The 57,671-nt window shown below is 44.8% G+C and carries 35 protein-coding genes, 1 tRNA gene and 1 pseudogene (1 of these 37 running past the window's edge); 31 read left to right on the top strand and 6 right to left on the bottom strand.

All coding sequences use genetic code 11. The features are described from left to right. On the top strand, positions 1-389 hold the 3' portion of the coding sequence (locus A3CY_RS0118085) for a DoxX family protein (RefSeq protein ID WP_018339359.1). Its footprint begins 49 nt before the window's first position; the window shows 389 of its 438 coding nt (coding positions 50-438); the start codon falls outside the window, past its left edge; the stop codon is at positions 387-389. A gap of 21 nt (positions 390-410) precedes the next feature. Here A3CY_RS0118085 and A3CY_RS23150 read toward each other — a convergent pair whose 3' ends face one another. The 3 genes from A3CY_RS23150 to folB form a co-directional block, all read right to left on the bottom strand. After that, positions 411-560, bottom strand: a complete 150-nt coding sequence (locus tag A3CY_RS23150; RefSeq protein ID WP_018339358.1) for a hypothetical protein — start codon at positions 558-560, stop codon at positions 411-413. 153 nt (positions 561-713) lie between these two features. Further along, a tRNA-Cys gene (locus A3CY_RS0118075) sits at positions 714-784 on the bottom strand. A 64-nt stretch (positions 785-848) separates the two neighbouring features. Then, positions 849-1,202, bottom strand: a complete 354-nt coding sequence (gene folB / locus A3CY_RS0118070) for a dihydroneopterin aldolase (protein WP_018339357.1) — start codon at positions 1,200-1,202, stop codon at positions 849-851. A 424-nt stretch (positions 1,203-1,626) separates the two neighbouring features. Between folB and A3CY_RS23465 the strand changes: the two genes are divergently transcribed. The 17 genes from A3CY_RS23465 to A3CY_RS0117980 all read left to right on the top strand — a co-directional run bounded on the left by A3CY_RS23465 (position 1,627) and on the right by A3CY_RS0117980 (position 34,056). Further along, on the top strand, positions 1,627-3,816 hold the full coding sequence (locus tag A3CY_RS23465) for a M18 family aminopeptidase (protein WP_018339356.1): 2,190 nt from the start codon (positions 1,627-1,629) through the stop codon (positions 3,814-3,816). A gap of 155 nt (positions 3,817-3,971) precedes the next feature. Then, positions 3,972-4,523, top strand: a complete 552-nt coding sequence (locus tag A3CY_RS0118060) for an RNA polymerase sigma factor (protein ID WP_018339355.1) — start codon at positions 3,972-3,974, stop codon at positions 4,521-4,523. Positions 4,524-4,598: 75 nt separating this feature from the next. Then, the gene (locus tag A3CY_RS21575; RefSeq protein ID WP_018339354.1) at positions 4,599-5,747 is read left to right on the top strand and encodes a FecR family protein; all 1,149 of its coding nucleotides are present in this window, start codon (positions 4,599-4,601) and stop codon (positions 5,745-5,747) included. An 82-nt stretch (positions 5,748-5,829) separates the two neighbouring features. Next, a complete protein-coding gene (locus A3CY_RS0118050; protein WP_018339353.1) occupies positions 5,830-9,417 on the top strand; it encodes a TonB-dependent receptor in 3,588 nt (1,195 codons plus the stop codon). Between the two features lie 11 nt (positions 9,418-9,428). Beyond that, the gene (locus A3CY_RS0118045; protein ID WP_018339352.1) at positions 9,429-10,859 is read left to right on the top strand and encodes a RagB/SusD family nutrient uptake outer membrane protein; all 1,431 of its coding nucleotides are present in this window, start codon (positions 9,429-9,431) and stop codon (positions 10,857-10,859) included. A 22-nt stretch (positions 10,860-10,881) separates the two neighbouring features. Further along, complete coding sequence (locus A3CY_RS0118040) at positions 10,882-11,784, top strand: hypothetical protein (protein ID WP_040372028.1); 903 nt, start codon at positions 10,882-10,884, stop codon at positions 11,782-11,784. A 215-nt stretch (positions 11,785-11,999) separates the two neighbouring features. Next, entirely contained in the window at positions 12,000-15,296 is a 3,297-nt protein-coding gene (locus A3CY_RS0118035; RefSeq protein ID WP_018339350.1) for a golvesin C-terminal-like domain-containing protein, read from the top strand. An 834-nt stretch (positions 15,297-16,130) separates the two neighbouring features. Further along, positions 16,131-16,715, top strand: a complete 585-nt coding sequence (locus A3CY_RS21570) for an RNA polymerase sigma-70 factor (protein WP_018339349.1) — start codon at positions 16,131-16,133, stop codon at positions 16,713-16,715. A 104-nt stretch (positions 16,716-16,819) separates the two neighbouring features. After that, the gene (locus A3CY_RS21565; RefSeq protein WP_018339348.1) at positions 16,820-17,989 is read left to right on the top strand and encodes a FecR family protein; all 1,170 of its coding nucleotides are present in this window, start codon (positions 16,820-16,822) and stop codon (positions 17,987-17,989) included. An 84-nt stretch (positions 17,990-18,073) separates the two neighbouring features. Beyond that, positions 18,074-21,805, top strand: coding sequence for a SusC/RagA family TonB-linked outer membrane protein (locus tag A3CY_RS0118015; protein ID WP_018339347.1), 3,732 nt, complete (start codon positions 18,074-18,076; stop codon positions 21,803-21,805). 11 nt (positions 21,806-21,816) lie between these two features. Then, positions 21,817-23,403: a RagB/SusD family nutrient uptake outer membrane protein gene (locus A3CY_RS0118010; RefSeq protein ID WP_026207847.1), complete on the top strand. Its 1,587-nt coding sequence runs from the start codon at positions 21,817-21,819 to the stop codon at positions 23,401-23,403. Positions 23,404-23,436: 33 nt separating this feature from the next. After that, on the top strand, positions 23,437-24,411 hold the full coding sequence (locus tag A3CY_RS0118005) for a hypothetical protein (RefSeq protein WP_018339345.1): 975 nt from the start codon (positions 23,437-23,439) through the stop codon (positions 24,409-24,411). Positions 24,412-24,523: 112 nt separating this feature from the next. Beyond that, positions 24,524-26,962: a zinc-dependent metalloprotease gene (locus tag A3CY_RS21560; protein WP_018339344.1), complete on the top strand. Its 2,439-nt coding sequence runs from the start codon at positions 24,524-24,526 to the stop codon at positions 26,960-26,962. Positions 26,963-26,991: 29 nt separating this feature from the next. After that, entirely contained in the window at positions 26,992-29,322 is a 2,331-nt protein-coding gene (locus tag A3CY_RS0117995) for a zinc-dependent metalloprotease (RefSeq protein ID WP_026207846.1), read from the top strand. A gap of 5 nt (positions 29,323-29,327) precedes the next feature. Continuing rightward, positions 29,328-31,262 (top strand): protein-disulfide reductase DsbD N-terminal domain-containing protein, encoded by a 1,935-nt coding sequence (locus A3CY_RS0117990; RefSeq protein ID WP_018339342.1) that lies wholly within the window; start codon positions 29,328-29,330, stop codon positions 31,260-31,262. A gap of 2 nt (positions 31,263-31,264) precedes the next feature. After that, positions 31,265-31,801, top strand: a complete 537-nt coding sequence (locus A3CY_RS0117985) for a peroxiredoxin family protein (RefSeq protein WP_026207845.1) — start codon at positions 31,265-31,267, stop codon at positions 31,799-31,801. 11 nt (positions 31,802-31,812) lie between these two features. Further along, positions 31,813-34,056, top strand: coding sequence for a S9 family peptidase (locus A3CY_RS0117980; RefSeq protein WP_040372034.1), 2,244 nt, complete (start codon positions 31,813-31,815; stop codon positions 34,054-34,056). 1 nt (position 34,057) lies between these two features. On the opposite strand, the gene A3CY_RS0117975 is transcribed toward A3CY_RS0117980, so the two are convergent. The 3 genes from A3CY_RS0117975 to A3CY_RS0117955 all read right to left on the bottom strand — a co-directional run bounded on the left by A3CY_RS0117975 (position 34,058) and on the right by A3CY_RS0117955 (position 37,452). Further along, entirely contained in the window at positions 34,058-35,182 is a 1,125-nt protein-coding gene (locus A3CY_RS0117975; protein WP_018339339.1) for a helix-turn-helix transcriptional regulator, read from the bottom strand. After that, a complete protein-coding gene (locus A3CY_RS23075) occupies positions 35,179-36,255 on the bottom strand; it encodes a hypothetical protein (protein WP_155828470.1) in 1,077 nt (358 codons plus the stop codon). The genes A3CY_RS0117975 and A3CY_RS23075 overlap by 4 nt, the downstream gene beginning before the upstream one ends. A gap of 447 nt (positions 36,256-36,702) precedes the next feature. Further along, the gene (locus tag A3CY_RS0117955) at positions 36,703-37,452 is read right to left on the bottom strand and encodes a DUF5131 family protein (protein ID WP_018339335.1); all 750 of its coding nucleotides are present in this window, start codon (positions 37,450-37,452) and stop codon (positions 36,703-36,705) included. Positions 37,453-38,023: 571 nt separating this feature from the next. Between A3CY_RS0117955 and A3CY_RS0117950 the strand changes: the two genes are divergently transcribed. The 13 genes and pseudogenes from A3CY_RS0117950 to A3CY_RS23460 form a co-directional block, all read left to right on the top strand. After that, positions 38,024-38,617 (top strand): DUF3575 domain-containing protein, encoded by a 594-nt coding sequence (locus tag A3CY_RS0117950; RefSeq protein ID WP_018339334.1) that lies wholly within the window; start codon positions 38,024-38,026, stop codon positions 38,615-38,617. 10 nt (positions 38,618-38,627) lie between these two features. Next, complete coding sequence (locus A3CY_RS0117945) at positions 38,628-40,040, top strand: DUF3868 domain-containing protein (protein ID WP_026207841.1); 1,413 nt, start codon at positions 38,628-38,630, stop codon at positions 40,038-40,040. 20 nt (positions 40,041-40,060) lie between these two features. Then, entirely contained in the window at positions 40,061-41,995 is a 1,935-nt protein-coding gene (locus A3CY_RS0117940; RefSeq protein WP_026207840.1) for an Mfa1 family fimbria major subunit, read from the top strand. Positions 41,996-42,003: 8 nt separating this feature from the next. Then, a complete protein-coding gene (locus A3CY_RS0117935) occupies positions 42,004-43,014 on the top strand; it encodes a FimB/Mfa2 family fimbrial subunit (RefSeq protein WP_026207839.1) in 1,011 nt (336 codons plus the stop codon). After that, entirely contained in the window at positions 43,011-44,096 is a 1,086-nt protein-coding gene (locus tag A3CY_RS0117930; RefSeq protein ID WP_026207838.1) for a hypothetical protein, read from the top strand. Before A3CY_RS0117935 ends, A3CY_RS0117930 begins: the two co-directional genes overlap by 4 nt. A gap of 18 nt (positions 44,097-44,114) precedes the next feature. Further along, positions 44,115-47,102: a DUF4906 domain-containing protein gene (locus A3CY_RS0117925; RefSeq protein ID WP_018339329.1), complete on the top strand. Its 2,988-nt coding sequence runs from the start codon at positions 44,115-44,117 to the stop codon at positions 47,100-47,102. Positions 47,103-47,450: 348 nt separating this feature from the next. Continuing rightward, positions 47,451-48,557: an OmpA family protein gene (locus A3CY_RS0117920; RefSeq protein ID WP_026207836.1), complete on the top strand. Its 1,107-nt coding sequence runs from the start codon at positions 47,451-47,453 to the stop codon at positions 48,555-48,557. Between the two features lie 148 nt (positions 48,558-48,705). Next, positions 48,706-49,284 (top strand): RNA polymerase sigma factor, encoded by a 579-nt coding sequence (locus tag A3CY_RS0117915; protein WP_018339326.1) that lies wholly within the window; start codon positions 48,706-48,708, stop codon positions 49,282-49,284. A gap of 69 nt (positions 49,285-49,353) precedes the next feature. Continuing rightward, a complete protein-coding gene (locus A3CY_RS22315; protein WP_018339325.1) occupies positions 49,354-50,553 on the top strand; it encodes a FecR family protein in 1,200 nt (399 codons plus the stop codon). Positions 50,554-50,769: 216 nt separating this feature from the next. Continuing rightward, complete coding sequence (locus A3CY_RS0117905) at positions 50,770-54,189, top strand: SusC/RagA family TonB-linked outer membrane protein (RefSeq protein ID WP_240388184.1); 3,420 nt, start codon at positions 50,770-50,772, stop codon at positions 54,187-54,189. Positions 54,190-54,207: 18 nt separating this feature from the next. Next, positions 54,208-55,689 carry a RagB/SusD family nutrient uptake outer membrane protein gene (locus A3CY_RS0117900; protein WP_026207834.1) on the top strand — a complete coding sequence of 494 codons (1,482 nt, stop codon included), beginning with the start codon at positions 54,208-54,210 and terminating at the stop codon, positions 55,687-55,689. 25 nt (positions 55,690-55,714) lie between these two features. Continuing rightward, positions 55,715-56,605 (top strand): putative zinc-binding metallopeptidase, encoded by an 891-nt coding sequence (locus A3CY_RS0117895; protein ID WP_018339322.1) that lies wholly within the window; start codon positions 55,715-55,717, stop codon positions 56,603-56,605. A gap of 63 nt (positions 56,606-56,668) precedes the next feature. Further along, positions 56,669-57,671: pseudogene (locus A3CY_RS23460) on the top strand (DUF5117 domain-containing protein); the annotation flags it as partial.

Raw genomic sequence — 57,671 nt, 5'->3', positions numbered from 1 at the left:
GTTTGGGCTTGCTTTTTTTGCGTGTGTTAGTGGGTATTACCATGTTGACTCATGGGCTTGCCAAGTTGACTTCGTTTTCGGAATTGTCCTCGACGTTCCCTGATCCGATCGGGTTGGGCGGTACGCTTTCCCTGGTGATGATTATCTGCGCCGAGGTGGGGTGTTCTATATTCCTGATTGTCGGGGCATTTACCCGTCTGGCGACTATCCCGTTAATCTTCTCGATGCTGGTGGTACTACTTGTCGTGCATGGTAGCGATCCGTTCCAGGTGAAGGAGTTACCCTTGTTGTACCTGGGTGTCTATATTTTCTTGTTTTTTACCGGGGCGGGGAAGATTTCTTTGGATTCGATCCTTCTGAAAAAGATAAACACGAGTATTCCGAAATAGATATATGGCAGGCAGGTGTTCCTACGGGATCACCTGCTCTGTTCCGTCCAGTATGGGGACGACATTTTCATCTTCTTCCAGTACGGTTGCCGCGAGCAGCCAATAGATCAGTAATACGATGGCAATGATGATTCCTACAATTGTCCACACGTTGTTTTTTCTTCTTTTCATGATTCCTTTTGTTAGATTGTTCGTGTAGGAATAAACGAAAAACGGATGGGTTTGGTTCGGTTTTTAAACTAAAACATCCCCGAGTAGGTAGGATTGGAAGGATAATTTTAGAGAAAACAAAAATCAGCCACTTTCAAAGTGACTGATTTTCTGAGGTCGGTAGCAGATTTGAACTGCTGTACGCGGTTTTGCAGACCGCTGCCTAACCGCTCGGCCAACCGACCCTGTTGCGATTTTGCAGTGCAAAGATAAGGTGAAGTTTTGAATTTTACAATACCTTGCTGTAATTTATTTTGATAAAGTAACACTCGTTGCCGCAATCTTACCACCTAGGGGAGGATTGAGCTTTGATACTTTTATAGTTACGTGCGTGATTTGAGGGAATGCCTGGTAAAGGGCGTCGATCATTCTTTGTGCCACGTGTTCCAGTAAGTGTGATTTGATCATCATTTCCCGGGCGATGATTTCGTACGCGGTCAGGTAACTGAGGGCGTCGTTGATGTCGTCGCTTTGGGCGGCTTTGTTGCAATCCGTTTGGATGCGGGCGTATACCATGAATTTGTTTCCCACGATTCGTTCGGTTTCATAGCATCCGTGGTACGCGAAAAATTCCATTCCTTCAATTTCGATGATTCCTTCCATGATTGTTAATTTTTGTTTCTCGTAATTTATTCTTACCTTGCGGCTGTAAATACAAAAGAGCCGACGGGGAATGTCGACTCTTAAGATTACATTACTAACTACTAACCTAAACCATACAAACTTATGAAAAATCTTCAATCTCTTAAAGACGGTGCAAAGATAGAGGCTATTCTTGAATCTGACGAATGTTTAGTGTTAATAAAAGCTGTTTTTAGGGTTAATGTAGGTTAATGATTTCCGTTTTGTTTGGAACTAAATGGCGTGTTATAAGATCGTTTTTAGTGTAACGTGTTGTATGATAATGTCATGTATTTTTGTGTCATGTGAATACTATTCATTAATTGTTAATTAGTTGTTATTGGATGGTACATCGAACGAATATTATTCGTATGTTTATCAAATAGATTTAAGTATAAAAATTAATATGATTGATTGGGTAAAAGTATCAGATATTCAGGATATTATTCGTGGAGCGGGATTTTTAGTGATGGAGATATATAAAAAAAGAAATTTTCAGGTCGAGACGAAAAGTGACATGACTCCGGTCACGGAAGCGGATAAGGCATCGAGTGAATACATTGTGCAGGGGCTGAAAAAGCTTTACCCGGATATCCCCGTGATTAGTGAGGAAGCGTCATTGCCTTCTTACGAGGAGCGCAAAGGATGGAAGTACGTGTGGCTTGTCGACCCGCTGGATGGAACGAAGGAGTTTATTTTTCGGAACGGGCGTTTTTGTATCAATATCGCTTTGGTGGAGGATGGGCATCCCGTGTTCGGAATGATCAATAATATTTGTGATGAAGAGATATTGTGGGCTTTCGCGGATGGGGAACGAGGGGTCGTACGAAAAGAGCAGAAGAGCAAGTTGTTGTCATCCATGGAAGTACCGCCTCGATTGAGGGTTGCCGTGAGCCGTTTCCATCTGACAGAAGGTGAGATGCAATATATCGATCACTTGAAAGAGGCGGGGTACGATGTGGAGTTAATGCCGCTGGGGGCTTCTTCAAAGCATTGTTTGGTGGCGGAGGGGAAGGTGGATATTTGCCCGAAGTTCGGGAAATGCTCGGAATGGGATGTGGCTTCAGGTCAGGCATTGGTGGAAGCTACCGGGGGGCTTGTCGTGAACATGGAAACCGGGAGAGAGGTTGTGTACAACAAGGAAAATATATTGAGCCCGCCTTTTATCATGTTCAGTAAGCGGATACACGAGGAAATTAAACGGGGGAATCGTACTTTTTTGGGTTGTGATGCCGAGATTGAGGTAAAAAATGATTATCTTGGGGCACAAAGAAATGAAGTAATAAATCAAGATATAATGGAAAAACAATTAGCAAAAGAACTGATTGAGTTTATACACGAGAGTCCGACGAACTTTCATGCCGTGGCGAATGCCAAGAAAGAGTTGTTGGATCATGGTTTCAAACAACTGTTTTCCGGGGAAGCCTGGCAAATTGAAAAAGGGGGCAAGTATTTCGTGACGAAGAATCACTCTTCGCTTTTCGCTTTCGAGATCGGAAGCGGGGAAATCGCTGAAGACGGGTTCAAGATTATTTGTGCCCATAGTGATTCGCCGACATTCCGGATCAAGCCGAATGCGGAGATGCCTGTCGCCGGACAGTATCTGAAGTTGAACACGGAGGTGTATGGCGGTCCCATCATGTACACGTGGTTCGACCGTCCCTTGTCTATGGCAGGACGCGTGATGCTAAAGAGTTTGAACCCGTTGAAGCCCGCTACGCAATTCGTGAATTTCAAACGCCCGTTGATGGTAATTCCACATATCGCGATTCATTTTAACCGTGCCGTGAACGATCAGGGGAATCCGTTAAGCAAGCAAAAGGATATGTTGCCGGTGATCGCTATGATCAACGAGACTTTCGAGAAGGATGATTTCTTGTTGAATTTGATTGCCGAGGAAATGGGCGTGAACAAGGAGGATATTCTTGATTTCGACCTGACCTTGTACGAGTTCGAGAAAGGTTGCCTGCTCGGGGTGAACGAGGAGTTTATTTCTACCGGGAAATTGGATGATTTGGCTATGGCATTTGCCGGGTTGAAGGCATTCGTGAAATCGGAGAAGTGCCGGAAAACGAAAGTGCTTGCTATTTTCGATAACGAGGAGGTGGGAAGCGGAACAAAACAAGGTGCCGGTTCTCCGATCTTGCGTACAATTGTGGAGCGTATCGTGTTCGGGCTGGGTGGCAAACCGGAGGATTTGTACCGGGCTATTCATAATTCCTTTATGATTTCGGCGGATATGGCTCACGCTTTGCACCCGAATTACGTGGAGAAGCATGACCCGACGAATCATCCGGTGATGAATGGCGGTCCGGTGATTAAGTTCAATGCGAACCAAAAATATGTTACGGACGGCGATTCCGCTGCCGTGTTTGAAACGATCTGTAAAATGGCGGGTGTCCCGTGCCAGAAGTTTGTCAACCATTCGGATATGGCTGGCGGTTCAACCTTGGGAAATATTTTGCTTTCCCAGATGGAGATGCGGGGGGTGGATATCGGCAACCCGATGTGGGCGATGCATTCCGTTCGCGAAACGGGCGGGGTGATGGATAACGCTTACGTGATTAAAGCTTTCACTACGTTTTATAATATTTAAGATTGTTGTTATTGATAGAAAGGGTGCATCTTACGGGATGCACTCTTTTTTTGTTTTGGTTGAAATCAGTTGAGGCTAATTCCGTGTTCTTCTTGTTAGGTAAAACTATTTTGTCTATTTTTGTTTTTTGGCGGTTGTATAGAATCTATTAGTGTATGGCAATCCTGGACGAAAAGGAAATATTAGTGAAAATTAATCAAGGTGATGAAGCCGGGTTAGAGGGATTATTCGTTTTGTATTATAAGCCTTTGTGTGTGTTTGCCTTGAATTTTATAGATTCCTATGAAGAGGCAGAGGATTTGATTCAGGAACTTTTCGTGAAGTTTTGGGAACGACGGGGAAAAACGGAGTTCCAGGGGTCTTTGCGTGCTTATTTGTTTTCTTCCGTGCAGCATAATTGTATCAAATTGATAAAAAGCAGAAGGAGGTATCATTTTGATGGTATCGAGAATTATGAGGATTTGCTTGAAGATAAATATACTTCCGTCGAGATGGAGGAGGAACGGGAAAGGTTGTACGCGGAGATCGAGAAGCTGCCGGAACAGAGTCGGAAAGTGTTTGAAGCGATTGTATTGAAGGATATGAAATATAAAGAGGCGGCAGAGTTGCTTGGCTTATCCGTAAATACGGTGAAAACTCACCTTGCCAGGGCAATGAAGCAGTTGCGTAGTTCGTTGCATATCATTGTTTTGGTAATGCTGCGGTAAAATTATTTATTTTTTTGCTTTTTCGTTCACCCATTTTTGCCTCTTTGGGCTTTAGGTAGTAAAAGATGGCATTTTATGGATGAAAAAAGAATTATCGAGTTTGTTATTTTATATTGTAGAGATGAGTTGACAGCATCGGATGCCACGGAATTGGATCTGTGGCTAAAGGAGAGCGAACGGCATCGAGTGCTTTTTACTACTTATTTAGAGCGGTATAGGTTAGCGAGGCGCGTGGGGTTTTATGATGCAATGGATGAGTGTAGGGCTTGGAGCCGATTGACCCGGAGAATAAGATATGTAGGGATGGGAAGAAAAAGTCGTTTTACGCGTTATTTCCCCTATGTGGCTTCGTTTTTGTTATTGGTGTCCGTATTTTCATACACGGGGTATAAATATTTTGGTGGGGATAATGTGCCAAATATTGTTGAACCCGGTTCGTCAAAGGCTGTGTTGCAATTATCGGATGGAAGGACTATTCCTTTATCGGCGGATTCGGTGATGTCGTTGACCGAGGTGAATGGAGTGGTTATAGAAAAAGGAGAAGAAGGGGGTATTCGTTATTTAGTGGCAGGCGGGGAGGTTGAAACGGTGTTCAATACGATACGAGTGCCTCGAGGGGGAGAATATTATTTGTGTTTGTCGGACGGAACAAGAATTTGGCTTAATTCGGACTCGGAATTGACTTATCCCGTTTCAATGGTCGGGAGTTCCAGGGATGTGCGATTGAAGGGCGAGGCATATTTTGAAGTTGCAAGGGATGAGGTTCATCCTTTCCGGGTGGCGTGTGGGGATTCCCGAATCACGGTGTTCGGGACTAAATTTAATATCATGGCTTATGCCGGGCAGAGGGATGTAGTGACGACTTTGGTTGACGGGAGCGTTCAAGTAACTGCCGGCAGGGATTCTTTAACGTTAGTTCCGGGAGAACAGTCCTTATCCGGGATAAATGGTATACATGTGAAGAAAGTCGATGCCAATATGTGTATAGCATGGATTTCGGGAATATTTGAATTTGAAAATATGACTTTGCGGCAGATCACGGAGCAATTGGGACGTTGGTATGATGTGACGTTTGTCTATACAGACCCGGTGTTGCAGGATATAATGTTCACGGGAGCTGCCGATCGCCACCGTTCGTTGGATATTGTTTTAAAGATGATTGAAAAACTTTCGGGCGTGTATTTTGAAACAAAAGGGGATGTAATTGTGATATCTAAAAAATAGAAAGAGAGGAATGTTTCCGCATCCCTCTCTGAAAACTCCTGTCGGCTAAACAGGAATTGATTTTAATGTAAAAAACAAAATTATGAAAAAAAGAAGTAAGTGGTATGAATTTGCACGGGGAAAATGTGCAAATAAATTCATGAAGATTATGAGGTTAACGTGCTTATTGATGTTTATTTTTGTTTTGCACCTTTCCGCGGAGAGTGTGGCGCAACAAGTGGTGAGTGCCAAATTTTCGGATCAGACTTTGAAGGAAGTGTTTCGGGAAATTAAGGCTCAGACCGGTTTTTATTTCATGTATAATAGCCAGGAGGTCGATGTTCGGCAACGGGTTAGTGTAGAACTGGATCAGGTATCACTGGAAGAGGCGTTGGAAAAAATATTCGAACATCTGCCTTATCGATTTGAGGTGACGGAAGGGTACGTGTTGGTTGCGGCTCGTCCGAAAACGGCAATGGATGACAAGACTCCCAAGAAAAAGGTGCATGGTGTGGTCATCGACGAAGATGGATTAAAATTACCGGGAGTCAGTATCGTGATTAAAGGTACGGGTATGGGTACCGTAACTGATGTGGAGGGAAACTTTAAATTGGATGTACCTGCCGATAGAGATATTATTTTGGTATTTTCTTTTGTAGGGATGGAAAGTAAAGAGGTGCAGGCGGATACTTCGTTTATGAAAGTTGTGTTGAAGGAGTCGGTGGAACAGATGGATGAAGTGGTGGTGACCGGTTACCAGCAGATTGATAAACGGAAATTATCCAGTTCTATTGTATCAATTAAAGGAGAAGATTTGGTCGGGGGAAGTGCTATTTCTATTGATCAGATGTTACAAGGGCGTTTGGCAGGGGTGGCTGTTTTGAATCAAACATCAACCCCGGGGGCTGCTCCGAAAATCAGGATTCGGGGTTCGTCTTCTATCACCGGGAACCGGGAACCCGTGTGGGTGGTGGATGGGATAATTTTGGATGAGCCGGTGCAACTTTCCACGGAGGAGTTGAATAGTATGGATCGAGTGAATTTGATAGGGAATGCCATTTCCAGTTTGAACCCGAATGATATCGAACGGGTTGATATTTTGAAAGATGCTAGTGCCACTGCTATTTACGGGGTGAAGGCGGCAAATGGTGTGATCGTGGTGACCACGAAGAGAGGAAAGTCCGGAAAGCCCAGGATTAATTATGCTGCCGGAATTTCGGTGATGACGCCTCCTTCCTATAAGGTGATGCGTTTGATGGATTCGGAGGAACGGATCGAGTTGTCGGAAGAGATGCATAAAAAAGGATTACAATTTTCCTCGTATCAACCGACAAACATGGGGTACGAGGGTGCTTTGATGGATTTGTGGAATGGTGTACTCTCGTATGATGAGTTCCGTTATAAAGTGAAGGATTTGAAGGAATTGAATACGGATTGGTATGATTTGTTATTTCGCGCTTCTATCAGTCACCAGCATTCGGTAGCCGTGTCCGGAGCATCGGATAACACGGATTATTATTTTTCTGTCGGTTACGCGAATGACCAAGGTGTGAATAAAAAAGAGGATTTAGATCGTTTTAACGCATTGGTAAAGGTGAATACCCGTTTTACGCCTAATTTTAAGGTCGGGATGAATATGAGCGGGGCATTGACGAACACGAAGCGACCGCATAATTCTATCGATGTTTATCAATATGCCGCACAGACATCAAGGGCGATACCCGTGTATGACAAGGATGGCGAGTTGTTTTATTACGATAATGCATTCGGTATTTCAGAGAATATTCCTTTTAATGTTTTGAACGAGTTGAAGGAAAGTGGCTCGACGGTGAAAAATCAAGCTTTGAGGTTTGATGTTTCTATTGATTGGAATATTATTCCCGGTTTGAAGTTTAGTTCTATCATCGGGTTGACGACCAATAATAATTACCAGACGTATTGGGCGAGCGAGAAGTCTTTCTATATTTCTCAACAAAGGGGAACGCCTTATGGTACGCCTCTCCCCACGCAAGTAGGTGATGATTTTGCTGCAAAATGTAAGATCCCGATGGGTGGTGAATTGATAAAGGAAGACACGAGAAATATGCGTTACACGATACGTAATAGTTTTGCTTATCACGAGGCTTGGGGGAATCATCAGGTTTCTGCCATGGTCGGGAGTGAGATTTCATCTTCAAAGTATGATGCATTAAAGTCGACACAATGGGGATATTTGCCGGAACGGGGAAAGAAGTTTGTAAATATAGATTTGGCGATATGGAAGGGATATGCAGAGATGGTGACGAATACGCCGAATGTAATCACGGATAATCTGACGAATATTGTATCTTGGTATGGAACATTTACTTATTCTTACTCTGATCGTTATATCGCGAATTTTAATATTCGGGTGGATGGTTCCAATAAGTTCGGGCAGGATAAAAGTGTACGATTCCTTCCGGTGTGGTCGGCTTCGGGCAAGTGGAATTTACACAATGAAAAATTCCTGAAGTCAGCGGAGTGGATGGATGAATTGGCTGTACGTGCATCTTACGGGATACAGGGGAATGTGCATCCGGATCAGACGCCGAATCTGATTGTTAAATTGGGGACTTATGATGGCATTGCTAAAGAGTATCAATCTACTTTGTACAAGTTGCCGAATAATAATTTGAAGTGGGAAAAAACGGAATCGTATAATTTGGGTATCGATTTTTCTTTTTTCCGTTCTTGGTTATCCGGTACGATCGAAGTGTATAAGAAGATCGGTAAAGATCAAGTTGTACAAAAAACGTTGGCTCCATCGACAGGAGCGAATTACGTGGCAATAAATGATGGTGATGTGGATAATAAAGGATGGGAGTTAAGTGTGAATCTGAATCCTGTCCGGGGAAAGGATTGGAACTGGGGCATTTCGTTCAATACCGCAAAGAATTATAACAAGGTGAAGAATGCTGGAGAGGAGTTGTCCGTGACGTGGAGTGATTACGTGAATGGAACTTTGGTGAGTAACGGAAGGTCAATTAATAGTTTTTATGCTTATCGTTTCAAAGGATTGAATGATGAGGGGTTGCCAACATTCTATGGCGAATCGGAGAAGAATGAGGACGGGGAAGTGATTATTACCACCCAGGAGGAAGCTTTTGATGCTGCATTCGTGTATGCGGGACGGCGTGAACCGACGTTGTCTGGAGGTTTCTCGACTAACGTGAGATTTAAGCGGTTGACGATGAACGCTAATTTTTCTTTTGCCTTGGGAAATAAAGTTCGTTTGAACAATCTTTACTATGAGTCGGGACAGGCATTGCCGTTCCCGCAACAGAATATGTCCAGTGAGTTTGTACATCGTTGGCGTGAACCGGGTGATAAGACGGTTATTCCTGCCTTGTCGGATAATGCTATGACATTTACCACGTACGAGAGAAAATTCCCGATAGCTAACAATCGTTGGGATATGTATAACAAGAGTGATTTGAGAGTTGTGTCGGGAGATTTCCTTCGTTGTCGGTCTTTGAGTCTTCGTTATGATATATCCTCGGAATGGTTACGCAAGTTTTATCTTTCGGCTGCCAGCCTGAGTTTTGACGTGAGCAATCCTTTCGTGGTTAAAAGTAAAGACCTGAAGGGGCGCGATCCGGAACAGGTGACGATGGGCTCCGGTACAGTTCCACCACAAAGGGGATATTCATTGAGGTTAAATGTTTCATTCTAAATTTATTCGTGATGAGAATACAGTATATATATATTATCGTGATGGGGATGTTGCTGGGAGCGTGTAGCGATTTCCTAGAAGAAAATTCTCAAGATTTGATGATTCCTAAGACTGTACAGAGCTACAAAGAGTTCTTGTATGGAGAAGGTTTAAATAATAAAATCGTTCTTTGTGAGTATTTGGATGTTATGACGGATGATGCCGAGGAGATAATAAACACGAAAAGACCTTACGAGACGAGTGTCGATTCTCGTAAATATTGGTCTTATTATACTTGGCAGGAGTACCCGGAGATTCAAATGGATAATTCTTTATCGGAGGATAGGGCTTGGGGCGAATTTTATCATAGAATACTGATCGCTAATATTATCCTAAATCATATGAGTGATATGGAGGGTACGTATGCGGAGAAAATGGATTTGGCGGGTGAGGCTTATTTCTTGCGGGCTTGGTCTTATTTTATGCTGGCTAATTTATACGGGAAGCCGTATATTAATGAAGAGCAGGCTGCAAAAGATTTTTGTGTTCCGATAAATCACGCCATTGATATAGAAGATAAATTATTGCCTCGTTCTTCTATAAAGGAGGTATATGATTTGATGGAAGCGGATATAAAGTCTTCAATAGCATCTTTCAAATCATCAAGGGTTGAAAAAACGATTTTTCGTCCTAATTTGGCGACTTCTTATTTGTTGGCTTCCCGGATAGCGCTTTTTCGGAAGGATTATGATAGGGCGATTGTTTATGCGGATTCCGTGTTGTTGTCTTCGGAAGCAAGTTTGTTTGATATGACGGAGCCATATAGTATTCCTCGTTTTTTGAATATTGGAAATAATGAAATTTTATTTTCTTACGGAGAGGTGCCGTCGAATATTTCAGCTGTTTTCCAATATTCTTCTTCGCAACGGGCATCTTTTATTCCTTCAACGGATTTGATGAAGTTGTATGCCGCGAATGATATACGGAAGACTTCTACGTTGTTTTTTGCTAATGCAGGAAAGAAGCCAATGAAATACTATGGTACCACGTCAGAAGGTTTATATCCCCATGCTTTTCGTTTGGCAGAAGTGTATTTGAACCGGGCAGAGGCTTACGCGGCAAAAGGTATGACGACAGATGCGCTTCGGGAAGTGAATGCACTTCGGGAGAAACGAATCCCCGAGAATCATGAAGTTACGGCGACAACGGCGGAAGATGCACTTGCTTTAGTGAAGGATGAACGACGGATGGAGTTCTGTTTCGAGGGGTTCCGATGGTTTGATTTGCGGCGGTGGGATCGCCCTCAGTTAAAACATCGTTTCTCTTCTGCCGAGAACCCGAGTAATTATATCGAGTATGTGTTGCAACAGGATGATCCGGCGTATACTTTACCAATACCACAAAAAGAACGGGAGATGAATTTGCCAATAGAGAATATTAACCGTCCGCGGCGAGATAAGTAAATGAATTAAAAAACTGGAAGTTATGAAACAAGTAAGATTAATGATTATATGCGTGTTGCTCTTCGGTTTTAACGCGTGTTCAACGGAAGATGATATTCATGCTAAGGTGGAGGATGGGTGGTATAATTTGGAAGATGATCCTTCCGACCCGGTGCAGCATTATATCTATCAGTTTTATCGGGATTATCAAACGATTATTATAAAAGACCCGGAAGTAGAGGATTACCGGTATAATTTTAGGAAGAGGAATAATATTCGGATTGTAGCTCCCACGCAAGAGGCAGTTTTGCTAGAGAAGGGGTTGGATATGGTGAAAGATGTTTTTATCGATATTTATCCGGATGGTTTTAAAAAAGATTATTTCCCTTATTCTATTATTATGGCAGATTCGATTCTCTTTTTGGGTATGGAGGAGCAGATTCCTTCTTACCATGGATTTGCAAGTACAAACTTTGTTGCTATTGCCGGAATACGTTCGGAGATGAGTGGTTACACGGATAGTGATGTTCGGAAAATACGGGGAGAGGTGAATGCTAAGTTTTGGAATGATTATTTGTCTGCTATCAAAAATGTTTTTGTTGTTCCGGATGATTTTTACGAGGTGAGTAAAAAATTCTACGGGCAGAGCGATTGGGACTGGGATGTGGTTTATACCCCGGATGATGTGGATTGGCATGAAATGGGATTTATCTCTTATGATCCGGGTAACACGAGTTTTGATGATGACCCGGTGTGGGGAGGATGGTGGATTCAAGCACCCAATAAAAGCATTGATATTTCGCAATGGTTGGAATTCGTGTTTGGTACGACAATGGAAGAGCGGGAAGCATTATTAGAGGAATACCCATTGATGAAAAAGAAATATGAAATTTTGCAAGGAGCAATGAAGAAGTGTGGTGGTTTTGATATTTCTAAGTTGAATTGAAATTGGGTTTGTTGTATTTTATCCGGAGGAGGAGGCATATTGCTTCCTCCTTTGTTGTTTGTAAAATGAAATGTCGGAACAAGGACTGTTTTTTCGGGAATAATTTAGGGAAAGGGATAGTACTAAATGAAGATTCAAGTATTCTATTCATTGTTGGGAATTTCTAACCCCGAAAGGGGCACATTACACGTGTGTGTCATTTAAAATGAAATAATATGGGTTTTCGAGAGATCAGGAATATTGCCCGCTACGAGTCCCGAATGATTAGTCGGGGTATATTGTGGCGGATTTTCGTGTTTATTGCTGTTGGAATTACGATTTATTTGTTGTTTCCTAAACTGATTTATCACTTGTGGGCAGATGTTGCGCTTGATTCTTCAATACCTTATATGGTATCCTATTATTTTAATCTGTTACAGGCATTGATTGTAGTCTTTGTCGTGTATAGTTTTGTCCGTGCATGGGAAAAGCGTGATGCGATGGAAGTTATTGATGTTTATCCGGCAGGAAACGGGGAACGGACAATGGGATATGTTGGGGCAATCGTTAGATTGATATTGGTACTGAACGTGGTCGTGTTGTTGATTGCCGCTCTTTTTCAAGCGTTGTTTTATCAAGGGGCGTTGAGTTTGTGGATTAATGTTTTCTATCTTTTGACATTGACATTACCCACGTTAGTATTTGTTTTGGGATTGTCCTTGTTCGCGATGCGAGTGGTGAAGATTCATTTTTTGGCGTTGCTTCTGCTGCTGGGGTATCTGTTGTTGACCTATTTCTTCTTGTCGGAGATCGGACACGGGGTGTTTGATCCTTGGGGACGTGTAATTCCAAACGTGTTTTCTGGATATGTGGGACACGTGGGCTTGGCGGAATATCTGCCGCACAGGATGGGATATTTGTTGATAGGTATTGGGTTGATTTGTTTATCGGTGTGGAGTATGCCTCGTTTGCCCAACGCGAGGCGACCCGGTCGTGCTTGTGTATGGGGAGGAATATGCTCTTGTTTGATAGGATTGTTGTTGATGGCTGGATTCTCACGGATATTTACGGAGTCGGAAAGCACAAGAGAGAAGTATCGGGCATTATACGCTCGCCATGCAAAAGAACTTCATGCGACGGTTTCGGAGCATCATATCGATTATTTTGTTTTACCTGACGGATACCGTGCAACGAGTCGTTTGATGTTGAAAAACGGCACGGGGCAAGATTTGGAAACTTTGTTGTTTTTCTTGAATCCGGGTTTACGTGTGAAACGATTGGATGTGGAAGGGGAAGCCGTCGCTTCGGAACGGGATGGTCAGGTGCTAAAGGTGAAGTATCCCTTGGTAGCGGGAGATAGCGTACGATTATTTGTGGAGTACGAAGGCGAGATTGATGATCGGGTTTGTTATCTTGATATTCCATCCAGTGATTTTTATCAGACGAAAAGTTCGATGGGAAAAATACTTCGGACAGGGCGGCAATTGGCGTATTGTTCGCCGGAGTTCACGTTCCTTCATCCTGAATGTTTATGGTATCCTGTGACGGTGCCTCCTTTGAACCTGGAAATCGCTTTCGTTCGGGAAGTACATTTTATAGATTGCAGGTTGAACGTGCACAATGCCGGGGGGCAAACCGTGATTTCGCAGGGAAAGGCTGTTCGGGAGGGAGATCGGATTTCACACACTCCGGCGCAACGTCACACGGGACTCTCGCTCGCGATTGGAAATTACTTGCGATGTTCAATGACGATTGATAGCGTGGAGTTCGAGATTTATTATTTCCCGGAGAGCGAGTATTTGATAAAGGAATACGATGATTGGGAGAAGGTAGAGGGCGACGAGGCAAAGGAGGTGCAACTGATTCGGACAAAGAGGTGGGTGGAAGAAGCACATATCCGTCGGAAATATCCTTTTGAGCGTTTAGCTTTCGTGGAAATACCCGTGTCTTTTACCACGCATTCCCGCTGGTGGGTAGCGGGTTCCAGTTATTCGCAGCCGGAAATGATTTTTATCCCGGAACGAGGGACTGAATCTCAGTTTCTTTCTATAACTCATCAGAAATTATATTATTCTTCTAACATCGTTCATATGGACAATCAAGTGATTGAGATGCGTCGGGAGCCTCATATCACGAGTTCTTTTTTCGGGGGATTGAGCGGGGGCTTGTTTGACGTATCCAAACAAGCCGGGGAGTTTTCGAATTATGTATCCTCTACGGTCTATCTTGCTATTAATGTTGTAATGGAATCTCTTATGCGGTTAAATAGTCGTTTTGATTATGAATTTAGCGATGATAGCCATTTGGAGATGGTGGAATATTTTGATAAGCATAGTCCGAAAAAATCATTGGAAGATTCGAGCCTGGCAAGGGTTTCAATGCGATACCTTACCGCGAAATTGATACAATTGCAGGGTAAAATTGCTTTGTATGTGGACTGGACTGTGCTATATAGATTCATGGAAGATTTTTACAGGCAAGCGAGAGGGCGTACTTGTGATTTCGAGGTGTTTCGATCAGGATTTGAGGAATTGTCCGGTGTCGATCTTGGACCGATATTTGACGAGTGGTACGATAGCCGGGGAATGTCCTCGTTGATACTAAAGGATATTCGGTACGAGAGAGCGGAGGATGATGTCTATGCTCCGCACTTGAAGGTGAGTTTTAAAGTATATAATCCTTCTTCCGTGGATGGTGTTATATCTTTGATCGGGCAAGATGGATTTTATTCGGATAAAGGGCTAAGCGTGAAAAGTTTTTTGATTCGTCCGGGTGAATGCAAGGAAGTCAAAGAGATAGAGCCATTTGCAACCCAGCATTTGATCACAACGGGATTGTCATACAATGCACCTGCCGATTTTCATTTCAACCCGACTGATTATAGATTTAGGGAAAGTCCAGTTGCACGGGATCTTTCTATCGGCGTTACAGATATTGATCCGGGAGAGTTTTTCCCGAAAGAAGGAGAGTATATTGTGGATAACACGGATGAGGGTTTCCATTTGATTGATTCTGTCGGGGGGCGTCGAAAATTGGCTGATTTTTTCAAGAAAGATGAAATTGTGTTTAAAGGCATCTCGTTGCTAGAGGAGAATCGGTGGAGAGAGGTAATCATGGCAGAGCTTTATGGTGGAATTTTACGCAATGCTTTTGCCAAATTAGCAGGTAATGGGCGGCTTAAGGCGGAATGGAATCAAATATTACCAGAAGAAGGAGAGTACGAGGTATTCTTTTATCATATTCCGATAGATAATACCGGAATCACGGAGAACTACGGGAAAGGTGCAGAGTTGTACTACACGGTAAGTTACGGGGAAGAAAGTAAGGAAGTCGTGGTTGATCTGAGCGAGAGAATGGAAGGTTGGATTTCTCTCGGGAAATATTATTTCCCGGCGGGAATGAAAGCAACGGTTGTTTTGGATGACCGGGGTTGTACGTTTGAGACGGATCCCAAGTATGTAGAGAAGGGCTGGGAAATTCCTCCGAGAAAACAGATCATTGTTGCCGATGCCGTGAAGTGGGTGAAAAAATAACTTTTGATATGCCATCGTTCTCTATGATAAATGAGACTTTTTGTGCAACTTCTTTCGTGGAAGAAGATTATTTATTGGCGGGAGGGGTGTGACAAATGTTGTATTATTTGATCTGGGGAAAACGAGAAGTTTTATATCCGAGAATTTCTCGTTTGTTTTAGGGACTTTTTCACTCGTGTGCACTTCGATGAAAATACTCCGAGAAGTTCTGTCGTTGACGGAGGAGTAGGCGAAGAGAGGGGCAATGTCGCCTATTTGTCTGCTAATTGTCGCCTTTTAATTGCTTAACAGTGTAGGATCCCGGTTTATCGGGGAAATCAGGGGAACAAATGTCAGAAAATGTTCGATATTTAAAGTATTTAGAGGCATGTTGTACTTTTTTGGAAATTATTTATACCTTTGTCACACGAGCGATGGAGATTTCGCTCGGTAGAGTTTAGAACCTTTAAATGTACTAAAACCAAAGATCATCTCCACCGCTGGAAACGAAAGGGTGATCTTTTGGGGACGGAGTGCGTATATATAAAAATTTACGCACCCGTCTTAGTTCTACATCCTCTTTCGTTTCCAGCGGTGGGAGGTGTCGGCTAAGATTGGGTGCGTTTTTTTATGCTCAAAAATATTTAGTAATGATAGTTTTTTGATCTGATTGTCTGTGATGTACGAGTGGTGTTGTACAAGCAAGACAGCGACCGCCAAATGCAACCAAACCAATTCAAGACGGCGGCGGGGGGAAGATATGGACACTTCCCCCTCTTTTTTTGTACCGATCTGATTTTTGCTTTGATTTTACGCGTGAATCATTATCTTTGCAGATGGATAATCTCCTGATGTATGGATGATGTGGAGTATGACAATCTTGTCGAGGGTATAAGACATCGGAAAGAAGCGGCGCTTGCCACGCTTTTTGATTTGTATTACGAGAAGTTATATCTTTTCGCAGAGAAGTATATCTATGACTCTGATCGGGCACATGATATCGTGCAGGATGTTTTTCTGCGTATATGGGAGAATGCCGAGCAGTTGGTGTTGAGGGGGTCTATTCGGCATTATCTTTTCACTTCCGTGCGCAACGGGTGTCTGAATTATTTGAAGAGCCTGCAAATTGAAGACCGGAATAACCGGAAATATGCCGAGGCTTATATTGAGTCGCAGAACGTGGATATGGTGGAGGACGAGGAGTTGCTGGCGAAGATCAGGCAGGTGATGGAGGAATTGCCGGAACGTTGCCGGGAGGTGTGTATGCTGCGTTTCGGGGAGGGGTACAAGTATAGCGAGATTGCCGAACGGCTCGGTATGAACGAGAATACCGTGAAGGCACAATTGCACCGCGGGATGGAACGGCTGCGGGAGGCTTTTGCCAATTATGACTACGTGGTGGTGCTGTGCGCTTTGGGGCGGTTGTTCATGGAGCACTGAGGTCGTATTTATTCGAGAATACGATTTTTTTCAAAAAAAATGAATTTCATGTAAACATTTTGGAGGGGGAGTTTGTCTTTATAGTGTAATCAATCAGAAATGTGATGAAAGATACAGGCAAACATATAGATTGGGAAATCATCTCGAAGAGTTTTTGGGGAGAGTTGACCGGGACGGAGCGGGAGAAGCTGGAAACGTGGTTGGAGGGATCCGTGCGGCATCGGGATTTTTACGAACGTGCTGCACGAGGGGGAGTGACAGATCCGGCGATAGGGTTGGAACGGCGTGTGTTGTCGGCACGGAAGACCGAGATGATGCGGAAAGCCCGGGAGATGAAGGATAAACGGATGCGGCGGAAACAGATACGATTCGTTTGGTACGCGGCGGCGGTGATGTTGCCGTTGGCGATTGCCGTTGGTATGTGGATGAATATGAACCGGGGGGCGGAGAAAGTGGTTGTTGCCGAGAGGGTGCAGCCCGGTAGCGGGCGTGTCGTGCTGGAATTGAACGACGGGCGGACGTATTTCCTGGACACGGCTCGTATCGTGGAAACCGGTATCGAGGGGACTTTGGCGAAGGCGGAACAGAAGTCGCTGGTGTACGAGAAGCGGGAGTCGGAGGAGTTGGTGTACAATAAAATGACGGTTCCCCGTGCCGGGGAGTATGCGTTGACCTTGTCGGACGGTACACGGGTGTGGTTGAATTCCGACACGGAGATTCGCTACCCGGTGGCTTTCGGGAAAGACCGGCGGATGGTGTTCTTGTCGGGGGAGGCTTATTTCGAGGTGGAGAAAGATGCCGAGCGTCCTTTTTTTGTGGTCGTGGACGATATGGAGATCAAGGTGTACGGGACGTCGTTTAACGTGAACACGCACCACGCCGGACGGGTGCAAACCACGCTGGTGGAGGGACGAGTGGGGATTCGCGTGAAATCGACGGGGGCGGAAACGATGTTGAAGCCGGAGCAGATGGCGGAGTTCGATGCGGAGCGGCAGGACGTGGCGGTACGGGACGTGGACACGTATTATTACACGGCATGGAAGAATGGGGAATTCGTGTTCGAGAACGAGGCGATAGAGGAGATCATGAATCGTTTGTGCCGCTGGTATGACTTGCAGGTCTTTTACGTGAATGACAGCGTGAAGGGAAAACGATTTACGGGCGTGACCGCTCGATTTACTGACGTGGCGGATGTTCTTCATTTGATAGGGGAAACCGCCACCGTGTGTTTTAATCTAAAGGGTAACGTGGTCACGGTAAGTGATTCAAAATAAAACCGTAAGCTGTTGACGCGGCTTACGGTTTGATAACGGATGTTGTGTGTACATCCATAATGTTTAATATTAATCAACAAATCTATGAAAAAAATCAGAAAGTCGTTTGCTTTTTCGGGTTTTTTATGCTTTGAAAAGGGAAAACTACTGTTAGGCAGGTGGGGATTCATGGCGGTGATGTTGTTCGGGTTACCTTTTGTAGCCTCGGCACAGAACCAGAAAGTGACGATCGACGTGACGGGTGTTGACGTGCAGGTCGTGTTTAAACGAATCAAGGAACAGACGAAATTGAATTTCGTGTATAATGCGGATCAATTGAAGGAGATGAAGAGCGTGACGCTAAAGGTGAAGGATGTGACGGTGGATTCCGCCTTGACGAAATTGTTCGCGGGTACGCCTTTCGAGTACAAGTTCGAGATGGGGTCGATCGTGATCAAAAAGAAAGTCCCGGAGAAGTTCGAGGCGAAAAAAGTGTTGCTGTCGGGAAAAGTGACGGATAAGTTTGGCGAACCTCTTCCGGGAGTCGCTGTATTGCTGAAGGGTACTACCGTGGGTACAGCAACCGACGTGAACGGTAATTTCAAATTTCTTGCCTCGGAAGGGGATAACACGGTACTGGTGTTTTCGTTTATCGGGATGAAGCGTTTGGAGGTTCCGGTGAAGGGAACTGAACCGATGGACGTGAAACTGGAAGAGGATGCCACGGAGCTGAACGAGGTAAACGTGATCTCGACGGGGTATTATAACGTGGATAAAAGGCATTTGACGAGTTCGGTGACCTCGTTGAAGATGGATGATATTATGCAAGCGGGCGTGAGCACGATTGACCAGATGTTGGAAGGGAACGTTCCGGGGATGATTTTCATGCAGAATTCCGGTCAGGTGGGTGCTGCCCCGAAGTTGAAAATTCGGGGTACGACAACGATTTTGGGTTCCACCGCACCGTTGTGGGTGTTGGACGGGGTGATTTTGACCGATCCGGTGAATGTCGATCCCGCGCAGATTAACGATCTTGATTTCGTGAATTTGTTGGGTAACGCTATCTCGGGTTTGAACCCGGACGATATCGACCAGATCGACGTGTTGAAGGATGCTTCTGCCACGGCTATTTACGGACCGCAGGCTTCTAACGGGGTGATCGTGATCACGACGAAAAAGGGAAAGATTGGGGCTCCCTCGGTTTCTTATTCGGTGAGTGGCACGTATCGCCGTCGTCCGCATTACACGGATAAGGCGGTGAACGTGATGAATTCGATGGAACGGATCGATGTGTCCCGAGAGCTTATCGACAGGCGATTGAAGATCGGAAGTTTAAATAGTTGGGTCGGTTATGAAGCGGCAGCCCAAGATCTTTACAATGGGGTGATCGATCACGACGAGTTTACCCGGCGGGTGGCTGATATGGAAACCTGTAACACGGATTGGTTCGGGATTTTATTGCAAAATAGTTTTTCACACAATCATTCTTTGAGTCTTTCCGGGGGTACGGATCATATCAGGTATTATACTTCAATAGGATATAGTAACGAGAACGGCAATATCCGGAAAGAGAGTAACGATCGCTACACGGGTATGGCGAAGATTAACGTGAATTATGACAAGTTCACCATGCAATTTTCGATGAGCGGGAATATGCAGAAGAAGGAATACACGCCTTCGGAGGTGAACCTGATGGGTTACGCGTATAACACGAGCCGGACGGTGCGGGCTTATGACGAGGCGGGAGACTTGTGGTTCTACCAGCGTCACGAGGGAAATGATAGTAAGAATTATGACCAACCGTTTAGTATTATCAATGAACGGGATAATACCTATGACCGTATCGAAACGGATCAGTTGAATCTGACCATGGCTTTGGGATACCGGATTCTGCCCTCTTTGAAAGCTGATGTACAATTTTCATATAATACTTCTCACACGGATAAGGAAACCTATTTTGGGGCAGATACGTGGTATGCTGCCAGATTGCGGAAATTCTCTTTGATAACAGGAGGAATTAATGAAGATCAGACGGAATTGGTGACTGGCGGGGAGTTACGTTTGGACAACACGAAGAACGAGAATTACAATCTGCGGGGACAATTGACGTTTACTCGTTTTCTGGATAAAAATGACGAGCATCAGATCACGGCATCCGCGATTGGGGAAGTGAGTTCCGCTAAATACGGGGGATCGAGAATCGTGCACCGGGGGTATATCCCGGACCGGGGATTGTTTTTCGATAAAATACCGATTGAATTGGTGAATATCGGGACGACCACTTTCAAGAAGCTGCGTTATCCGAAGTATTACACGTGGATGGAGTCGGACGATGCCCGCGGAACGTTGAAAGACAATCTGACGCGGAAGGTCGGTTTGATCCTGACGGCATCGTATAGTTACAAGGATTCTTATATTCTGAATGCCAATATGCGTATCGATGGTTCCAATAAATTCGGGGATGCCAGCAACGAGCGGTTGTTGCCCATCTGGTCGGTATCCGGACGGTGGAACTTGCACGAGAACGTCCTGAAAAACTCGAATTGGGTAAATACTTTGGCATTGAAACTGTCGTACGGGTGGCAGGGGAATATGTCTGCACAGGATTCCCCGAAGCTGGTGATTCAAAAAGGAACCACGAACGAGTATTTTAACGAGTATTATTCAACGATAAAGCAGTATCCTAACCCGGATTTGAAGTGGGAGAAAACCTCCACGTTTAATCTTGATGTCGAGTTCTCTTTTTTCAATAACAAGCTGAACGGTTCGGTCGGGTATTATTACCGGCATACTTCGGATGCCTTTATGAGCAAGACGGTTTCATTCGTGAATGGAGTCGGAAAGTACACGGTGAACAAGGGGACGTTGACGAATCAAGGATACGAGTTGACGTTGAATTTCGTGCCGATTAATACGATTGCTTCCGTGAACGGGACATCCCGTGGTTTTGTCTGGCGTTTTGATCCTAATTTCGGTTCGGTGTTTAATCAGTTGATTGATAAATTGAAGTCGAAAGATAAGGTGTTGCAGGATGAGATCGATTACAAGAATTATCTGGACGGATCGGTACAAATTGCGGGACGTCCCGTGAATACATTTTATTCTTACCGGTTCAAGGGGTTGAGCTCGACAGACGGCCGCCCTATGTTTTACGGGACAGAGGAAACGGTCATGGTGGATGGGCAGGAAATGAATGCCAGAGACGTGTTCGAGGGGATGACCCAAGAGGAGGTCTATTCGCGGGTGTTGACTCGTTCCGGTTGTCGCGAACCTTTCTTGCAAGGAGGTATCCGAAATTATTTCGGTTGGCGGAATCTCGGGTTAAGTGTGAATCTGGCTTACAGTATCGGAGCGAAAATCCGGTTGATGAAGATGTATGGAAACACGAATTCTTTAGCCCCCGGACCGGAGACGAATATGCGGAGGGAGTTTGTGAACCGTTGGAGATCACCCGGGGACGAGCGGAATACAACCATACCTGGATTCCTTAATGCCGATGAGTATAGCAAAACGGTTAATAATGGTGAGTGGTTTCAGAAATTGAGCGTGAATAAGTTTGCGGAGAATATATGGAAGATGTATGATAATTCGGATTTGCGTGTTGTTTCCGGTGATTATTTGCGGGTGCAGAATGTATCGTTGCGGTATAATATCCCCGAACGATTGTGTCACAGGTTGTTGCTGAAGTCCGCCTACGTGAGCGTGACGGGTACTAATTTGTACACGTTTTGCAGCAAAAAACTGAAAGGACAAGACCCGTCACAGTCCGGGACTTCGGATTTGGTGAATCTGTCTATCCGCCCGCAATATTCTTTTCAATTGAATCTTACTTTCTAATAGTTATGAAGATGAAGATATTAAATTTATTTTTAGTAGTTACGGGGTGCTTGTTTTTAAGTGCCTGTGGAGATTTCCTGAAAGAATATTCCAAGGAGTTGACTTACGCGCATTCGTGTAAGGATTTGGATGAGGTGTTGATCGGCAACGGTTATTTCAAATCGGAGAGTAAATCTTCAAGGTTCGGTTTAGCATCTCTTAAGAATGCCACGCTTTATTACCCTTGGTTGCAGGTTATGGATGATGATTTGGAAGAGTTCGGGTTCGGGATGTTCGGTACGGGATCGGCATTGTATGGGCTGCGTCCTTTTTATGCCTGGCAGCAGACTCCTTTTCAGGATGAGAAAGGGAATCCTTTTGATGATCCGACCTGGAAAAAGCTTTACGAGCATATAGGCTATTTGAATGTCATTATAGCTCAGGTGAAAGAATTTTCAGATGATCCGGAAGAAACCCGGAACCGGGTGCAAGGTGAAGCAGAGTTCTTGCGGGGAGCGTGTTATTATTTATTGGTGAATATGTACGCGAAGCCTTACGTGAAGGCTACGGCGAACGATGATTTGGGTGTACCCCTGAACGTGACTGAGAAAATAGAGTCTAAGTATTTCAGCCGGGATAAGGTGGCAGATGTGTACGAGCAGATCGTGAAAGATTTGAAGAATGCGAGTCTGCATTTAGAAGGTATACAGCAATCTACCATTTATCGCGTGAACAGTACGGCTGCTCGTATCTTGTTGAGCCGGGTGTACTTGTACATGGGTGAGTGGGAGTTAGCTCTAGTCGAGAGTGAGAGAGCGATCGCTTTGGGATGTCCCTTGTGGGATTTGAATGATTTTGATGCGACGAATATAGCAGAAACTTCAACTTCGGCATATACAAAAGCGAATTATATAAACTCCGCGGATTCGCCTGAAGTTTTATTCACGCAAGGGACGAATGCGATGAATTTGCTGACGAATGATAATAGCGATGCGGGACGCTATCGGGTGTCGGACGAGTTATGGGCTTTGTTTCATAAGTACAACGAGCCGGGGCAGCTTCGGGATTTGCGCGATACCTGTTATTTTACTCCTGCTGTTAAAAATAAATCTTACCGTTTTTCCCGTAAAAACAGCTCTTTTGCAAAGGATATTAAAGTGTTCGATAGTTTCGTTATTCGTACCGTTGAAGCATATCTAAATAAAGCGGAGGCGGAAGCCATGCTGGATCGGGCGGATGCCGTTGAAACATTAAAAACAATACTTGTGAATCGTTTTCAGGATGGTAAGATCCCGAGTGTGGTGACCGGGTTGAGCGGGAAAGAGTTGGTGGATTTTATTCGGGAAGAGCGCCGGAGAGAATTGTGTTTCGAGAGTCATCGTTGGTTTGATTTGCGCCGTTATGCTGTTTGCATGAAGTATCCGGAGGCTAAGGAGATTACTCATAAATTATACGGTCCCGCTGTCGGGGAAGGCGTGTTGATGGATAATGTGGTCTTGAAAGCGTATGGAGAGGATGCTGCTTGGGTTATGCCGATCCCGACGTACGAGATAGACTTTAACAAGGGGAATATGGTGGATAATGAAGAGCGTCCGGACAGACCGATTCCATTATTGTAGTTCGGAGTATTTTAATCTAATAGAAATTGAGAGATGAAAAGATTTTTATTTATATATGGAATTTTGTTATCATTCTTTTTGGCAGGCTGCCAGAGTGAGGATGACCTGAATCCCTCGGGTAAGGATGTGGATTTGTTCGCGATCCAGAATAAAACGGGACGTTTCAACGAGTTGGCGTATCAGATATACCAGGAAACGGGTGTTCCGATTTATGTAAACGATACGATTGCGAAAGTGGAACAAGGGGTTGACGCATATGGCAACCCGCGTTATTATTATGAAATTTTTGCTACTGGATATAACGTTGCGTCCCATTATGCTACGGCTATTGCTTTGTCTGCCGATACGAACGCTATGGTGGAGGCTACTCGTGTGATGAGAGAGAAGGTGATTCCTAATTTACCCCAAAAGGGTGTGTATCGACCTTATGCTTTTTTGTTGGTTGACACGCTTTCTACAACCACGTACGGTTGGAGTGCAACAGCAGGACGGGCTCCTAATTACCGACCTGATTACGCATACAAGAGTATGTTTGGTATTACCGTGGGTAAATTGGCTGACATCTTGGATATGAGTGCCGATGAAAAATCTTATTGGGCAGGAATGATCTTGGGGACGAATCTGGCGGGAGAGATTACCAATTTGTTCCCTGACGAATTGGAAGATTTTTATGCGCTAACTGATACGGCGACAGCATCTTTTTATGGAGCAGGATATTATTTTAATACACAGACAGGAATTTCTCAGCCTTTGTATCATGTAGATCCGAAAGAATTGGGCTTTTTGGATTGGAAACTTACCGGACCGACTCGTTCCAATGCGATGCAATTGCTATATAAAAATACGCCCACAAAAGAAGTGGATGTAACCATGTATATTGCGGCGGTATATGCCTACACGGAAGCCGAGTTCCGTGCGAAATACGGAAGTTACCACAAATGTGTCGATAAATATTTGGTAATGAAAAGTATACTTTTCGATTTTAAAAATAAGTACGATATAAAATAGTTGTTTGTATAGGGAGCCGAGAGGCTTTTCGGCTCCCTGCTTGTATGTTTTGTTTGGGAGTACCGGGATTTCCGGTGCTTAGGGAGTTTGTTGTATCTAAATCACGTATAGTATGAAAAAAATTTTGAGGATAATCGGGTTGAGCGTATGCTGTTTGGGCGTATGTATGGCGGAGGGTTCCGGGCAAATGAAGCAGCAGAAAAAGCAAGAGGCTTCTTTGCCGGAAACGAAAGATGCGGTTGCTATTGAAAAGTTCGTGAAACCTACCGCACGGAGTTACAAGGGGATGTTTAACGTGCACGTGCAGGAAGGGCGGTATTTCGTGGAGATCCCGAGAGCGTTGCTCGGGCGGGATATTCTGGCGATGCAGGTGTTGGCGAAGGGGTCGGCACAGAACGAGAGGGCTTCTACCCAGTTGCTGGGGTATGCGGGAGACCCGTTGTCAAGTCGCTTGATTCGTTTCGTGCAGGAGGGTGAGAGTAAAGTGTGTTTGGTGGAACCGGAAGGGGGTAGATGGATGAAGGACACGACGAGCGAAATTTATCGCTTGAGGCGTGCGGTGGAGAAAAGGTCGGTTACGATGGAGTTCGACGTGAAGGCGAGAGGCAAGGAGAGTGTGTTGATCGACATGACCGATGCTTTGATGACGGATAATAACGTATTTTCAATGAAAGATATGAAGTCAACTCTAGGATTAGGAGGATACCAGGCGGATAGGGCGAGTATTGCGGGGTGCAGCGTGTTTCTGGATAACGTGATTTTTCGGATGATCAAGTGTTACGGGGCGGGTGCCGCACCGCAGTTGTCGTCTTTTAGTAAATCAAAAAATGACGTGAAGCAGAATCCGACTGTGTGGGAGTTGGCGGTGTCATTGCGTTTGTTGCCAGAAGAAAAAATGCGACCGAGATACGAGGACAAGCGGGTCGGATATTTTGCGGTAAAGGGGACGGAGTACGGGAATCTATTGAGTACGAAAGAGGCTTCGTACGCTTGTCGCTGGAGGATAGAACCCCGTCCGGAAGATATGGAGAAATATAAGCGAGGTGAATTGGTGGAGCCCCGGAAACCGATCGTTTTTTATATTGATTATGATATTCCTGAATTTATGATCCCACAGCTGATTGCCGGGGTGAAGGATTGGGAAAAAGCATTCGAGCGGGCGGGATTCAAGAATGCGATCATGGCGAAACGTATGCCCCGTCCAGAAGAAGACCCGAATTTTCTGCCGGAAGACGCCCGTCATTCGGTGATTTCTTACAAGTTATCCCCGATAGGAAATGCGCTCGGGTTGCAAGCAAATGACCCGAGGACGGGAGAGATTTTGAGTGCCCGTATTTCCGTGTTCCATTGCGTGCAGGAATTGTTGCAAAAATGGTATTTCGCACAAGCGGGTGCCGTCGACGAGCGGGTTCATTGTTTCCCTTTCCCGGAGGAGGTGATGGGAAGACTGGCGAGATACCTTGTTTCTCATGAAGTGGGTCATGCCTTAGGTTTGCGTCATAATTTTTACAGCAGTACGACGTACACGATCGAGCAGATTCGGGATAAAGACTACGTGAAAGCACACGGGCATACGGCATCGATTATGGATTATGCCCGATTTAATTACGCGGCACAACCGGGGGACGGGATTGCTTTAGATGATATGGTGCCGCGGATGGGGGAATATGATCTGTTTGCCATCGAGTGGGGATACCGGTATTTTCCGGATATGAAGGACGAGCGGGAGGAGCAGGAGTATTTGCAGGCGTGGACGACCCGGCAGAGAAACGAGAATGACCGGCGGGTTTTCGGTACCGAATACAATCCTAGTGATCCTCGTATGCAAAGTGAGGATTTGGGAGATAATAATATGAAAGCAAATGAATTGGGGATCGAGAATTTAAAGCGGATCGCTAAGAACATGGAGGCTTGGACGAATGGCGATGATACTTTCGGTTCGGTACAGGCGGAGATGTACAAGGGATTGTGTGACCAGTATCTGAAATATATCACTCATGTGGTGAATAATGTCGGGGGACGTTTCACGTATGATAAATTGCGTTCGGAAGGAAGCGGATTGGTGGTTCCCGTCAGCAGGGAGCAACAGAAAGAGGCTTTGGCTTTTCTGGACAAGCATTTTTTTCATGCCCCGGAATGGTTGTTCGAGGATCGGTTGACGGATGTTGCTAAAATGAACAAGGTGAGGGTCATGCGAATGTTGTACGGGATGATGTGCGAGAAACTGGTCGGGGCTTTCCTGAATATTTCTGATGATGAAGGGAAAGCGGCTGATACTTATCGTTTGCGGGAGTATATGGATGATTTGTACGGGATGATTTTCACGGAAGCGCTGAATAATAAACCCGTGGATCCCTGTCGTAGGGAGTTGCAACGTATGTATCTGAAAAATTTGGGGAAGGTTATGGAGCGTACTTTCGTGGATTATCCGGCTATTACTTCTTTGATTTTTGAACAGCAGGAGAGAGTGAAGGTGGATGCCCGAAAAGCGGCGGGAAAGAGTAAGGATTATTTGATGAAAGCTTACTGGGAGAGCCTTGTTGAATTTTAGATTTATGATTTACGATTAAGTGATTGGTTATGAAAAGATATTTGATAAGTATTGTATTGTTAGTATTGTCGGTTGGCGTTTTCGCACAAGGAAAAGAACCGATGGCGTTTACGGCTTTTAATAAAGCGGGGGTAGAGAAAACGGATGGAATTTTGCCTGTTTACCAGACGGGGGATAAGTACTATCTGGAGATTCCCGTTAAGATGCTGGGACGGGAGATGTTTTTATCTGGATGTGTGGTACGCGGCACGGGGTTATCTTATACTTTGACGGAAGGAGTGGGGGTCGCCGTGTTTAACGTGGAGCCGGGATATCGGGTGTCTTTGTCGAAAGGCATACTGGGGGAACGGGTGTCCGATACGACTTCGGGGATGTATAAACTGATGTCGGAACGGGTGCTGGAACCAGTAGATTTTTTGTATAATATCGTGGCATACGGGGCGGATGGGAAAAGTCCGATTATTGATGTCACGACATTGGTAAAGACAAGCGCAGAATGGTTTGGTAACGCCGAGAGAGGTGCGATGGATGCTGCTAAATGCGAGATCACGGGAGTGGAGAAGTTGGAGGACGGAATGAAGTTTTCTGTCGTGCGAGTACACTCGTTTTCAAAGCCGGGATTCATGGGCGTGCCGGGGAGAGAGGGAATAACCCCGATCGAGATGGCGTGTATTATCCGGGTATTGCCGGAGAAGTCGATGGCTGTGCGTTACGCGGATCCGAGGGTAGGGTACCGGACGTTGAGTTACTTGGATTACGGGAAGAATCCGCAGGGAGTGGAAAAAATATCGTTGATATATAAATGGAATTTTTCTGTAGCCCCGGAAGATCAGGCTCTCGTGGAGCGCAATCAGCTGGTGGAACCGGAGAAACCACTCGTGTTTTATATCTCTCCGGAGGTGCCGGAACGTTTCCGTCTGGCAATACGGGAAGGTATTTTAGCGTGGCAAGCGGCTTTTGAACAGGCGGGGTTTAAGAATGCCTTGCAGGTGAAGGATGCGGATCAAACGGTCGATTTGGCTTTAGCTGATGCTGTTGTGACTTGTTCACCCACTAACGGAGGCGTGAGTTCTTCAATTTTAGCGCATCCGAGAACGGGTGAAATCCTGAAATGCCGTTTGAATATATCGTACTATTTTATACAAAGTGAAATGGCAAATTATCTGTTGCAATGCGGGATGGTTGACGAGCGAATCGTGAATGATCGGGCTTGCGAAGCTTTGGCGATGGATATATTGCGTTATAGGGTGTCTTCGGAGGTGGCGAAAGTTTTTGGATTACTTCCCAATTATGCCGCCAGTATGGCTTTTACGGCAAAACAGATGAGAGATCCGAAATGGCTTGCAGAGAATGGTTATACCGTTTCCGTGACGGACGAATTGCCTTTTAATTATGCCGTGCAGCCGGGTGACGGGGTGAATGTGAAGGATTTGATTCCCCGTGTCGGTTCCTATGACCGTTGGGCTATTACGTGGGGGTATAAGCAATATTCCGCTACGCCTGACCCGGAGCAGGACAAGAAGGTGTTGGATCAGTTGTGTCAATCTGTAAGGAATGCTAAAGTTTTGCGGTATAGAGGATATGACAAGGCAGATCCCCTGGGGACCCGGGGCGATTTGGGGAAGGATCGTGTTGTTGTGGTCGAATTGGGAATGAAAAATTTGGAGAGGATGTACCCGAGGTTAGAAGAGATTACAGCTAAAACAGACGGGGAGTCGTGGGAAGAGTTGAAGGGTATGTATAGCCAGGTACATTCCTTGTATAATGATTATTTGAAGAATGTCGGAGGATTGATCGGCGGGCGGTATACCGCTCCCGTGATGAAAGGGAGTGACGAACGCCCTGTGTCTTATGTATCCCGCAAGGAACAAAAGGAGGCGATGGAGTTTTTGAATCGTTACTTGTTTGCAGGTGTTCCAACGTGGTATGATAGTGAGCTTAGCGTGAAAAATGGTTGGTTGACCGCCGGGGAGATGTTAAGACGATTTGCTGATTCGTGGCTGAAAGAGAAATTGGGTGAGGAGAGTATCGAGATATTGTTCCGGGGGGAAGCTGCTGATGGGAAGGACGCTTACACGGTGAAGGAGTTCTTCGCTGATCTTGACAGGATGATTTTTAATGATTATAAGGTTTCGGGAGTGACAAGCGTTCATCGGAAAAATATGCAATATTCTTACGTGAAAGGCATGGTCGAGGGTATGAGGGAGGTGCAGGGAAAGCCGAAATCCGATGAATATAGTATGGTGATGGTAATGCATACCCGAGAGATGAAGGAAAAATTGGAACAATTAGGAAAATCACACCCGGATGCCGGAGAAGGGGCATACTTTAGAAGTCTGGCTGCTAAGCTTAAAAAATAACCGTGATGAAAGGAATTGTTTTATGTTTGGTGTCTGTTGTGTTATTTCTGGCGGTCGAGGGGTGCCACCAGAATACAGACCATAAGCAGAAACTCCGCGTCCTGTATGTCGGGACGGATCCGGGCAGGGAATTGCCGCCGAGGAATTTCGCTCACGGTGCGGGTATTGCGGAGTGCCGCTACGAGGAGGATATGCGGGGACGTATGCCTTCTTTTGAAAAACTATTGAAATCGTATTTTACAGAGGTCGGGACGGTGGATGCCCGGGATTACCGGGAGGAGATGACAACGGATTATGACGTGGTTATTTTTGATGCCGTGCCGGAACCTATTGTCCCGGGAGAAAAGAGTGGGGGAAAGAGGTCTGCCAATGTCGTGGATACGAAAGAATTGTTCTCAGCCCGCTATTTTTCGGATTCTTATAGTAAACCGACTTTATTCGTGGGGGATAAAGCCGGAATACTGGGGGCTGCTATCGGGTTGAAGTTGAACTGGTTTTGTCGTTGCCTAGATGCTCATGCTTATGATTTGGATACGACTCACCCGATATTCCATGAACCGGTAGCTGTGGATTTGCAATACGAGAGAAGGCTTACGACTTCTTCGGCCATGTCCGGGGTGGAGGGGGTGACGACTCCCGGCGTGATGGACACGTGGAGGGTGCAAATCGAGGGATACCGTGAAGGAGAGAGAAAAAGGTATCGGCAGGGGTTGGTGGCTCACGGGGATGGATTCGAGGATACGCCTGACGCGGAGCGTATCACGGGCGGCGTGAGTGATAAGGCTCGGGATGCCGTAGCTATCGGGCGGCATGGTAATTTCTTCATGTGGGGATTTGCGGCAGATCCGGATTATATGACGGAGGCGGCAAAAAAGGTTTTCGTGAATGCCGTATGCTATATTCAACGATTCGGGGGACAAGTCCCGGTTGCCCGTAAGTACATGAACGGCTGGGTGACTCGGGAAAAGATGCGGAAGCAATTGGATTTGTACGATGAAAAAACGTATGATGCTTACCTTCGGAATTCAAAAGAGTATAACGAGAAGTTGATGGCGTTGAAGCGGGAAGTGGACGAGTTGAATGCCGCCCGTAAGGATGTGCCGGGGGATTTGATTGCACAGGCTTGGCCTCAATCGAGGGTGTTGATGGAGCGGGAGGCTTTTGAAGAAAAGTATATGAGGCGGGAGGCGAATAAGTTCGGGATAAAGGACTTGAAGGAATACCGGTACTTTTTGGAAGAGAATATGGATTATTTTTATGGAGGCAAGGGTGATTTTTCTTTCTCCGTGGATACGGATTTGAAAGAGTTGGGGATCCCCGTGGGTGATGTCCGGGTGCTGGATAAAGGAGTGGAGCTGCTGAAGGGAAATGCCCGTGAGCGGGAGATGGGGGAGCGTTTGCTGCGCCGTTACACGTTGAAGGAATTTGCGACCGTGGCGGAGTGGACAGAGTGGTTGAACCGGGTACGGGGTCAATTGCAGTTCACGGAGTCATGCGGGTATAAATTCTTAGAATGCGGGGTGGCTGCTGGCGTTGCAATGCCGTTGCTTTCTTCCGTGGGAGGAGTATGTCAGGAAAATCCCGTGGCGGTAGCCCTAGCAGGTACGAATGATACCTTGATGCTTACTTTTAAGATGGAACCGGGATTCCATATTTATTCCGTGTCGGGTGAAGCAGGAGCTTATGTGTTGACGAAGGTGGAGTTCCGGTATCCGGAGGGTGTCCGTGCCCGTGGCGGATTGATAGCCCCGGAGGGAAAGGTGTATGAGGCGGACGAGAAGGTGCGGATTTATGAAGGGACGGTCGTTTTTAAACAACCGATTGTCGTGGAAGGACAAGGAGGACGTATCACGTGTACGACGACTTATCAAGCGTGCAACAATTCGATTTGTTTACCTCCTGTGACAGAAGAATTATTGATGGATATAAAAAATAAATGATGATGAAACAGTTAATTTTGATTTTAAGCGTGTTGTTCGGGAGTATTAGTTTTGCATATGCACAAATAGATGTTTATCCCGAGAAGTATGGTTTTAAACTTTGGAGCGGGCATGATGTCCCGATGTTCGAGGTGAAGATGACGGACGGGAAGATCATGAAGATGAAAAAATTGAAAGGGAAGGTGGTGTTGATTGATTTCGTGGGAACGCAATGCGGTCCCTGCATTGCGGGGCTGAAGAAGTTTGATAAAGAGATTTTTGAACGCTTCAAGGGGCAGGATTTGGTGGTTATACCGATCGTGGTGAAGTATAAGGATGAAGAGGATGTAAAGAAATTTAAAGAGCGTTTCGGGTTTAAGTTTCCCATAGGAATGGACGAGGGGAAGAAGATTGCTTCGCAGTTTTTCGGGGAAGGCATACCGCGTTATTTCGTGGTGAACCGAAAAGGAAAAATCGTGTATCACGGACCGGACTATATGCCCGGGGCTTTTGAGAAGATGTTGAAAGCGATAGAAAATGCGTTGAAAGAAAAGAAATGAACTGGAGTAAAATGAGGAGAAAAAGATACATATTGTTGTCCTTGTTGTTGCTGACTTTGGGGGTGCAAGGGCAAAAAGCGAATTTCGAGCAGGTGGAACGCTTCACGAATATGAAATTCGGGAAGCTGGTGGGGACGTTGATAGTTTCTCCTCATTTTATAAACGGGAGCGACCGGTTCTGGTATTCTTTCGTGACAGGTGACGGGATTCGTTATTATTACGTGGACCCCGAAAGGAAGGTTAAGCGGGAGCTTTTTGACCGGGAGGTGCTGGCTCGCAAGTTGAGTTCGCTTACCGGAACTGACGTGGATGCCCGGAAGCTGGCGTTGCGTGATTTTGTTTTCGAGCGGGGAGATAAGGTGTTTTCCTTTAAGTTCGGGAGGCTGGTATTTCGGTATGATGTGAGAGGGAATAGGCTCGAAGAGGTGAAGCAGGCTTCCCCGAAGGTTTTATCCAAGAAACCGGCTCGTTTGTTCGGTAAGTATTCACCGGACAGCACGTACGTGGCATACGTGAAGCGACATGACCTTTACGTGATGCGGGTGAAGGATTCAGTGGAAACACGAATGACAACAGACGGGGAACGTTATTATTCCTACGGGCGGAATGACCGGGATATGGGCGTGCAGGATACCCGGGCGGAATGGTTCGGTGATTCCAAGAAGATGTACGTGATTCGGGAGGATATGCGTAACGTGGAGGAATTGCCTTTGATTTCGATATGGGGAAGACGCCCTACGGTACGGGCTTATAAATGCGCATTGGCGGGAGACGAATATGTGCCCCAGTATGAAGCATCTGTATTTGATGTTACCGCCGGGAAGCAGGTAAGGGTGAAAATGGAGAAATGGAAAGACCAATTGTTGTGGTTGTCTTACGCGGGGAAGAGTTCCGACCAGCTTTTTATCCAGCGGAAGAAACGTACCCGGGAGGAGTTGGAAATATGTGCGGTTGACACGGAAACGGGAGAGGTGCGTGTGGTCATTCACGAAAGGAGCGACCCGTATTTGAACGATGAATTGTATTCTATCGCTTATTTGAATGATGCTTCGGAAATATTATGGTGGTCGGAACGCTCCGGTTGGGGAAATTATTACTTGTATGACAGCCGGGGGAATTTGAAGAATCAGGTGACTTCGGGCGAGTGGACTTCCGGTAGAATCGTGAGGATCGATACCGTGAGGCGGATGTTGTATTTCGAGGGACACGGGCAAGTGAAGGACGGCAATCCTTATTATGCCCGGTTGTGCCGGGCAGATTTGGACGGCAAGGGGGATGTAAGGATATTGACGCCCGAGGAAGGAAATCATAAAATGGTGTTTTCACCCTCGGGACGTTATTTCGTGGATTCGTATTCCCGTCCGGATCAGGCTCCGGTGAACGTGGTGCGGGATTGCAAAGGGAAGTTGTTGTTCCGGTTGGAGGATCCCGATTTGAGTGACTTGTACCGGGAGGGATGGCGGGAGCCGGAGTGTTTCACGGTGAAGGCTGCGGATGAGCAAACCGATTTGTACGGGGTGATGTGGAAACCGATGGATTTCGATTCCACGAGGCGGTATCCCGTTATCGCGTACGTGTATCCGGGTCCCTGGACGGAATATATACCTCTTGATTTTGAATTTTCCTCATTGTCGGGAGCGTCCCAACTGGCTCAACTTGGCTTTGTGGTGGTTTGTTTTGGCAACCGGGGAGGCAGTCCCTACCGGGGACGGGATTATCATGCCTTCGGTTACGGTAATTTGCGGGATTATCCTTTGGCGGATAATAAACACGGATTGGAACAACTCATTACCCGTTACCCGTTTATTGATGGTTCCCGGGTAGGCATATACGGGCATTCCGGGGGAGGGGCTATGTCGGTAGCCGCCATTTGTACTTATCCCGATTTCTACACGGCGGCAGTTGCTTCCTCGGGTAATCATGATAACACGATTTTTGATTATGGGTGGAGTGAGATTCATCACGGGATAAAAGAGATCCGGAAGGGCGATAGCGTGAGTTTTGAATTTAACGTGCCGACGAATCTGGAACTGGTGAAGAATCTGAAAGGACACCTGATGTTGGTCACGGGAGATGCGGATGATACCGTGAATCCGGCGAACACGTTGCGCCTGGCGAGTGCCTTGATTAACGCTAAGAAAGATTTCGAGTTGGTCGTTTTGCCGGGGCAGAAGCACGGTTTTATGGGACCGGCGAAAGAATTCTATCATCGCAAGATGTGGTCGCATTTCGTGAGATATTTGTTAAAAGAGTGAATCATGCTCTTATCAGAATGGTATGGGAATTTTCTGTTTGTTTCACCCGGACGTAGCTGCGGTAGCTGCTGAACCCGGCGTGTAGGATGAGGTCTATCGTGTTGTCGTTTTTGTGAGTGGGGTTGATACGCAGGTGTTGCAGTTCTTCGAGCCGGAGTCGATTGATGTACCGGCTGAAATTCATCCTGTATTCTTGATTGATAAAAGCCGATAGATAGCTTCGGTTGGTGCCGAAGTCGAGGCACATATCCGTGATTTTCAGTTTCGGGTCGAGATACGGTTTCTTCTCCCGGATGTATTTCTCAAATTTTTTGCGGTCTAGTTTTGCCGTTATGATCGGTTTTGATTCTTCTCCGGTCGAGGGTTCTATAATTACGTAATTCCCGGAGATGAGGTTGTAGGTGAGTAGCCCGTGTTGGATAAGTGCCGGTAATGTTCCCAAGATGATAAGCGGGGAGCCAAACACGATATTCCTGGGATAGAAAATGGTGGCAAGGGGGATGGGAATGATGATGATAATTAGGGCAATGAGGGAATAGATCCATCTGACGGATGTCTTTTCTGTGTCGGCAGAGTAGTTGATTACTTCCCGGCGATACTCGTTAGCCCGGCGGAAGGCCAAGATGGAGTAGAGTATGTTGTATATGCAAAATACAAAGGTCGACGAGGAGAAGAATAGGGGAAATACGGGGTATTCCGGGTGGATGATTCCTCGGCTCGCCACGAGCCGATATTTCATTTCAAAGGGGATCGTGACAGACCAGACCCCGATGAATAGCGTGATCGCGAGAGGAATGATGTAATGTATCCGCTTGAATCTCCGGCGTTGTTTCGTGTGGGTTATCGTGTAAACGAATTTGTATAGTAGAACCTGATCCAGCATGAGTATGAGGAAGAAAAACGGGTTGAAGTAGACGAATAATTTGTAATTGGAGATGTACAGCACGGCACCGTACCAGCAGAGGGCTCCGAAAATGAAAGTGTAGCCCAATAGCCCGGAAAGTCTTCCCTGGCGCGTGTGGCGAGTTTGATAATAGTGCATGAAGCATAACGCCGAGCATACCCATGCCGAGAACATGGGACCCGATAGGGCGGTTAATTGTAATATGTAATGAGAGTCCTTCATTCTTGTTGTGTTTGTTCGTTTTTCTGTGCCCGGAGGTAATGTTTCCCGTCCCTGAATCCCGCTTTGGAGGCTAACCGGTAAGGTTTTATTTTCAAGTTGGAAGGCAATTTTGCCAGTCGTTCCAGTTCGAGTAGCCTGCATCGGTTGATGTACCGGTTGAAATTGACCTTGTAAGTTTCATTGATAAAACGTGAGATGTAGGTACGGTTGATTCCTAACTCCTCGACAAGATCGGTGATCTTGAAATCCGGGTCGAGATACGGTTTGTACTTTTTGATATAGGTTTCGAACGTTTTTTGAGTCAGTATCTCCGGTATTTTGCTCGAGCGGGAGTGATGTTGTTTGTTCTTCGCGTGAACGTGATTTCCCTCGCCTTTTCCTTGCATGATGGTGTAAAAGAGAGATTGCCTTTGAATGACGTAATACGTGAGAACGAGATGCTGGCATATGATGACGGTAACTGCGAATAGCATGACAGGGGAGTGAAGTGCTGTTTCCCGGGAAAAACAGCTCCCGATAAATGAACATAGAAGTGAGGATAACGTCAACCCGATGATGATCGTGATTGATGCATGGAGTTTTGAACGTGAATTTACCTGAAGATGCATCATTTTGTGGTATTTCCGTAACCTGATGAAGGTTAATGTGGCATAGACTATTCCAAAAAGTAAACGTGCGAGAGGTTTCGAGAGGAAGAATCGGGCGTAAGATTCATACCCGGGTGGGAGGGAGGCTCCTTTCCCCTTGACTATCGCTAATTGAACATCGAGAGGGATGAAAAATGACCAAATCAACAAGATACAACTCATGACCACGGGCAGGACGTAATGGCAGGAGGAAAACCGATCCTGTTCGTCGATCCGGGTCAGAATGTAAAAGAGATGGTAGAAGAGTACTTGAATGAGCAGAAAGGTCAGGTAACAAAAGGAGTTTATATAGATAAATATCTCGGAAAGATGAAGGTATGCAAATATGCAGAACCATGATATGGATGCCGACAGGAAATACCACGACATGACACGTTTGACGTGTATTTCGCCTTGGGATTGGCTATCGCGACACGACAAAATCATTAAAAATCCGCAAGTGATTGCGGAGAAAACGGGTATTAAAAAATAAATAAAACAAATATATTCGACCACTGTCATCATAACATTTCCAAAAATACTCAGAAAAATAGACGTGGTGGAAGATTTATTTTTCTAAAATGGCACGGGATAGTTCTTTTTTATCTTTTTGTTCTATTTTACATTTTTACCCTTGTCAAAAGGCTTGATTTACGATTTTGCCTGTTCTTGTTTTACGATTTGTCAAGCGAACAAAGATTTGTTTTATCTGAAATAGAAACACGTGAGCAATACGAACACTGGAAATATTCCGGTGCCGGGCTGAGCAAATAGTTCGAAATGGGGGGGAGTTGTATATTGCAAAAAGGTAGACTTGTTGCTGTGCTAGACGGAAGCTGAAATCGACCTTCGGTTTTTCGATGATATTGAATTTTGTATGGGAGATGCTCTTGTTTATTCCGCATCGAAGTTAATCCCCGCTTTTCGAGCTTGGGAATGTTGTTGGCGGTAGTTGATGGGATATAATTTCCCGTTTTTTATGAATTTGGCTCCGGTTTGCTTGAACCAAAACGAAATATTTTGTTCCACGCATACATCATGTAGTTCCATTATCCAATCGAAATCGCAGGGGCGGGCTTCGTTGCCAGACTCCCCGCCGGCAACAACTTGTTCGATCCACGAGTCAATATTGTATGGAGTCAGGTCGATTCGTTCCAAGATGGGTTCGCAGATGATGATTTTGTGTTTTATCGGGGCGGCTTGGTAGATTGGTAGGCGGTAATCCGCTCTATCCTGATTCTCGACCGTGCAACAGATCGTGACGTGATCGTACCCGTCGCCCCAGTCATCGGGGAGGAATATTTGCAAACGGTCGATGCGTTTGGTTATGATCATGAAATTTAAATCATCCCGGGTACGTATCATGTCCCATGCCTCGGCACGCCATTCGTCGGCATCTTCGAGAAAGAAGTCGGATGTGAAGCACGTGTAAACTAATGTTTCCGGTGGGATTTTATACTCACCGTTTCGCTTTTTTTGGACGGGCAGGTCAAAATTTTGAGTTTTGGAAACAATGCTGCTGTTGATACCTCGTTTGGAATCGCCCCGGTACACGTAACAATGCTTGCAGCCCGCGCTTAGTTTGTGGCAACCGTGCCACGGGTTCCACATTTGGGATTTCGATTCGATAGCGTTCTTGCTCATTTGTCACGGTTTTAGGTATCGTTTTACTGGTTACAAAAATATTTAAATCCGGTACGATCGTCAAAAATAAGTAGGATGATTTTCGTATGTACTTATTTTTTTGATTTATTATGAGTGGTTGATGCAAAGATTTTTGTTGTCAAAAATATATCTGTATTGGTGATATTTTGGTAAAATGTACAAAATTAAATTTATGCGTTTTATATCTTGAAACCTTCGTTTAAAGCGATTAAAAAAAAGGGGGTTAAAAAACGAATTGTTTGATAATTAAATATAATCATATATACATATGCACCAAATTATTACGCGAAAATTTTGTATTGTAATTTTACCCCATTATCTTTGTATCATTAAACGAACGATTAAAGCGATTTTGTTTAATAGCTTCATTTATTTGTGCAATAGATGTTTAGTATAGATATGAAGTGTTTTGAATTGATAGTGTATTGAGGAACAAGTGTTAGAGTGGTATAGTATGAAATGGCGTTTATTTATAAAGCAGACCGAGGCTTTGTTTATTATGTTTTGTAGTGAGATTTGCATAGGTGTATAATTACGATGAATCTTGGATATGGGAAAAATGAGTTTAAAGCTTTGTATGTTTTTGCTTTTGGGACTTTTTTTCAGCACGGGAGCAAAATGTCAAAAAATGGCAGTGAAGAGCAACTTGTTATATGATGCAACGGCAACAATTAACGCCGGCATAGAGTTTCGTTTGGCGCCGAGATGGACGTTTGATCTCTCGAGCAATTATAACGGGTGGACTATATCGGGCGATCACAAGTGGAAGCATTGGATGCTGCAGCCGGAGGCTCGTTATTGGTTTTGTGACTGTTTTGCGGGACATTTTTTAGGTGTACATGTATTGGGCGGGAAGTATAATGTCGGTAACTTGAAGAATAGTATTTCTTTTTGGGGAACGGATTTCTCCAAGTTGACGGATCGCCGTTACCAAGGGTGGTTTGTCGGAGCGGGAGTGGCTTACGGTCACTCGTGGGTGCTTTCCAAGCACTGGAATTTCGAGGCAGAAATCGGCGTGGGGTACATTTATACTCGTTACGACGTGTATCCTTGTGCCGAGTGCGGGACAAGGTTGGCAAAAGGGCGGTCGCATCATTACGTGGGACCGACGAAAGCGGCGTTGAATTTTGTTTATTTGTTTTAAAAAGATGGCTATGAGAAAGATATGGTGTTTAGGCTTGCTGATGTTGTTCATGGCAAACGTGAGCGGGCAGGAACTTGCCGACGGGCAGGTAGTGGTAAGGAATCTCGACGTGGTGCGTGGGGAGAATGCCTTGTTCGTTTCAATGGACGTGGACGTGTCCGCTTTGAATATTGCCACGAACCGGGAATTGCTTTTTGTCCCGGTATTGAAAGGCGAATCGGATAGCGTGCAGTTGCCCTTTATGATCGTGGCGGGACGGAACCGCTATTTCTATCACTTGCGTAACACGCCCGTGTCGGACGGGGATGTATTGGAACGGGCGGGACAGGCGAATGTGATTCGTTATCGTGCTTCGCTTCCTTTCGAGGTGTGGATGTCGAAGGCTACCTTGGCAATAGACGAGAGAGCTTGCGGTTGTCGGGGCGAGGGGGAGGACCGTCGGGTGCCGCTGTTGCGGATGGAGCCGAAAGTTTACACTCCGGTGTTCGTGTATCTGCCGCCGGAGGTGGAGATGGTGAAGACGCGTGAAGTGAAAGGTTCCGCTTATATCGATTTCCCGGTGAATCGCACGGAGATACACGAGGATTACCGGAAGAATCCGACAGAGTTGCGGAAGATACGACAGACGATTGACGTGGTGCGGGAGGATCCGGATGTGCGTATCACGGCATTGAGTATCAAAGGATATGCCTCTCCGGAGGGTACGTATGCCAATAACACTCGCCTGGCGAAGGGGAGAACGGCAACGTTGAAAACTTACGTGCGGGAGTTGTATCATTTCCCCGATAGCGTGATTCTTACCTCTTACGAGCCGGAAGATTGGGCGGGTTTGGAGGCTTACGTGGACAGTACTAATTTGAGGAATCGAGATGATATTCTGGGGCTTATCCGTGCCGATTTGGAACCGGATGCCAAGGAAAAGATGATAAAATCGACTTACCCGGAGGATTACCAGTTCCTGTTGAAGAACGTGTACCCGGGACTTCGGCACTCGGATTACGTGGTGAGATACGTGGTACGCACTTACACGGACGCGGAAGAGATCCGGCGGATCATGAAAACCCAGCCACAGAAATTGAGTTTACGTGAATTATATATAGCGGCGAAAGATTTGGAACCGGGTAGCGACGAGTACAACGAGGCGTTCGAGATTGCGGTACGGATGTTCCCGGGGGACGAGGTCGCCAACCTGAACGCTGCCAATGCCGCCATGGCGAAAGGCGACTTGAAAGGAGCTGCCCGTTACCTGGGCAAGGCGGGTGATTGCGTGGAAGCCGTTTATGCCCGAGGGGTTTACGCAGGTCTATCGAAAGATTACGATTCGGCAATGAGGTTTTTCGCCGAGGCTGCCCAAGGGGGGATCACCGAGGCGGAAGATGCTTTGCGTCAAGTGAAAGAAGTGAAAAATGACCAAATAGAATGACCAATTTAAATAAAAAAGAGATGAAAAGAATGTGGAATTATTTCGCGAGCATTCTCGTGATGGGGTTGCTCGCCGGGTGTAGCAATGACACTCTTACAGGCGACGATTCTGACGAGAATCTGAATGGCTCTAAAGATGCCGTTTACATGAATGTATCGGTACAGCTTCCTGCCGGGGGAGTGGGGGCTCGCAGTGAAACAAATACACCGGAAAATGGGGATTATGGAACCAGTACGAGTGGCACAGAGGTGGGGCAGGAGAAAGAGAACACGGTGAGCGAGGTTTTGCTCGTGTTGGCAACGACGAGTGACGAATTGATTGCCCACAGCATCACGGAAACGCCAGAAAACATGACGAATTTGTCTTCGACCTCTTTCAGCACGACGAAAAGGATCACGAAGACATCAATCGCCGCTTATTACGAGGCTGCTAATACGGATGCGAATGGCAATTTGACAACAGGAAAGGATGAGATACACGTTTATGTGTTCTGTAATCCTACGACGGCTTTAAAAAAATTGATTGACGATGCAACTGTGGGAACTACTGCATGGAGAGATGGGATTGCTGGCAGAACGGAGTTTGATGCTGCTACTACTGATAAAAAGTTCTTGATGTCGAATGCCGTATTGGCAAAAAAGAAATTACCCAAGACATTAGCAGATTGGAATGATTACACGACAGAGAATAACGCGTTCAATTTGTCTGGTCCCAATAATTACGGTACCGATAAAGAGGTTGTCAATAACGGTGCAATTCAAGTAGAACGTTCTGTAGCTCGTTTTGATTTCAAGGACGGGAGCGGAAAGAACAATACATACGATGTTGTGATGAAAAATAATGCACCTCTCATGCAAATCCAGTTGCAAAAAATGGCATTGGTGAACATGAGCAAAAATTTCTACTACTTGCGCCGTGTGTCCGCGAATGGATTGAAGGACGGCTGGAATATTTGTGGTGTGGAAACTCCATCAAATTACGTGGTAGACACGGATGCCGCGGAGAAAAATACGGGTATTGCCAGTGGTTTTGGAACGTATTTTGATTATTGCTTAGGCCACGAGGAGGGTATGTCGTGGACAATTGACCAGACCGCTCGCGGGCAGTGGGATTCGCATGATATTAGTAAGGTGTTGGGTGAAGGTGCTACTAGTGACAATTATGGTTCAAAAGAATATAAAATTTGGCGTTACGTGGCGGAAAATACAATTCCCGGGGAAACTTCTAATCAAAAACAAGGAATTACTACCGGGGTTGTTTTTAAAGGTCAGATGATTGCACCCGACGGTGCGGACGAGACTAATTCTTTAGTGAAACTTCTGAAACGTACAGATCTCACGGGAAATCCGATGCAGGACCCGATCCTTTATACCTATTTGACGAATATTTACGTGACTTGGAAAGAGGTACGTGCTGCTGCTTTGGATGAAAATGCCAGTCGTGAATTTTACACCGCGGTATTCGGGAATCCTGAGAATGCGGACAAAATTTGTGTAGAGAAAGCGGCTGAGGGCGATACTCCTGCTGTGGCTGCCGTGTATAGTACTGACCCTAAGAGCCCTGATTACTTGTGGAGTCAATGGCAAACAAACGCTTCTAACACGACTTATTGGGAAAGTTTTAGAACGGCTGCTGTCGGTTCCAGATTTACGATTTACCAGTCTAGTAAAGAAGGTAGTGATCCTGTCGGGTATTATTGCTATTATTACTACTGGAACCGTCACAATGATAACGGGGAAAACGGGAGCATGGGCCCGATGGAGTTCGGCGTGGTGCGTAACAACGTGTACAAACTTGCTGTCACGAAAATTGACCGTTTAGGCCATCCGCGCATTTCTGACAACGATCCGGACCCAATAGATCCGGATGACCCGGACGAAAAAAGCGATGTTTACCTGACGGTTTCCGTGGAGGTATTGCCTTGGACGGTCCGTATAAATAATATCGAATTTTAAGAATCAACATGCAAAGTAGAAAACGAAATATAGTTTCAAGAATCATCGGTGCGGCACTTTGTGCCGCGTCGATGAGCTTTGCCTTCTCCTCGTGCGAGAAAATATATGAAGATCTCGATCCATGCGCTCACGGGGTGTCGCTTCGTTTTATCTACGACTACAACATGGAGTTTGCCAACGCATTCCCCAAGAAGGTGGATTGCTTGACACTTTATATATATGACGAGGAAGGCAATTACGTGGATACCCGCGTGGTGATGGGACCGGAATTGCGGGACGAAAGTTACCGGATGACGTTGGAATTGAAGCCGGGAAATTACCGTTTCGTGGCTTACGGGGGAATGGCTTGCGGGGAAAGTTCTTTTTTCATGGTACGACCTCCGGCACCGGGAAGCAAGTATGGCGATGCCCGGGTAAGAATGGACGAGGATTGCCTGACGAACCCCGATCGGAAGAAATTGCACGACATGTACTGGGGACAACTCACGCTTGCCACGGCGGACTTGTATCAAGAGGGCGTGGTGGAGATGATGAAGAACACGAATAATATCCGGATCATGTTGCAACAGATGAACGGCGACCCGGTGGATGACAAGGATTTTGATTTCGAGATCACGGATGACAACACCTTGTTCGCTAGTGATAACGATGTGATCCCGAACGGGGAGGTGGCCTACACGCCTTGGGCGAGGGGGCAAGTGTCAGCGGGAATGATGGGGAACGACAAGGAGGTGGTCATGGCATACGCGGAGTTTTCAACTTCGCGGTTGATGCTGAAGAATAGCCCGAAGCTCGTGATTCGCCGGAAGGAGGATGCGGGGGAGGTGCTGAACATTCCGTTGAACAATTATTTGCTGGCGTTCAGGAGTGAATTTTACAAGGATATGGATAAACAGGAGTTTTTGGACCGGCAGAGCGAGTGGTCGATGCTTTTTTTGCTTGACACGGATTACCGGTGGTTGAAAACGACGATAAAGATTAATGATTGGACGGTTAGAGTCAATGACATTCAAAAATGAAACAGGTTGCGTGTTATCTCATATTTGGATTGATGGCGTTCTTGTTGTCCGGGGGATGTAGCCGGGATACCGGGGAAAATGCCGAGGGAGAGGTTCTGGTGAACCTCAATATCAACGTGGCGTTGTCCGACGTGGCACGTCCCATAGCCCGCGGGGTAGTGGAGGATGCGAAACCCAAGAATGAGGACGAGATGATGCAAAAATTGCGGGTGATCGTGGTGCGGGAGAATGGCGTGGTCGAGATAAACGACTTTATAAATTTTTCTTCTTCTGCCGTGATGAGCGTTGTGTCTGGAAAATTTAAGGTGGTTAGCGGGGAATGGAAACAGATTTATCTTTTCGTGAACGAGGATAACGAGAGTATTCAGGTGAGTCAGGGAGATAGCAACGAGACGCTTGCCCTATCTGATTTCCTTGATGGTATAATGGTCGGGGAAACATTCCCCGCGGAGGTAATTTCCAATCTGACGGTCCGGGTGGAAACGCCTTCGGGACAATTGTCGGGAGCTTTGCCCATGAACGAACGCCACCAGGTGTACGTGTCTCGCCAGGAGAATAACGAGTGCCAGCTTTTCGTGACAAGAGCTGCCGTGAAATTCACGTTCCGGATAACGAACGAGACTTCTACCATGAGGGAATTGACGGGTTTGGTGATTAAAAATATGGCGAACAAGGAGTATTACTTGCCGCGAAACGCTAAATACGAAGAAGAGACGATTGGGGAGGAGGGGGACAATTATTCGGTTTTAGCGATAAAGAGTTACAATGTGCCGCCGTTTTCCGGGGTGTATGATTACAAGCATGAGGGGGTGGATGTTATATTGCCCGCCAATAATGGATTTAAGGAATTAGAACCTATTTATTTACTGGAGGGAAAACCCGACGGGGAGTATCTCGTGGGTATCACGGTGAATGGGGTTTCTTGGGAAAGAAAACTCGGAAACCTGCCTCACGGGCTTCCGAGGAACACGCATGTCGTGGTGAATATCACGATAAAGAATGATGATAAATTTGAATTAGAGTGGGTGGTTGATGTGGAGCCTTACCGGGAAAAAGAGCTTAAACCGGATTTTGGGTTATAACAGAGAATCGTTGAAAATATGAAACGGGATATACTATATAGTCTTTTGTATGTGCTGTTCATTTGCTTCGCCGCTTGCGAGGATGAACCGCTGGGAGGAGATGATGATTTTACTCCCGGGGCTACAAGTACTGTAACCGCAACCGTGGAGTTCAAACCGCTGGTTCCTGCGTTGAACGGGGCGAGCAGAAGTGCCGGGGACGCGATAAAAGATATTCAGAGTTTGTGGGTGTTGTTATACACGGAGGGGGGAAACTTGGTCGAGAAATACGAGATTGAAAATTTCAAGCCGACGACATCCGTTGACAGGGATGGCCTTACATCCGGGGGGCCCTATGCCGAATCGGCAACTTCCCGTGCTTCTTTTACATTGACTGTTCCGCAGGGGAGGTATTATATTTACGCGGTTGCCAATTTGGACCTTGCTTCTTATGGAGAGGCCATTCAAACCGTGGAGGGATTGAAAGGAATCACTTTAACTTGGATCGCTGATGATGTGGCAAAGAATAGCCAAATGTTCGGTCACTTTGTGGTAGATAATGATGGATTGGCAGATAAAAAGGCGCTTGTTGCGGAAGAAACGGTGTTGATCAACAAAAACACGACAAAATTGCACGCATGGGTGCGGCGTGCGGCATCGAAAGTGACGGTGGCGTACGATGCTTCCGGGTTGGAAGAAGGGGTTTTCGTTTACTTGAAATCGGTTCGGATTAAAGACATACCCAGGACTTGTTTCTTGGGGGACACGAATAAAATAAAGGACGTGGCGAATCTTATTGATGGAGAAATCATACGTTATTACGAGGGAGAGGATGTGCCGGCATTTAATGAATATTATCCCGTGCGATTATCGACCGGTAAGCCTGAATATGGTGAACACAAGGAAGGGTCCAACGCTTTGTTCTTTTTTGAAAATATGCAAGGAGAGGGAAAAGATAAACGGCAAGATGCCGATGGGAATGGTGCATTGGACCGCCCCGGTTTTCCCGGGGACGATAGTTATAGCCTGAAAGATGACATGCCTTTCGGCACGTATATCGAGGTGGACGCTTATTACGTGTCCATTAATCCCCAAAAGGTGGGTAGCGGTCCTATAAAATACCGTTTCATGCTCGGCAAGGATGTCGCGACCGATTATAATGCCGAACGAAATTATCACTACAAACTCACGCTGGTGTTGAAAAATTTTGCCAATGATGCGGATTGGCATATCGAGTATAAAGAGGAAAAACCGGGAATAGAGGTTCCGCCGGTTTATTACATTTCTTATCTTTATAACCGCTCTTTGGATTTTCCTATAAAAATAAATACCGGAGGGGGGCAACTTGACTCTTTGGGTGCGAGAATCATATTCAATAATTGGGCGCCGGAGGGAGCCTCGACGCTTGACTATGCCAAGCAATATGATTACGCGGTGACACCTACTGACGCAAACAATGCCCCTTGGCATGGTTTCCTTTCGCTTCGCAAGACTACGGCTAAAATATTGTCAAATGGAAATGAAAAAGGGGATGGTATAATAACAATTACGAGTAATAAGGCGTACTATGAAGAAACAAAAAGGGGGACAAGGGATTACTCGACAACGGATGGGACGCATTCGGAGAATGATGGAACTTACACCATAACCACTGATAAAGTAAATAAAACCGTAAACATAACGATTCCCTTGTACACGCGGGCGAAGCAGATGATTGTCAGTTCTGCCTATACCGGTAACAATCCCTATGTCGCCTATCAGCGTCAGGCACAGGTGGAATTTACCGTGAAAATAAAATTTGATGACGGGAGAGAGCGAACATTAAAAGACACGGCAAAAATTTTCCAGGTGCGTCGTGTCGTTAATCCCAAGGGCATTTACCGAAGTGCAGGGAACACGAGTTCTTTTCATGTAAAATTGATGAGATTGCCGAAGGAAGAGGCAGTCAATTTTGAAGCCTTCCCTTCCGAAGGGCGTTGGCGGGCTTATATCCCCTCGGAGGTGGATGGAGTCCCTTTTCGGGGGGATGATTTCATTACGCTTGAAAATGCAGAAGGGAAGACGGGAAGTTTTATCGAATTTGACGTGAAATTCAAAGGCAAGATACCAGAGGGGGAGGTGCGTCAAACGGTTATTCGTGTAGATTATCATGATTACACTTGCCAGCACTTGATTTTCGTGACGCAGGGAGATGGTCCGGTGCAACTCGTGGACGGAGGTGCGAAATGGCATAACCGTAATTTGCTTGCCGCGGGTAAAGAAGTTGATACTCCGCTTGACGAGGGGTCGTTGTTTCGTTATGGCAATTTGGAGCAACCGATAGCAGCTTCCAGCCAAGTACATCGCAAAGTTCCATGGAATAATGTCAAACCGGGGGATTTCGTGGCTCCCGGGACTTTGAATATTGTAGGTGCGGCACCTCTCGCGTGGGATGGCATAGCCTCTCAAAATACGGAAAATCCTTCGTGGAAAGTAAATCTTGGTGCTAACGTAAGAGTTGCGAATTACAATGATTATAATCTTCTTTTTACCACTTCTAGTGTTGAACAAGGTTTTGGTGTGCTTTATGGAGATGGCACCAATGATAATTCGACACATACAAGTATTCAGGACGTTTATGAATACCGCTCGGGGAAAGGCGGTTCCGGCGTTGAAAGCGGTTATGGGATGAGAGGATGTTTCGTGTATAACAAGACGAATGGTAAGCACGTATTCTTCCCTATAGGAGCGTCCGGATACGGGCGTCGAAGATTTGCAGAAAATGGTATGCTTCGGTATGCCAATAGAACTGCGGCATATCCCGATGGCGCGGATTTATTGGCACTCCGTCCTCTATTTTATGATTTGTATCGTCGGCAGGGAGCGATTTATTGGCTTGAAAAACAGTATGGTAAAACTTCTAGTGAGAATATTTGTGGTTGGGATATAAATTATTATACATTTGATTTCCATGAAATAAGTTCAGGTAATAATTTAAGTTCTGGTGGCAGTGACGCTTGTTTTATCCGTTGCGTGGAAGATAATTAAATAATTATGCGGGGAAGTGTATCAAAACACGCCTTTTAATTCCTAATTTCTATAAAGTCAAGCAATGTACAAATTGGTGATTATCAGTGTAATTGCGCGTAATTTTGTGATGTATGTGACTTTATGGACAGACTTTGGGGTGTGTTTATGGCAAAATGAAAGCTCATGGGTGTAAATTCCCAATTGAGTGTTTTGTAACTTACAAAACGCTCAGTTAACTAAAGGTGCCTTTCAAAGGTATGTTTATTTGTTTGTTGTGTTGTGCGTGAATTTTATTAATTTTGCGATGTTTTTTCAATTTTGTATATGAGGATTGTTACACGAATAAACATTTTAATTATTTTGAAAATGAAAAAGAATTTATTGTTTGTATGCATGTTGGTGTTGTGCATTTCAACTTTTGCACAATCTAGCCAAGAAAAAAACTTACCTGGTTACAAAACATCTTTTGAAACCAATAATTTTTGGGATAATTGGTTTGTTTCTTTGAATTTTGGTGCCCAAGCTCTTTACGCGGAAGGTTCTACTGATGCTAAATTCGGGGATAGATTGACTTTTATGCCGGCATTGTCTGTCGGTAAATGGTTCGCACCGTGGTGGGGAGTGAGAGTACAAGGTCAGGGAGGTGCGTTACACGGATTCCAGAATAACGGGAATACCATGTTGCATAAACATTATGGAGCTGTTCATGGAGATTTCATGTTCGGGTTGCTGAATTTTTTCGGACGTTATAACGAGAAACGTTGTTTTGATTTGGTTCCTTTCGCCGGGATCGGGGGAGCGTTTATTGGCAGTGACCAATCTTTCACGATTAATGCCGGTGTTCAGGCTCGTTTCCGTTTGTGTGAACGCTTTGACTTGAATTTGGAATATTCCGGAATGATTTTGGATGACGATCTTGTGACTCGCGGTGGTTTTCCCAATGACGGTATCATGGGGTTGAGCGTGGGTGTTACCTATAGATTCAAAAACCGTTCTTTCAAGAAAGCTGTTAGCCACAAGCAATATGCAGAGCTTCAAACTTTGACAAAAGCACAAGAAGCCCAGATCCAAGAGTTGTTGAGAAGAGCTCCGGATACTGTTGTGAAAATTGTAAAACAAGAAGTTCCGACGACTAAGACCGATGTCGAATACAAGGCTCTGCCGACTACTATAAATTTCGCATTCAATAGCTATAAGATTGATGCAACCCAAGAAGTGGGTATTTATAATTTAGCACAATTCCTGAAAGAGAATCCTGATGTGCGTATTCGTTTAACCGGTTACGCTGATAAACGCGGAACGCAGAAAGCAAATATGATTATCTCTGAAAAACGAGTAAATGCCGTTGCGGATATGTTTATCAACAAATATGGAATAAGCAAGCAGCGCGTTGTTAAGGATCATAAAGGTGTTAGTTCCCGTTATGACAAAGATGAATGGAATCGTTGCGTTCTTGTTGAGATTATCAAATAAGATACTGTGTGATTTTAAAGAGGGACCCCTGTCGGATTCGACGGGGTCTTTTTTTTAACTGGTGGAGGTTTGTGCACGTATACAAGAGAAGGTTTTTGAACTTACAAGGAATATTATTATTTTTGTTTCATCACTAAAAAGGGGATACGTGATACATGATGATGCAGACATATTGAGAATGCTAAAGTCCGGGGAACGGGACGGTATGAAGTTTTTACTGCGACGTTATTACCGTTCTTTAGTTCTTTTTGTTGACGGATTTATGCATAATTTGTCTGAATCCGAGGATATCGTGCAGGAGCAGTTTATCAAGCTTTGGGAAAATCGTCTGTTTGATGGGATACACGCGAAAGCTTTGTCAACCTATTTGTTCACGATAAGCCGAAATGCTTGTTTTAATATACTAGAACACCGTGGCATTCAGACGGAAAGAATATCTCCTTCCCATTTAGATATCGCTTTTCATGAAGCCGAGAGATTGGACGAGAGAACAGTTCAACTGGTACGCGAGGCATTGAATAAATTACCCCAGCGTATGAGAGAAATCGTTTATAGCGTGGTTTGTGAAAATTATTCTTACGCGGAAACTGCAGAGCGATTTGGAATTTCAATTAATACAGTCAAAACTTCACTAAGGAAGGGAATGAAACAGTTACGCGACGATTTGGGAGATCGAAAAGATCTTCTCGTGTTCCTTTTTTTACTTGGAAATTTTTCGTTTGATTAAAAAAAGTCGTATTTGAGTCACCCTTTTTTTTGAAATATCTGTTTAATGGATAAAAGTCCGTAAGAACAGATGAAAAAGAAATACGATGAAATATACCGGAGCCTCTTGGAATTTTGGGGTGGGAAATTTTCTTCAAGGCAAGAAGAAGATATTGCTGCATGGTTGAAAGAGGAGCCTGCCAACGAGAAGCGTTTGAAACAATTATTCCGGTTACTTTATCGCGTGAGTTACGCGGAAAAATATAATCGTATAAATTTAACCCGGGCAGAAGAAAAAATATTATCTCGTTTGCCCATGCGGGAAAAACGAGGAAGGAGAATATCTCAAAGATTGTATCTCTGGAGTGGAGCGGTTGCTGCCTGCTTGTTATTGTTTTCAACCATGTTTTGGTTCCCGGAAAAACAAGAGTATATTGAAAAAAACGGGGCATCTCAGATATTGGGCGGGCATTCCGATATAACCTTGCTTTTGGATAACGGGAAGAGGATGGTTATTCACAAGGATTCTTCTTTTGTATTAAAAATGGACAGGGTAAGTGTTGAGCATAGCGTGGGAGCGGGATTGTGCTATATGGCGAAAGAGGATTCTTTGTCGGGGAGAGTTTTCGGGGAAGCAGTTGAGTATAATACGTTGATCGTTCCCCGGGGAGGTGAATATATTTTGACTTTGTCGGACGGAACTAAAGTTTGGCTGAATTCGGAAACCGAGTTAAAATATCCGGTGCGTTTCACGGGGGCAACCCGGGAGGTGGAGATCGTGGGAGAGGGATATTTCGAAGTGGCGAAGAATGAGGCTTGTCCGTTTATTGTTCATGCAAAAGATTTAGATATGAAGGTTCTTGGGACATCATTTAACGTAATGGCTTATCGGGACGAAAATGTTTCAGTCGTAACCTTGGAAACCGGGAAGGTGCAAGTAAATGCGGCGACGGGACGGGAAATGTTGAGCCCCGGTTGGCAGGCGGTTTGGGATATAGAAGGGAAATCGTTGATGAAACAACAAGTGCCCGTGAATTTGATCGTTTCCTGGAAATCCGGGATGTTTGATTTCGTGAATATGCCATTGGAACAGTTGGTAAAACAGCTAACGCGTTGGTATGACGTGGAGTTTTCTTTCACGGATGAAGCTATTCGTGCAATTCGTTTTACCGGGGCTGTCGAACGTGCCCAATCTTTAAAATTCATGCTGGATTTTATAGAGATGACGTCGAATGTGAAATGTAGGATGGAAAACAAAATGGTTTATCTAGATAAAAAGTTGAGTTTGTAGTGTAGTGAAAACAATCTAGTCTATTTGTAATAGCTAGAGTTTTTTGAAAGTGTTAATTGAAAATTAAAATTTATGGAAAAACAATGTTGGAGAACTTTCGTTTTTGTAAAAAAACGAACGGGTAGAACTTTTTTGACCATAATGATGATTACGGTCATGCAGTTGCTTTTTGTACTGGGTGGTTATTCTTCGGGATTAAGCCAAAACAAAATGCAGATGAATTTCAAAAAAATCACGTATGATAAATTATTTCAGGAGATCCGTTCCCAAATTGGTTTTGTGGCTATGTATAATAATGGCGTTGTAGATTTGCAAACAGTGGTTCGAGCTGATTTCGGGGAGATTGATTTAAAAGATCTTTTAGACAAAACGTTGAAAGTAAACGGTCTGTCGTATAGGATTGAGGGAAAGTTTATTATTGTATTGAAAGAAGAGCAGAAAAAAGACAAGAAGGTGCTCGCGTATGTTAAAGGAGTGGTGAAGGACAAGGAGAATCAACCCTTGTCGGGAGTGGCTATTCGTTTGAAAGGGACTACTGTCGGGACTACTACAAATGTTAATGGATTCTATGAAATAGGAATTCCTAAAGATAGTTCTGTATTGATTTTTTCTTTCCTTGGAATGAAAACCGTGGAGGTGAAATACGTGGGGCGGGATACGATAGATGTGGTGATGAGTGAGGATGTGCAACAAGTGGAAGAGGTTGTGGTTACAGGTTATCAGGCGGTGAAGAAACGGGGGATGACGGGTTCGACCAGTAGTATAAAGGGGAGTGACCTGGTGGTAAACGGGACACAAACGTTAGAACAAGCATTACAAGGTAAATTGCCGGGGATGATGGTGATTAACCAAAGCGGTTTGACGGGTACCCGCCAAAAGGTGAGAGTGCGTGGAACTTCGACTTTGTTAGGAAACCCGGAACCGGTATGGGTTGTGGACGGGATTATTCAGGAAGACCCGTTACCTTTTAATGCGGCACAATTAACGGATATCGGTGACGATAATATGGATATGATTAAGAATTTCGTGGGAGGGGCTATTGCTTGGTTGAATCCTAGCGATATTGATAATATCGTCGTTTTGAAAGATGCTTCGTCAACCGCAATCTATGGGGTGAAGGCTGCTAACGGGGTGATTGTAATCACGACGAAAAAAGGAGAACGGGGTAGAATGTCCGTGAATTATAGCGGAAATTTCTCGATGAGCGCGAAAATGAGCTACAAGAACATGGAATTGATGAATTCACAGCAACGTGTTGGTGTTTCCCGGGAGGCGTATGAACGGGGATGTATCGTGGAGCTGGAGGATCCGATTGGGTATATGGCTTTGGCATTGGCTTATAAAAGACGAGAGATTAGTTATGACGAATTTAACACGCAAGCCAAGAAACTTGAAGCGATGAACACGGATTGGTTTGATATTTTGTTCAGGACTCCGTTTAGCCATAGCCACAATATTAGTATCTCGGGAGGAAATGAAAAATCTACTTACCGGGCATCCTTGGGTATTAATCGAAGTGAAAATACGGCTAAGGGGAATGGACTGGAACAGTACAATGGAAGTTTTAATGTTACTTCAACTTTATGGAATCGTGTGACATTGAATGCCGGGTTAGCTGGTAGTGTGGTGAAAACAACCGGTTTTGCGAGTGTTGATCCTTATACGTACGCAAGTACCACCAATCGGGCTATTCCTTGTTATAACGAGGATGGAAGTCTGTATTTTTACCCGAAAGGGGAAAATAATTACTTGTATAATATTGTCCATGAACTGAATAATAGCGGCAATGAAAATACAACAAGTAGTGTGAATAGTAATCTAAGTGTACGTTGGAATATTGTTGGCGGGTTGACACTGTCTTCTACCTTGGGATATAATCATTCTTCTTCTCTAGGTGAATCATGGTACACGGAAGAATCTAATTATATTACTGCAATAAGAGAGTATGAATTTGGAGCTTACGGTTCCGAGGATATTCAGTACAAAAATTCGCCTTTACCCGTGGGAGGATTATTAAATGTCGTTGAGAGTAGGAATGACAATTATACTTGGCGTAATCAATTGGAATATATTAATAATTTCGGGAAGCATGCTGTTAGTGTTATGCTGGGACAAGAATCCCGAAGTAACAAGTATGACGGTTATACTCAAAAGAATTACGGTTATATGCCTGACCGGGGCAAGTCGTTTGCCCAGGTGCCGATCACGATAGGCGAGAAGGGGGAAAAGAATAAACTGGTGAGAACGAGTCCCTCGATCACGGACCGGACAGCGAATTACTTGTCTTTTTATGGCAATATGAGTTATATGTTTGACGAGCGTTACGCGGTGAATGCAAGTATTCGTGTGGATGCCTCCAATCGTTTTGGGCAGGATAAAAGTGCCAGATACCAACCCGTTTGGTCCGTGGGTGTGCGTTGGAATGTTTCCCGGGAGCACTGGTTGGAAAATCAGGATATATTGAATGATGTAAGTATTCGGGCATCTTATGGTTTTCAAGGAAATGTTGCGGAGAATGTGGGACCGGAGCTGATTGCGAAATTTGTACCCGTGGATGAATTAAGCGGTAGCGATGATTTGAAGTTAAGTATTAAAAGTTTGCCTGCTCCTCATTTGAAATGGGAAAAGAATAAAAGCTTGAACTTGGGTATTGATTTTAGTTTGTTCAAGAGCAAGATAAACGGAACGTTCGAGTATTACTACAAACGTACGGTAGATATGATCACGGAGCGTAAGGTGCCGTATGCTAACGGGGTATCTTCTATGGTTATTAATGGCGGGAATATGACAAATTCCGGTTGGGATTTAAGTGTTAGCGTGGTGCCTGTACGGACAAAGGATTTTGTTTGGTCGTTGGGGATGAATACTTCCCAAGTGTACAATAAATTGAAGAGTTCTTTGGAGCCTACGGGAGATTGGAAAGAGGCTGTGTCGGGAGAATTGAACAAGGAAGGGTATGCCATGTCTAGTTTTTGGGCATTCCGTTTCTCCGGGTTGAACCCTGAAAACGGGGCTCCTGAATTTGACCTTTCGGGAAGTGATTCGGAGGCAGCCTGGGAAGATGCAACCCGGTATATGGTTTATGCGGGAAAGTTAGATCCAGATTTTACCGCGGGTTTGAATACCTCATTCCGGTATAAAACGTTGACATTGACAGCCAATTTCTATTTGAGCACGGGGAATCAAAAATTTTTGGCTTCTCCTTTCAAAGAAATGAATTCCAGGGGACGGATTCCGAGTGAATATTTAAATATGTCCACGGAAATGGTAAAACGTTGGCGAGAGCCTGGTGATGAGGCTCACACGAACATTCCTTCATTGCCTCACCCGACGACGAATTTGGCATCTTATCCTTTTTATCAGAATTGGAAATCTTTTTATCCTTATGAAGCTTATCCTTATTCTGATGTCAGGGTGGTGGATGCCTGGTACTTGAGATGTAATAATATTACTCTTTCTTACAATATACCCCAGAGATTGATTTCTCGTTACGCACAGGATGTGAGTGTGTCATTTACGGTTAGCAATCCTTTCCAGATTGTAAGTAAAGATTTTCAAGGACGGGATCCGGAAGTAGCAAGTGGTAATCAACCTTTATCAAGGAATTATTCCTTGAGTGTGAACGTGAGTTTTTAACAAGTAAATTAGAGATTGATGAAAAGAATAATAATATTGCTGTTTGCTTTGGGATTGTTTGGATGTAGTGACTTCCTGAAGGAATCGAGTCAGGACGAAATTCGTCCTTCGACGGTAGACGATATGGATCAATTGTTGAACGGAGAGGCTTATACTGAACTTTATACGGATTATCTTTTGGGTATTACAGATATTTTTACCGATGATATCCAGTGTCGGGGGGCTTCTATTTACTACCCGGATGATAAAACGAAACTTGAGAGAGAACGTTGGAAATTTGGTTGGCAAAAAGATATGTTTGATGAAGGTGGTGGCGGAAATATTGTAAGTTATTGGGAATTGCCTTACCGGAAGATTAAAGGATGTAATGTGGTTTTGGATTATTTGGATAAAGTTCGGGGGGATGACACTAGACGGGAGAATCTGCGAGGAGAGGCGCTTACTTTAAGAGGGTTCTATTATTTGATGCTCGTGAATTTTTTCGGGCAACCGTACAATGCCGGAGATCCCGAGAAAAATTTGGGTGTACCTTTAAAATTACACATGGATGTTACGGAAGAATTGTTTCCCCGGGAGAGTGTTGCTACGGTTTATCGCCAGATTGAACAGGATTTGTTGGAAGGGAATCGTTTGTTGGAGGAAAATGATTTTGCCAAGAGCTTGCATAGAATGAATCATATCGCGGCTAAAGCGATCTTGTCCAGAATGTACCTTTACATGGAAGATTGGGATAATGCTTTGAAATATGCTGATGAGGTGTTGAAAGTAAAACCAAATTTACTCACGCTTGCCATGTTTAGGAATCCTGATGATAATACTTCTTCCGAGGGCGTGTATAATAAAAATACGCTTGATGAGGTTATCTGGTATCGGGCGGAAAACGGTTATGCTAATATGCGTGCTTTGGCGGCAAGTCCATACAGTGCTTCTGATGATTTATTGAGGTTGTATGAAGTTTCTCCTGCCGGTAAGGTGTTGGACTTGCGGTATAATACTTATTTTACAAATTACACGGACTACAATTCTTTTGACTTTATTTCGATGTCTTTTAAACGTGTCCCGGATATTGTTTGTAAAGATAGAAATGACGGTTGTCTAGGTATTCGTACCGCAGAAATGTATTTGAATAGGGCTGAAGCTTATATTCATAAATATATTGTTTCGGATAACGAGGAGTTTAGAGAAAAAGCTTTGTCTGATTTGAATTTCCTGAGAGAACATCGTTATGATACTCGGACCACTACTTATATTCCTGTGGATAAGGATGGGGAGGCTTTGTTGAATTTTTATAAAGAAGAGCGCCGTCGGGAATTATGTGGTGAGGGGAATCATCGTTGGTTTGATTTACGTCGGTATGGGATGCCGGAATTAGAGCATATTTATTTCTTAAATCTGGGAGAGGAACAGAAATTTACGTTGCAAGCGAATTCTCCCCGTTATGTTTTGCCGATTCCCCAGCAAGTTTTGGAGTATAATCGGGAATTGGAACAAAATCCTTGATGTTGAATATTAAAATATGAATGTTATGAGATATAGATTGATATTTGTATTATTGAGCGTTGTGCTTTGGCTGGGATGTTATGATGAAGACCCTATTGTACCGACAAGTGAACCGGAATTTAAATATACCCTTCCTCAAGGGGCGCATGATTATGACCAGAATATTGTAGAATGGTTTGATCGATGTGGTTTTTATATATTGTATAAGTTTGAACCGAAAGATGTGTATTTTAACGGGACGGATTGGGATGAAGCTGTTTTGAATTCAAACACGAATACCTATTCGGGAAATATTACAGTGGTCCCGGCAGAAGAAGCGTATGTCGGCAAACAATTAGCTCTTGTCGAAGATTTGTTCTTCCAATTTTATGCGGATACGATGTTACAACGCTGTATGCCTATGAAGTTGTTACTGTGTAGTTCTGTAAAGGTATGGCCTGTTAGTACCGAGCAATTGAATGTTTATTCCGGATTTGATAATCTTGCCGTGAATTGGGGATGCCAGGAGGTTGAGGCATTCTCGAAGGCTGCCAAAACATCATTTAAAAATGATGTAAACACGGCTTTTTTGGAACGTTTGTTGGATCGGAAAATGATAGGAATCTCAGAGGAATTTACGAAAGTATCTACTTATGGGGGATATGTGGATGGATATAGTATGTATGAACAAGGTTTTTTGAAAGAAGGACAGGTAGATGCTGAATATGACTGGAAGGAATATATCGCTGCGGTAGTGCAATATTCGTATGATTATTTGAGGGCGGAGCCGGATGCTTATGAAGATAAACCTACCATGAAAGGAATTCTGCATCCGAATAAAGATGTTCACGGGTTGATTCGTGAAAAGTATGCGATATTGATTGCTTATTTTAAAAATGAGTATAACATAGATTTACAAGCGATTGGTAATAAGTGAGGTGCGTTTTTATTTTAGAACGATAAAATATAGATTATTGATTAACATTTAGAAATCTGTTGTATGAAAAAAGGATTAGTATTGTTACTTGTATCACTATTCTTGCTCCCGTGTACGGAACCCTTGTACGCCTGGGGTAAGAAGAAAAAGAAGAAAGCAAAAACTGAACAACAAGACTCTACCGCTAAAAAAGTAGAATCGAAATACGAGAAGTTGTTCAAGGGAAAACAACACGAGGAATTTCGNGGAAACTTTATCACGGTTCATCGGGTTGGAGATAAAATTTATTTCGAGTACCCGTTAAAATATATGGGACGGGATGTTTTAATTGCTTCNACTCCTTCCGCNACGAGTGANCCTTCCANGGTNAACGTGGGCTATAANNCCTCNGANCCNNTGCACGTTCGTTTTAAATTGCAAGATAGCACTATCTTTATGAGCGAGTGCGCAACTTATACCACTTTTGACCAAACAAAAGAAATGCAAGAGGCTGCGGCTTTGAATTTCATGGATATTCCTAAATTGAAGTTCAAACTGGAGGCTTACAATAAAGATAGNACNGCNGTNGTATTNGANGNGGGAAAGATATTCTCCGANCCTTCNATGAATCCTNTCGGGGGNTATNTTATGGGTNNGTTGCCNATNANNGGNAANTTGAANANTGANCTNTCTTNNNCNGGAAAGATNAAATCTTTTGATGATAATATNTCNATNGANTCNCAGGAAGTGTANANTTGTNCCGCTAGTTTNNTCNTNTTCTCTNTTNATTTAGGGGATGTTTCCGTTAATACCGTGAAAACCGTGTTGTTGTTGCCGGAAGAAAAAATGAAGCCGAGAATTTCTGATCCCCGTATCGGGATTTTCTTGACCGGGAAACAAAATATCTCTCCCAGGGAAGGATCCAAGTATTATTCATTTGCCAATCGTTGGCGTTTGGAACCGAAAGATGTTCAAGCCTGGGAGCGGGGTGAACTTGTTGAACCGGTAAAACCGATCGTGTTCTACCTGGACAATACTTTCCCGGAAAACTGGAAACCTGCTTTGCGGGAGGGAGTTTTAGACTGGA

Origin of the sequence: Butyricimonas synergistica DSM 23225 (genome assembly GCF_000379665.1) — a bacterium.
GTDB classification, from domain to species: domain Bacteria; phylum Bacteroidota; class Bacteroidia; order Bacteroidales; family Marinifilaceae; genus Butyricimonas; species Butyricimonas synergistica.
This window is presented reverse-complemented; position numbering and strand designations above follow the sequence as displayed.

Excerpts from the sequence above, each read along its gene's own strand:
- A3CY_RS0117950 (WP_018339334.1), top strand. The coding sequence starts at position 38,024 with ATGGGAAAAATGAGTTTAAAGCTTTGTATGTTTTTGCTTTTGGGACTT.
- A3CY_RS0117985 (WP_026207845.1), top strand. The coding sequence starts at position 31,265 with ATGAAACAGTTAATTTTGATTTTAAGCGTGTTGTTCGGGAGTATTAGT.
- A3CY_RS23465 (WP_018339356.1), top strand. The coding sequence starts at position 1,627 with ATGATTGATTGGGTAAAAGTATCAGATATTCAGGATATTATTCGTGGA.
- A3CY_RS23075 (WP_155828470.1), bottom strand. The coding sequence starts at position 36,255 with ATGATTTTGTCGTGTCGCGATAGCCAATCCCAAGGCGAAATACACGTC.
- A3CY_RS0117920 (WP_026207836.1), top strand. The coding sequence starts at position 47,451 with ATGAAAAAGAATTTATTGTTTGTATGCATGTTGGTGTTGTGCATTTCA.
- A3CY_RS0117945 (WP_026207841.1), top strand. The coding sequence starts at position 38,628 with ATGAGAAAGATATGGTGTTTAGGCTTGCTGATGTTGTTCATGGCAAAC.
- A3CY_RS0118045 (WP_018339352.1), top strand. The coding sequence starts at position 9,429 with ATGAGAATACAGTATATATATATTATCGTGATGGGGATGTTGCTGGGA.
- A3CY_RS21570 (WP_018339349.1), top strand. The coding sequence starts at position 16,131 with ATGGATGATGTGGAGTATGACAATCTTGTCGAGGGTATAAGACATCGG.
- A3CY_RS21565 (WP_018339348.1), top strand. The coding sequence starts at position 16,820 with ATGAAAGATACAGGCAAACATATAGATTGGGAAATCATCTCGAAGAGT.
- A3CY_RS0118050 (WP_018339353.1), top strand. The coding sequence starts at position 5,830 with ATGAAAAAAAGAAGTAAGTGGTATGAATTTGCACGGGGAAAATGTGCA.
- A3CY_RS0117975 (WP_018339339.1), bottom strand. The coding sequence starts at position 35,182 with ATGAAGGACTCTCATTACATATTACAATTAACCGCCCTATCGGGTCCC.
- A3CY_RS0117925 (WP_018339329.1), top strand. The coding sequence starts at position 44,115 with ATGAAACGGGATATACTATATAGTCTTTTGTATGTGCTGTTCATTTGC.
- A3CY_RS0117895 (WP_018339322.1), top strand. The coding sequence starts at position 55,715 with ATGAGATATAGATTGATATTTGTATTATTGAGCGTTGTGCTTTGGCTG.
- A3CY_RS0117900 (WP_026207834.1), top strand. The coding sequence starts at position 54,208 with ATGAAAAGAATAATAATATTGCTGTTTGCTTTGGGATTGTTTGGATGT.
- A3CY_RS0118040 (WP_040372028.1), top strand. The coding sequence starts at position 10,882 with ATGAAACAAGTAAGATTAATGATTATATGCGTGTTGCTCTTCGGTTTT.
- A3CY_RS0117940 (WP_026207840.1), top strand. The coding sequence starts at position 40,061 with ATGAAAAGAATGTGGAATTATTTCGCGAGCATTCTCGTGATGGGGTTG.
- A3CY_RS0117980 (WP_040372034.1), top strand. The coding sequence starts at position 31,813 with ATGAGGAGAAAAAGATACATATTGTTGTCCTTGTTGTTGCTGACTTTG.
- A3CY_RS21560 (WP_018339344.1), top strand. The coding sequence starts at position 24,524 with ATGAAAAAAATTTTGAGGATAATCGGGTTGAGCGTATGCTGTTTGGGC.
- folB (WP_018339357.1), bottom strand. The coding sequence starts at position 1,202 with ATGGAAGGAATCATCGAAATTGAAGGAATGGAATTTTTCGCGTACCAC.
- A3CY_RS22315 (WP_018339325.1), top strand. The coding sequence starts at position 49,354 with ATGAAAAAGAAATACGATGAAATATACCGGAGCCTCTTGGAATTTTGG.
- A3CY_RS0117930 (WP_026207838.1), top strand. The coding sequence starts at position 43,011 with ATGAAACAGGTTGCGTGTTATCTCATATTTGGATTGATGGCGTTCTTG.
- A3CY_RS0118035 (WP_018339350.1), top strand. The coding sequence starts at position 12,000 with ATGGGTTTTCGAGAGATCAGGAATATTGCCCGCTACGAGTCCCGAATG.
- A3CY_RS0117995 (WP_026207846.1), top strand. The coding sequence starts at position 26,992 with ATGAAAAGATATTTGATAAGTATTGTATTGTTAGTATTGTCGGTTGGC.
- A3CY_RS0118015 (WP_018339347.1), top strand. The coding sequence starts at position 18,074 with ATGAAAAAAATCAGAAAGTCGTTTGCTTTTTCGGGTTTTTTATGCTTT.
- A3CY_RS0118010 (WP_026207847.1), top strand. The coding sequence starts at position 21,817 with ATGAAGATATTAAATTTATTTTTAGTAGTTACGGGGTGCTTGTTTTTA.
- A3CY_RS21575 (WP_018339354.1), top strand. The coding sequence starts at position 4,599 with ATGGATGAAAAAAGAATTATCGAGTTTGTTATTTTATATTGTAGAGAT.
- A3CY_RS23150 (WP_018339358.1), bottom strand. The coding sequence starts at position 560 with ATGAAAAGAAGAAAAAACAACGTGTGGACAATTGTAGGAATCATCATT.
- A3CY_RS0118005 (WP_018339345.1), top strand. The coding sequence starts at position 23,437 with ATGAAAAGATTTTTATTTATATATGGAATTTTGTTATCATTCTTTTTG.
- A3CY_RS0117990 (WP_018339342.1), top strand. The coding sequence starts at position 29,328 with ATGAAAGGAATTGTTTTATGTTTGGTGTCTGTTGTGTTATTTCTGGCG.
- A3CY_RS0117935 (WP_026207839.1), top strand. The coding sequence starts at position 42,004 with ATGCAAAGTAGAAAACGAAATATAGTTTCAAGAATCATCGGTGCGGCA.
- A3CY_RS0118060 (WP_018339355.1), top strand. The coding sequence starts at position 3,972 with ATGGCAATCCTGGACGAAAAGGAAATATTAGTGAAAATTAATCAAGGT.
- A3CY_RS0117955 (WP_018339335.1), bottom strand. The coding sequence starts at position 37,452 with ATGAGCAAGAACGCTATCGAATCGAAATCCCAAATGTGGAACCCGTGG.
- A3CY_RS0117905 (WP_240388184.1), top strand. The coding sequence starts at position 50,770 with ATGAATTTCAAAAAAATCACGTATGATAAATTATTTCAGGAGATCCGT.